A 57,671-nucleotide genomic window follows, 5' to 3' on the forward strand; every position below is an offset into this window, starting at 1 on the left:
AAGCATCTACCAAGCTCTGTGTTGGTACAATAGACCCCCATCCTCCCATCGAATTAGGCAGCATAATACCGAGTGAAGTGTATCCTTGAACATTTACCAAATATTCGATATTCATCATAACCTCACTGTTGTTTTCATTTGCCTCTTCAAATAGGGTTGCATAATCATCGAATAATTTATAATTAGCCGAAGAGATGATCTCCTGTGTTGTATTGATGACATCCTGATATTTCTTTTCAAAAGCATAACAGCGAGCCAACAAACCAAGGGCGGCACCTTTTGACATCCGCCCGCCTCCCTTAGCAAACGACAAATCTGCTGCAGCTTCTTTCAATTCTTTTTCCACAAATTCCAATACTTCTTTTTGCGTATTTGCAGGCACGAACGAATTTTCTGTGGTCAAAGTTTTCGTAATGATAGGTACTCCCCCAAATAAGGTCGCCATATCAAAATACTTATATGCGCGTATGACGCGTACCTCAGCGGTCAGCCGTTTCTTTTTTTCAGCATTAACCGGCGATTTTTCAATATTTTCAAGGATATAATTAGCACGACGGATATGCTCGTACGTATAGCGTGCCTCTGCGTTTCCAGAGTTTGTCGGTGTTGCCGTCCCATTTCCCAAAGCTTGGAATCCTTCCCAAGGGAAATCACTATTGGAGTTATCCGAAGTACAGTCCATGTAAAAGATCTGTGTACCGTCTTCCCAAGCAGATCCTTCGGCCAGCTTACCGTCGCTTCCCCTTGTACCGCTGTACAAACCTGTTACAGCAAAATCGGTTTCTGCTTCCGTTTTCCAAAAATTATCGGCATTATAGGCATCCAACGGTTCCTGATCGAGTTTTTGACAAGAGAACAATAAGGTGGCTACGCTCAATGCAATCGTTATATTTCTAAGTTTCATGATTTTCAATTAAAAGTTTACGTTAAGACCAAACACATTTGTTTTCACTTGTGGGTAGTAATTACCTCTTGAATCCGCTGGAGCCTCCGGATCAAATCCTTTAGCAAAACCAGTAAAAGTCAAGAGGTTTTGCCCACTATAGTATACCTTGGCCCCTTTAATACCGATTCTATCCGTAAACGTTTTTGGTAAGGTATAACCGAAGGTAATGTTCTTCAAGCGGACATAACTTGCATTCTGTATCCAAAAATCGGAAGGAGTGCCTGAAGGACTATTTTGTGACCAACTGGTCAATGCCCTCGGCATCGATCCATTTGGATTGGTCTCTGCATTGAAACGATCTGCAAAAATGGTTGTCGGTTTATCAGATCCCGAGATCCCGCCAATGGCTTCACCCCAAAGATAGCCCTGTACTTTAGCGGCCCCTTGGAAGAATAGGCTCAGATCAAAGTTTTTATAACTCATATTGGACGTCAGACCAAAGATGAATTTCGGATCAGGCGAACCTAGATATACACGGTCATTTCCATCGATTTTTTTATCGCCATTCTGATCTTTATAGATAATATCACCAGCACCTACAGTTCCATTTACGCCTTGAATGCCACTGTTTTTATATTCTTCATCCGAACGATAGATTCCTGCTGTTTCGTAGCCATAAAACGAACGGATTGGTCGGCCCTGCTCATAGATATAGAAAGTTCCATTGACCTGTGGTTCGTCGCTCGCCCATTTTTTAATCTGGTTGTTGATATAAGAACCGTTTGCGGCAATGCTATATTTGAAATCTCCGATACTATTTTGATAATTTACTTGTAGCTCTACCCCATTATTTTGTACTTTCCCTGCATTTTGGTAAGGTGCTGGAAGACCATATAAGTTCGATACAGGCAGTTTTAACAATACCCCATCAGTTTTACGGTCAAAGTATTCAAATACAAAGCCTAGATTATTTTTGAAGTTCAGGTCCAAACCAATGTTGGTGCTTGTCGTTGACTCCCATTTTAATATTGGGTTTGCCGATTCTACGATGGCTCCACCGGAACTGATCTCACCACCAAAAGAATAGTTATAACCAGGAGAAATGGTAAATAAGCCTGGATAATAAGCGTCTGAAGAAGGATATGAATTGTCTGATGTTGCCGCTAATTGTTGGTTTCCTAGTTTACCCCAACCGCCCCTTAATTTCAATTCTGAGATTACATCAGACAACGAGGATTCTTTAAAGAAATCTTCCTGAGAAATACGCCATCCTGCTGAGAAAGACGGGAATGTACTCCAACGATTGCTTCCCAAGAATCGCGATGTTCCATCACGTCTCACATTGGCTTCCAATAGGTACTTATCCGCAAATGCATAATTGATACGACCGAAGAAAGAGCGTAATATTAGCTTTTTGGCTCCCCCATCGACTTTCATTCCGTCTTTGCTGCCCAAATTCAGTTCTGAAAAATCATTATTTAAGAAACCTTGTGCATAAGCACTGGAGTAATCCGCACGGAATGTTTCATCCATAAAACCACCTAAAACATTGATCTGATGGTCACCAATCTTTTTGTCATAGGTCAACAAGGTTTGAAAAGTCAATCGTTCAGATTGAAAGTTGTAAACAGTCAGATTATTCACCCCTTGCTTAGGTCCCAAATCACCGTTCGGTGCATAGTATTGGATGTCTTTGACGAATTTGGAAGACATATTGTCGATCGGTTGAAAGCCAACAACTTGTTTGATCTTCAATCCATCCATAATCTTAAATTCACCGGAGAAATTGACCTGCGTATGTTTATTGATCATATTGTCCTTTGCCTCCAGATCCATCCAAGCGATTGGGTTACCGTCGCTACCACGACCATACACACCATTGCTATATTTGTATGGAATAAAACTAGGAATACGATTTACCTGTCTAAAGATCTGTGCCATGTCACCTGTATAAGGGTTTACGGGTTCGGTAATACGTTGATAGTTATACGCCAGCCCTAAATCAAATCGAAGCCTGGAAGACACTTTTGCCCCCACATTTGTGCGTAAATTATACCGGTCCGAACTCGCTACTTTAATAACACCTTTCTGCCCTAGATAGCCTCCGGAAGCCATATACTGCACATCTTCTGTTCCTCCTGTAACCTGCAAATTATGCGATTGCTGGAAACCTGACCCTTTATACAACAACCCTAACCAATCTGTATTGGGATGACCGTCCGGATCAGATCCATTTTTGAAAAGTTCTAGATCCTGCTGGGAGAAACGCTGCGTCTTCCCTTCATTTTTAAGAGCCTCGTTTAAGATGACAGCATGGTCATAAGAGTTCATATATTCCGGTAGACGTGTTGGATCCTGAATACCGGCATAGCCTGTATAATTCAATTGCGGCTTGCCACTACCGCCCTTTTTCGTCGTAATCAAGATAACGCCGTTTGCAGCCTTAGATCCATAAATTGCTGCACTAGGTCCATCCTTCAGTACCGAAACACTTTCAATATCGTTGGGGTTGATGTTATTCATCGAGCTTTCTATTCCATCGACAATAACAAGCGGATTTGCATTATTGATAGTACCTAGGCCACGGATTCGGATCGTACCGTTGTCTTTACCGGGCTGTCCTGAATTTTGAGTAATTGTTACACCCGAAAATTTACCCTGGATCGCTGAGGATACATTTGTAACGGGACGGTCCTGTAGATCCTTTGACGTGATCGCCTGTACAGCACCAGTTAGATTTACTTTCTTTTGTTTAGCGAATCCCACAACGACCACTTCCTCCAAAGCCTCATTATTACTTTCCAGCTGAATTGATAGGGTCGTTCCTGTAACTGTCACTTCTTTGGTTTTGTAGCCAACGCTGCTAACAAGCAAAATATCTCCCGCTTTAGCTCGAATTGCAAATGTTCCCTTTGCATCTGTCGATGTCGATACCGATGTCCCTTTGACCGAAACAGTCGCAGCCGCAAGAGGACCATCTTCTGCGGTTACTTTCCCGGTAACTTGGTTCTGAGCGGCCTCTTTTGCTGTATGTTTAAATGCAATCGGCATTTCTTCGGCCCACAAATTTTGCGAAGACGCAACAAGAAGAGCAATAGCAAGCAGGCTTACCTTTTGGTTACTTGTAAATTTTGAAATCATAATTAAATAGTTAGTAAAATTGAGTCTGTCAGTTTAGTATTAGAGTGACTGGTTCAGTACGTTAAATTAGAGGGATATTTTATGGGAACAAAACAATGGTGTCACGAAATCGATTGCGCAAATAACGCAATCGATTGTCTTTTATTTATTGAAATTCACTTTGTCACTTTTTTAGTATAAAAAACAATGCAACCGGCTGCATCCAAGCTGAAACGCTGTTGTTATATTAAAAACAAATACTTATATGTTCCATTAATACTTTATTAATGGACTATTAATTGGGTTAATTGTAAATAGCTAATGGAAAACAACTATCTATAACAAAAGCACTGTTGATCGATGATCAACAGCGCTTTTTACTTTTTTACTTTCTGGCGTGATTATGCTGGTAAGCAAGCTATGTTAGTTTCCCCAATTTCGATTTGCTCTATCCCCCATCACAAATTCCAATGTGCCACCTTTCAGCACGTCGGCATGGGTCAGCTGTGGAACGTTCAGCGGCTGCCCATTTAATTTCGCCGATTGAATGTATTTGTTTTTTGCAGATGCATTCTTGCCGATAATTACAAAAGACTTGCCATTAGGAAGCTGCATGCTCACTTTCTGGAAAAATGGAGAGCCGATGCTGTAGGAAGTCAGACCTGGTGTTACAGGATAGAAGCCCATTTGGGAAAAGACCACAAAAGCTGACATCCCTCCACCGTCTTCATCGCCCGGTACCCCCATAAGATCGTTTCTAAACCACTCACCGATCAGTTTATGTATCCGTTTCTGTGTCATCCAAGGTTGTCCGGCGTAATTGTAGAGATAAGGAATATGCAAAGCCGGCTCGTTCGCCATGGAAAATTGTCCAACATTACCTGTATGATCGGGAAGCTGCGCATAAAAATCAAATTTCGACCGACCCAAAGGTTGCTGAAACATCTCATCAAGGTATTTGACAAACAATTCATTTCCCCCCATCAATTTGATCAGATCCGGAATGTTGTGCTGTACATCCCAACGATATATCCACGCATTGTTTTCACCATAATACTCCCGTGCTCCCTGTCCGCCAGAAAACACATAATCAAAAGGCATGATAAAATTTCCTTTGTCATCTTTGGGATGGAAAAATTTGGTCTGTTCGTTGAAAAGATTTCTATAATTGAAAGATTGCTTCATAAAGAGATCATAGTCAGCCTGGTTACCCAATTCTTGAGCAAGCTGTGCCAAGCACCATAAGTCGTAAGAGGTACCCAAGGTTACAGCGACAGGCTGTCTCCGTTCAAAACCGTTTACTTCTGGTATCGTTTCTTTCTCACCTGGATATAATGCTGGAATATAGCCTTTCTCCTTAAAAAATTCGTCTAATTTCCCCGCGGCTTTTCCCGACCAAGGAGCTAGCGTCTTTTCTGTAATCGCACCTTTTGCTGCCAGATAGGCTTTCTTGATGTCAAAATTACGTACTCCTTTGCGGTAAGCATCCAACAAAGTTGCTACACCATGATTGGAATTCATCCGTCTACTATCACCTGTAATCTCAGGGAAAGTAGGTAACCAAGGCTGCTCCATCTGTTCAGACATCCGGACAAAAGAATTGAGGATCAAGGATTCTGTGCCAGGCTCTAACAGTACCCGCAATGGATGATGTGCCCGGTAGGAGTCCCAGATCCAGTCATCGGTAAAAAAAGGTTTGCCCTCGTCCTGATGGACCTTACCGTCGAACGCACTATAATAACGGCCATCCTCAGAAATATTGACTGGCCTTTCGTAGGTGCGGTATAAGGAGGTATAAAACACATGTTTATTGGACTCATTGTCGCCTTCCACGGCAATTTTACCTAAAGCGTCGTTCCATATTTTACGGCCTTTTTCAGCCAGCTTCTTTTGATCAAAGTCGCTGATTTCACGCTTTAAATTGGCTTTTGCCTGTGCGACATCGATAAATGAAACACCATATTTCATGCGCAAGCTAGTCCCTGCCTGATTGAACTCCAATACCATACACGAATTCTTACCAACAGCTTCTGTTGCATTTTCAAGTTGTTGGCCTTGCAGTCGCTTTACCGCAACAGGCTTGGATTCGGGAATAGCATAAATATACACATGCGTTCCATTACCAATATCCTGTGTACCCGAAAGTCCCTGTCCGTCCCATTGAAGTTTTCCTTCCTGCGAGTTGAACTGAAGATATTTTGTAGAAGTTGTTTGAAACGTAAAGGTATACATCCCCGACTGATGCGACAGCGCATAGTCTACCTGAATATTCTCCTGATCCAACAGCACCGAATAGGCATACGGATGTATTTCCTCCTGATCGTAACTATACAGTTGTACCGGTTTCAAACTGCCTGGCAATTTCACCATGGGACTAAGATTGAATGCCGATTTTCCACGATGGCTGGTAACGATAAGCGGCAGACCGAACAGACGGTCTGACGTATAGTCTCCACGCTCAGGATAAACGCGCAAAAGGCTGTTTGGCAAGTGGACTGTTGGATAGGTTGGCACCAATAAATGGCTGATGTTGCCCATATAAGGATTGACATAGTCAACATAATCTTTCGTCATTTTAGCCTGGGAAAAACCTTTTAGCATATTGACCGAAAGAAGAGAACAACAACATATTGTGCGTAACAATGTATTGGTTTTACGTTTGATATTCTTCGTTAGCATTTTAAACAATTAAGTATTTGATGGTTTAAGGGCGAAACAGTTGTTCCGCCCCCTAAAGTTAATTTTTTTTGGCAACATATTGTCTTCGCGCCCATCGATTATTTGGGACCTGTCAATAAATCAGTCTGCTTTACCTTCTTGATACTGCCGTCCTTGTTGTACTCCAAGCGGTCTACGCAGATGGAATGAAGCCCATCGTTGAATTCGCCATTTTTTTGTGACAATTCACTGTGATGGTAAAAAGCATACCATTTACCTTTGAACTGCAAGATAAATGTTGATTGATGTAGTGCGTAAAAAAAACGCTACGCTTTACGACTTAATTTGGATGTTGAACGATTATCCCTATATTCGACAAGCCAATCCCATAGGGAACTTGTGCGATATAAACCAATTTATCAATAGCAGGACATCATGAACATCCTAAAACCTTATTTACTTATCCTTCTCCTACCATTTATTTATTTTGACAGCCTTGCACAGTCCGCAACGAAGAGTATCGATCTTTCCACCTATGGTGTTGTTCCCAACACGGGCACAAATAGTACGGCATTGGTCAATAAAGCTATTCAATCCATCTTCAGCAAGATTGGCAAGAAACAACCTATTATTTTAAAATTCAAAAAGGGACGTTATGACTTTCATCCAGAAGGGGCGCTAACCCGCGAATACTACATCTCCAATCACGATCAGGACAACCCCAAAACCGTAGGTATGGCATTTGAAAATTGCGACAACATCACAATTGATGGACAAGGATCAGACTTTATCTATCATGGACGCATGTTACCTATCGCATTGATCGAGAATAAAAACCTCACGTTGAAAAATATCCACATCGATTTTGAGCGCCCTCAGATCTGCCAGGTCAAGATTTTACAAAACGATACAATCAACGGTACAATTACTTATCAAACTGCACCTTGGGTAACCTATACGATCAAAGACAGCATATTTTACAATACCGGTGAAGGCTGGCAACTGAGACCGACATCGGGGATTGCCTTTGAAGAAAAGACCAAACGGATAGTCTATAATACAAGCGATATCCGCGTGGGCACAACCAAAGTGAAAGAGCTCTCTCAGGGTATTATTCAAGCGCAGCAATGGAAGAACAGCAAGCTTATACCGGGTACCGTCGTTGCCATGCGCGCGGGATTTCGTCCCAATCCGGGCATATTTGTCCATAAAGGAAAAAATATACGACTTGAAAATATCGCCGTCCATTACGCCGAAGGCATGGGTTTGCTAGCTCAATTAACGGACAACATCACATTGGAAGGTTTCCGAATTGCACTTCGCAGCGATCAGGATCCGCGTTATTTTACAGCTCAGGCCGACGCAACACATTTTTCGGGTTGCAAGGGTGTTATTGTATCGAAGAATGGACTGTATGAAAATATGATGGATGATGCCATCAATATCCATGGTACCTACCTGAAGATCACCAAACGACTAGATGACAAAACATTGATCGGTCGTTATATGCACGATCAATCCTACGGCTTTGACTGGGGCTACCAGGGGGATACCGTTCAATTTATACGATCCAGTACAATGGAACTCTGGGACCAGAAAAATAAGATCCAATCCATTAGCGTTTTACGCGAGAAAAACACAGACCCAATCCGCGAATTCAAGATCACGTTAAGTAAACCGCTGGACCCAGCTATTGACCCAACAAAAATGGATATTGGCATCGAAAACCTCACATGGACGCCACGTGTGCTATTTAGCGGGAATACCATACGCCACAATCGAGCACGAGGTGCTTTATTCAGCACGCCAAAAAAGACCCTGGTAGAAAACAACCGCTTTGATCATACTTCAGGTACAGCTATTCTCCTGTGTGGCGATGCCAATGGTTGGTACGAAACGGGTAGCTGCCACGATATTCAAATCCGGAACAATACTTTTATCAATGCCTTGACCAATATGTTCCAATTTACCAATGCGATTATATCGATCTATCCAGAAATTCCGGATTTAAAAAATCAGCAGAAATACTTCCATAGCCATATCGTCATCGAAGACAACCGCTTTGAAACCTTCGATAAGCCTATTCTTTACGCCAAATCAGTCAATGGATTGGTCTTTCGCAACAATCAAATCAAGACCAATAAGGAATATCCTGCATTTCATTGGAATAAAAAGCCCTTATTTTTTGAACGTGTCGCAAATAGCAGTATTTCAAACAATACGGTAAATGGCAAACAAAGTGATTTACAAACGTTGGATCAATAATAAGTCCCGATATTCAAACTATAAACTGTCCCTATGTTATTTCGCAAAAACAATTCATCGTTCACCCTTGCGGTGTTATTCATGGGTATGTGTGTAGGAGGCCATGCGCAAACTGTCAACCGAACAAAAGTTAAGCAGAAGCACCAATCGGTATCCACAACAGAACGCCCCAATATTGTCGTGTTTTTTGTGGATGACCTCGGTTGGCAGGACATGTCCGAACCATTTTACAAGGTCAAAACGCCGATCAACGAAAAGTTTCATACCCCCTATCTGGAAACATTGGCCAAAGAAGCCATTAAATTTACCAATGCGTATGCAACACCGGTGTGCACACCTTCCCGAGTGAGCTTTCTGACCGGCTTAAATGCTGCTCATCATCGTGTCACCAATTGGACCCATCCTAAAGCTGACACCCCGACCGATAGCAAAGATGAATTGTTGAATCCACCGGATTGGAATATCAACGGACTAAGTCCTGTGCCCAATATACCACATACGATATATGCTACTCCATTTCCAAGCATCCTTAAGGCCAATGGTTACTACACCATTCATGTGGGCAAAGCACATTGGGGATCTGCCGGAACACCTGGTGCCAGCCCTTTAAATTTGGGTTTTATGGTCAATATTGCAGGACACTCCGCTGGGCACCCACAAAACTACTATGGCGAGCAGAATTACGGTAACCTTCCTGGTAAAGCAGGTTATCAGGCAGTTCCCGATCTTATGGAATACCATGGCACATCCACATTTCTAACGGAAGCCTTAACGCGGGAGGCGCTGAAGGCACTGGAAGAGCCTATACGCCGTAAGGAGCCTTTTTTCCTTAATTTTTCCAACTATGCGGTGCATGTCCCGATCCAACCCGATCCACGTTTTGTACAAAAATACCTCGACCGCGGCTTAGATTCCACTGAAGCAGCTTATGCTTCACTGGTCGAAGGTTATGACAAAAGTATGGGTGATATCGTTCAATTTCTTAAAGACAAAAACCTATACGATAACACCGTCATTATTTTCCTTAGCGACAATGGCGGACTAAGCCTAAGCCCTATGCGCACCGGACCAAGCCATACACAGAACCTACCATTAAAAGCTGGGAAAGGGTCGGTTTACGAAGGTGGAATCCGGATTCCTCTGTTGATCAAACAGGCCAAGCAGCACCCTGCAAGCACAGATGCTACCCCTGTTATGGTCGAAGATCTCTTTCCAACGATTCTCAGTTTAGCCAAAATAGATCACTATCAGCTCGTACAGGAAAAACCAGATGGAAAAAATCTTTTGCCCTTAATGGAAGGCAATAGGTCCGACAATTGGAACAGCCGGCCATTGGTATGGAATATCCCCAACAAGTGGACAGTGCCAGATGGCCCTGGAATCAACTTTTTCTCGGCAATAAGACAAGGAGATTATAAGTTGCTTTACGATATGAAAAATGGGAAGCTTGAACTTTACAACCTGCAGCAAGATATCGGTGAACTCAACAACCTTGCCCCAAAAATGAAAGGAAAAACCAGCGAGCTCAGCAAATTACTTTCTGATCAGCTCCGGACTTGGAAGGCTCAATTGCCGACCTACAAAGCTACGGGACAGCAGATCCCCTATCCTGATCAAATTAAGCCGATGGATTAAGGGGCCTGCTTGGATGACTTATACAGCGAAGCCCCGATACAACGAAGCCCCGAAAGTACATATCGTGGCTTCGCTGGTTTATCCTCTCCTTCGAAGATACGATTTAGCAAAATCTGTTGCTATCCTGACAACTATCCTTTTTTTTCTTTTTTTGCAGATTCAATCAGTTCACGCATTTCTAATTTAATGAACATTAGGGGTCTTTTATTAATTTAAAATATTATTAAACCTTGACAATAAAAACCGAATTTTTTATGGCTCTGCAAGCATAAAACAAGATAAATTTCAGTACTCATCCAAAAACAAATGTACTTTTGACTATTTATTCGAAAAATTAAAAGTGAATTCTATTTTAATTTTATTCAACCTAATTTTGAGTTAATTACGGCTCAAAAACCAATTTCTTATGAATATAAGCCCAAATGATGATGTCAAATGTTTAATGAATTTCAAAAGATTAAACACAAAAAATAAAAAATACGTACAGATCTTGACCTTATTTAATAAAATCTGTAATATTGAAAAAAAGTTACATTCCTCAACCCTACCAATCTAAGGAATTCAACTTCACACTATCATATCATGAAAAACGATAAAGATCCAGCTCATAATGATGCAAGCTTGTTAGCTAGGCTCCGAGAAGGCGATTTAGAGGCTTTCAATATTTTGTATGATAAATATTGGTCTTTACTTTTAGATGAATCTTACAAAAGACTCGAAGATTTAGCTTCCTGTGAAGAGATTGTCCAGGATGTATTTATTGAACTTTGGGAACACTGTCCCAGTAGAGAGATTCACAACCTGAAATCCTACCTCATTGCATGCATGAAATACAAAGTCTTTGAAACCTATAAGAAAAACAAACGCAGAAATATCCTTATCGAAGAAAATCATCACCTTTATCGAAGTTATGAAATTCTGGAAGGAGATCAGTATGCCGAAAAGGATTTAAAATCTTTAATTGAACAATGGGTAGCCCATCTCCCACAAAAAAGAAAAGAAATCTTTAAAATGAGATACTTAGATGGACTTACCACAAAAGAAATTAGTGATTTGACAGAAACTTCCCAAAATACAGTTCAAAATCACCTCGGAGTATCAATTCAAAAATTAAAAAAACTTGTTATCCAACATTTTTTGACGCTACTCATAATTTTATACAACTGTAAATAAGTAAATTACAAATAAACACCAATTTAGACTAGTACATTTTTTCCTTTTAGGGGCACTATTTAAGTGAACATTGTACTAATCATATGCAATATCCTAACCAAGAGCTCGAAAAGCTAATTGACAAATACTTAAAAGGCGAAGCCAATTCGGAAGAAATGGACGTCGTGGAACGTTTTTTCGATTCATTTTCATCCCGACCGAATTTAATCAAAACACTACCCGATCATGTACAGAAAGCACTCAAAGCACGCATTCATGGCAGAATTATAAAGAAACTGACTCGGAGGAATCAGAAAACATTCAATTTCCCTAGAATTGCAGCAGCTGCAGCTATCCTCTGTATCGCTTTTACAGCTCTTTATCTTTACAAAATTGCGCAACCAAACAATCGAGAAATTACGCTAACAAACGGACAACAGCAGCGAATTGTTCTAGAAGATGGTACAAAAGTTACACTTAATGCTTCCAGCAAAATAATCTATCCCGCCTCATTCAAAGATTCCAGCACACGTGAAGTTACTTTGATTGGGGAAGCATTTTTCGATGTCTCCAAAAATCCATCCAAGCCCTTCCTTATTCATACACCAAGAATGGAAATTAGCGTACTGGGAACCGCTTTCAATGTGCGCGATTATGCCGAAGAAAATAATGCCCAAACAGCTTTGGTACGTGGCAAAGTATCCATCTGGAAAAAAGGAACTGACAATCAGAAATTTATATTAAAGCCCAAAGAAAAGTTTGTGATCAGAAAGGTATATGGAGTTGAAAAGGAATTCCCATCTACAACTACTAAAACCGCATCGGCTCCTATGGCAATAGCTATTCAGCCATTTTCCATCTCTGAAAAAGACGGATCCGCGTTAGAAACCGAATGGTTATTAAATCGGATTACCATTCAAGATGATAGATTACTGGATATCGCCTTAAAACTAGAACGCATGTATGGCGTGGAAATTAAAATTACAAACAAAGCAGTTGCTAACCAACGCTATTCAGCAACATTCGAAAACGAACAACTAGAAAATATCCTAAAAGCATTACAAACTGTCAATTACTTTCAAATTAAAAAAACGGGGAAAAATCAAATACAACTACTCTAAAAACAATCAACCTATATAACTCACATGAACAAAACAAAACCCAAATTTAGAAAAGAGTCGAGATTGGCTTTACTGCTCATTTGTCTTAGCGCCATGCATATACAGAGCTTCGCCTATTCTCAAACTGAAAAAATTGATGTCTCCGTCCAGGGAGGAAAACTCGAAGATGTATTTCAAACAATCAATGACAAGAGCAAATACAAAATGTTCTTTAGCAAATCGACTCTCCCAAACTCGACAATCAATATTGTTGGAAAGAAAATCAGTGTAAAAGATCTTCTTTCCCAGTCTCTGGCCGGGAGCAACCTAACATGGGAAGTATTGGACAATGACATTATCGCTATAAAAGAAAAAAAAGAGAATCAGCAACACATTGCGGGCCAAGTAGTCAATGAAAATGGAACGCCTTTGGCAGGAGTATCTGTTATCATAAAGGACTGGCAAAAAGCAGAATACCGCAATATGCAAACGAGTACCGCAACGGATGTCAATGGACAATGGGGACTGCGTATTCCAAATGACGATGTCATTATTACTTTTTCTTTTATTGGTTATCAGAAGGTTGATATCACTGCAAAGCAGCTTATTGCCAATTCTACTCCTATTAAACTGAAACCGGAAGAAGGAAGCTTAGAAGAAGTGGTTGTTATTGGCTACGGTACGACAACACGTAGACTGAATACGGGATCAGTTGCTTCGATCACAGCGAAGGACATTACCTCTCAACCTGTAAGTAATCCCCTTGCCGCACTATCGGGAAGAATGTCTGGTGTATTGATCGCCCAAAACAATGGTGTGCCCGGAAGTGCTGTTCAGATTCAGATTAGGAATCAAGCGTCATTAAGTGGAACAACCTCTGGTTCAATACCGCTATACGTGGTTGATGGAGTTCCATTTACCAATTTTAACGGCGGACAACCTGCAACAGATAACCTCAATTCATTTGGTATCTCAGCTTCTTCAGGCGGCTTAAGTCCCTTCAGCATGATTAATCCAGCGGATATTGAACGTATCGATGTCTTGAAAGATGCCGACGCTACAGCGATCTATGGTAGCCGGGGCGCAAATGGTGTCGTATTGATCACCACAAAAAAAGGATCTGCAGGTCGTACTCGCATTGGTGTCAACTTTAACACCGGATTTACCGAGGTCAACCACTTTATCCCTATGTTGAACCTAGAACAATATCTCACGCTAAGAAAAGAGGCTTTTGCTAATGCTGGAGTTACACCTACAGCCGATAACGCTCCAGATCTTATGTTATGGGATCAGAACAAATCGACAGATTGGCAGAAAATGCTGATTGGAAACAAAGGACATATTACCGACGTTCAAGCGAATATGTCTGGTGGAAACGAATCTACCCGCTTTTTCTTTAATTCGGGATATAGACGCGAGAGTACTGTTTTTTATGGAGATAGCAAAAACAGTCGCTTTACCTCACGGTTAAACTTGGATCACACCTCCTCTGACAAAAAATTCAATGCCGCTTTATCAGTTAGCTATGCCAACGACAATTCCGATATGCCTTCCTCTGATGTCACATCTCTCTACAATTTGCCCCCCAATTATCCAATCTATGGTGACAATGGAAAATACTATTGGTTACCGTCATCAGCTTTTATTGACAACCCAATCGCCTTGCTCGAACGGAAATACTTTGGTAATACCAATAATTTGATCTCGAACGCCAATCTGAGTTACAAAATTATACCTGGACTGACTGCAAAAGCAAATTTTGGCTATACCATCACACAGTTGAACCAAAATAATCAACGTCCAATTACTTCCTTAAACAACACCGTCTCCAACCCGCTTGGATCTTCCAGTTTCTCTAATACAAAGGCCGAAAATTGGATTATTGAACCGACATTGGATTATGTAAAAAGTATCGGCGAAGGTAAATTTACGGCATTAATTGGAACAAGTTTTCAGCAAAATTCATCCCGTTCACAGACAACCAATGGTTCTAATTATTCAAACGATGCACTTTTAGGTTCGCTCAGTGCCGCAGGATTATTCACTGCCAGCAATAACCTTGTATATTACAAATACAATGCACTATTCGGAAAAGTAAATTACGACTGGAAAGAGAAATATTTGTTTAATGGAACTTTTAGAAGAGATGGCTCATCTCGTTTTGGACCTAAAAACCGATTCGGAAATTTTGGAGCAATAGGGCTAGGATGGGTCTTTGGAAAAGAGGATTTTATACAAGATAATCTAACGTTTTTAAGTTTTGGTAAATTGAGAGCGAGCTATGGAACTACAGGTAATGATCAAATTTCAAATTACCTTTATCTTCCACTCTACTCTTCAACAACCGCATATCTGAATAATCCTTCCATGAATATTGGAACACTTCCAAATGAATATATCAAGTGGGAAACAACCAAAAAACTGGAGTTTGCTTTAGATCTAGGTTTCTTGAAGGATCGAATTTTGTTTACTGGAAACTTTTTCAGAAATCGTTCTTCTGACCAGATAACTGATTTAGTTTTAAGTACTCAAACGGGCTACAACAGTTACAAAGAAAACCTACCGGCATTGATCCAAAATACAGGCTTGGAATTGGAGTTGAACACCACCAATATTACAAATGAAAATTTTACATGGAAAACATCTGCTAATTTCACGTTTTATAAAAACAAACTTGTCGAATTTCCTGGAATTGAAAACACATTTTATTCAAGTAGCTTTCTAGTTGGTGAGCCGCTCAATATGGTCCGTTTGTATCACTATCAAGGTGTAGACCCCGCAACAGGAAGAGCGTTATACGAAGATCGCAATGGTGATGGGGTTATTACAGCTAACGACCTTTATGTGGCAGATTTAGGTACACCTTTCTATGGTGGATTTAACAATACCTTTTCCTACAAAGGCTTTGAACTGGGAGTATTCTTTCAATTTAACCACCGCTTTGGAGTAACTAAAATCCTCAACACAAGACCAGGTGCGTTGGTCAACCAAAACGATTACTGGTTGGACAGATGGACACCAAATAACAGCAATACCAATATCCCGGGAGCAATTATCCCGACAGTACCGGCATCATCAGCTGACGGCGCCTTATTAAGCAATTCCTATAACCAATACACCAACTCCGATGCAGTGTATGGGGATGCTTCCTATATTAAATTGAGGTCTGTCAATTTATCTTACAACCTGCCCAAAAGCTGGACTTCGAAATTAAAAATGTCTAATTGTAATGTATTTATGCAAGGGCAAAATCTCTTTACTTGGGCCAAGAACAAATATGTCCTGGATACCGAAACGACCGTACAAGGCGGTCCATCTGGTCTAGGAACTGGAACGATTGCCCAGGTATTGCCTCCATTACGGACGATTGTATTTGGATTTAACTGTCAATTTTAAAACTAGAGATCATGAAATTAAACATCAATAAAAACATATTATTATTAGCAATTACCAGTGGAAGTCTTTTGACCAGCTCCTGCGAAAAATTTGTGGAATTGGGCGCTCCACCGACACAAGTTGTAGCTGGCGAAGCATTCTCCACAGATGCTTCTGCAAATAGTGTCATACGCGGATTGTATACCACAACATTAAGCATCAATCTCGCCGGGACTTCAACCTTTTATACGGGAATCGCTGCAGACGACCTTCAATACAATGCGGCTGATGCAAATACCTCGGAATTCGCCAGCAATAACCTGCTGAACACAAATGGGAATGTCGCTAATTTCTGGTCAAATTGCTACCAACTTATCAAGAATGCAAACAATGCGATATCAGGTCTCGACGCATCCACCAGCCTTACCCCAAGTGTAAAAGATCAGCTCCTGGGCGAAGCGAAATTTTTTAGGGCCTATACCTATTTCTATCTCGTCAACCTTTATGGTGATGTGCCGTTGCAATTACGTGATGACCTCCACGCTTTTGAAGATGCAATTCTTCCGCGAACTTCTGCACAGCAAGTATATGATCAGATTATTGCTGATCTAAAAGATGCAGAAAGTAAGATGGCGACGGCCTATGATGCAACAGCAAGCCCGAGAGGAAGAGCTAACAAAACTGCTGCAAGTGCATTATTGGCAAGAGTTTATCTTTACCAAAAGGATTATCAAAATGCCGAATCTTATGCGACCAAAGTATTACAGTCATCTGATTATGGCATGCCGACACCAGATAAAAATTTTGTAAACTCAAGTAATGAGGTTATCCTTCAACTTGGCAATCAAACGGGAGTAACGACATTTGGCTCCAATTATATTACCGCGGCTACAGCTACACCCGGCTACACCCTACCGGACGCTGTGTACAATAGCTTTGAGACATCTCCAACGGTTGACTTAAGAAAAACAAATTGGACAAGTTCAAAAACGGTCTCCAACAAAATCTATTATGCCATAACCAAATATAAAGTATCCTCGGGAACAGGTTCCGAATACCATATTATGCTTCGCTTAGCCGAGCAGTATCTTATTCGCGCGGAAGCGAGGGCTAAACTAGGAAAACTTGCTGAAGCCCGGACAGATGTGGATGCTGTCCGTTCTCGCGCTGGACTTGCAGGACTTAATTCAAGCTTAAACCAAACACAATTACTATCTGCAATTGAAACGGAACGCCTACACGAATTTTTCGGTGAGTTCGGCCATCGTTGGCTCGACCTCAAGCGGACCGATCGTGCTACCGCTGTATTGTCTCCAATCAAATCAAACTGGCAGGCCACGGATGTCTTGTATCCTATTCCACAAGCCCAGATTTTGATCAACAATAAACTGACACAGAATCCAGGATACGAAGATTAATGAATTTAAAAAATCATACAGACAAAAAATGAAAACAAAAATCTTAACGGCTGCGTTGGTGTTTTCGCTAACAGCATCTTTTGCACAACAACCAGCAAAAAACAAATACCAACAGTATCTCCCCATTATAGAAAAAGGTACGTTGGTACAAAAGGATTCGCTTGCTAATGTATTAATGAGCGAATTAAAGACGTATAAATCGGAAGAAGACTACCGTACTACAATCAACATTTTGCGTTCTTTAGGGAAAGAAGATCTGCAGGCATCTGCAGAAATACTGGCTAAGAAAAAATATCCAAAAGGATCACTAACGCGTGATGCCTTTATCACAGATGTTTTTTACAATGCAAGTACGCCAGCACAAAAAGAAAAAGCATATAATGAGCTCATAAAAAAATGGCCCGTTAAAAACTTCAAGGAAGAACCACTGACTTATGATTATGTATTGGCTAATTTAGCACAAAGTTTTGCCAACGAAGGAAATGCCCCAAAAGCAGTATATTATCTAGGAGAATTGAAAGAACGATTCTGGCGCGGAAATGGCTATATACCTGTTGGTCAAATTTTGCTGAGCGCAGGCGACACGACTACAGCGGCTCCACTACTAAAGACCGCTATGGATGATAGCTATTACTATTTAACACTTCCCGAGAACCAAAAAGACAATAAAGCTCGCTTTGCAGCGATGGGATACGCAAGCTCCATGTCAGCCTATGTAAATATTCTTGTTGCTCAAAAAAAATACGCTGAAGCGCTAAATTATATTGAGAATGCGCTCAAAGCTGCGCCAGAGCAAGCGGATGGTCTAGCGATGGTATACTACAAATCTTTAATGGGCACAGGAAGAAAGCTTGAGGCATATAATATTCTCACCAAGTTATATGCTAAAGGACAATTTGCGGTCGAAAATGATCTTAAAAAATTATATACTGAATTGAACGGATCTGTTCAAGGCTACGAGAATTTTAATGCATCCTTAAAAATAGAGTTAACGCAAAACATTCGCAACCATATCAAAGAAATGGCAACTTTTAAACCTGCACCTAATTTTGAATTACTCAATCTTAAAGGTGAAAAAGTATCCCTAGCCAGTTTAAAGGGAAAAGTTGTGGTATTGGATTTTTGGGCAACTTGGTGTCAGCCATGTATCCGTTCATTTCCAGGAATGAAGGCAGCACAGGACTCTTATGCAGATGATAAGGATGTACAATTCTTATTCATGAATACCTGGGAGCGTGATAAGAACTATAAGGAAAATGTGATATCCTTTATCACCAAGAATAATTATCCTTTTGAAGTGCTCTATGACGATCAAAAAGATCCACAAACCGGAGAAGTTATGGCCGCGAAATTCGGAGTCAAAGGAATTCCAGCAAAATTTATTATTGATAAGGAAGGAAATATACGTTATTTTCTTACGGGATCTACCCCAAATGTAGATTACATTAAATTAGAAATGAAAGAGCTCATCGAAGCCGCTAAAAAACCTTACAAAGGGTAAAAAAAGGGGGCGTCCAAAAAGATCGGACAGCCCCCTTTTTTTTAATATCCAGCCAACTATAATCCAACCAACTCCCGAGCGTAAAAGAAGAATTTTTATGGGCTTTAAGACTTTCTTTATATTGTGGATCGGAGAATCTGCCGAAATGAGCCATACAGCACATAAATTTGAGCTATCAGCAAAAATAGATCTGTCTCAGCAGTCTTATATTTGTTGCTATACAATATGCAGATGGCAACAAGAAACAACAGTAAGAAGTGGCTTCTATTTTTGAAAAGAACAATCTTAGGACTGGCAGTTCTCATCGCTCTTATCGGACTATATATGATGCATCCACAATTCGGCAAAAGACCCTCGGGTGAAAGACTTCAACGCATACAGCTATCGAAACAGTTTAAAGGCGGAAAATTCCAGAATAGCAGCCCTACACCACAGCTCACGCAGCCCTGGACCGTCGCCCTATACGATTATTTTTTTAAGCGCTCCAAACACCTTCCATACGGCTCTATTTAGGCGGGGACAGTGGCTACTATAACCACTTCAAAGAGATAGGTAATCAATTGGGCCCTTTTGACCTGGCTATATTGGAGAATGGCCAATACGACCTCAGTTGGAAACACATACACATGATGCCGGCGGAGGTTGTCCAAGCGGCACATGATCTCAAAGCTTCCTTACTGTTTCCGGTTCATTCGTCCAAGTTTGTATTGGCCAATCATGCCTGGAATGAACCTCTAGAACGTATTTCCAAGGAAGCAATACGACAACAACAGCCTATGCTTACCCCCATGATCGGCCAGGTCATTGACCTCGATCAGCCCCCTTTAACACCTAGCTACTGGTGGCGGAAATAATGTTAAGCAACGGAATTGATCGTCGCTGGTGTTATGCCAAACTTCTCCTTGAAAGAAGCATAAAAATGAGAAAGGTTTTCAAAACCCAGATCAAGATAAAAATCTGCAGGTTTTTGACGCTTATTTTCAATTAGATAATAAGCCTCAGAAAGACGTCTTTCTTGCAGCCATTTTCGGGGAGAGGTCTGGAATATTTTCTCAAAATCACGTTTAAAGCTTGCTAAACTCCGCCCAGTTAGTTTGGCAAAGTTTTCTAAAGGCACATTGTACCGATAGTTTTTAACCATAAACTGCTCGAGATCAATCTTATGCGGCTCCGAAAAGTCAAAAAGCAGGTCTTTTAACTGTGGATAGCTTTCCAACAACAAGGTGATCAATTCATAGATCTTGATATTTTCCATCTGCGGGCTCACTCGGTCGATGGCTTCCGCATAGGGGGTCAATGACTCAAAATAACTTTTTATAAACAGGTTACTTTCCAGTACAATATTGGACTCACCCTGATACTTTTTGTCCGAACGGAGGTGATGGTCCATCGCGTATTGTTTCAGCCGATCAGCCCCCAGCAATACTGAAACAGATTTGTAAATATTATTTTTCGCGGGATATTTAAAAGCTTTGGCCAGTTGGTTTCTACGGGCAACCACAATCTGCCCTTCTGTCGCCACCAATTTTCCTTTCTGATGGTCCAGATGTGTTTCACCAGATAGCTGAAAAAAAACGACATGTTCGGGAATGAACTGTTCGTGCCCAAATGCTTTCTCGACATAACAGGAATACAAAAAGGCATTCCCAAAATCTTTCTCTTCCATGCTCAATACGATTTATTTTAAACAGCTCTGCGATTACGGGTACCGATAGCTAAAATCAGTCCCTGCCTAAAGGTAGCAAATATCTCATACCTTTTGCAAAGTCTAGTTGTCCGAAAGCTCAAAATATAGTTGGTACACAGCTCAAATCAAGCTACCGAAAAACTCAACGCATAAATACATTCACTTTTTGGAAAGCATCCTTCTTTTTTCTAAATCGAATGGCCCATGTCATCACCTACGTGTTTCAACATGGAGCCATTCGAACTGCTTGTTATTCCTTTGCAGCAAGCCGCTTACGTATAATACTGACAAATTCGGGTGCCCCCCCCAAGTAGGATGCAATATAGTATTGCGGTACCCTTTGGGAAATAGTCGGGTATAGTTCAATAAATTCCAGATAGCGATCGGCGGCTGGTTTGGCCATTGTATGGATCAGCCTATTTTGCAGAACAGTGAGCCGATGTTGCACCAACATACGAAAAACCCGCTCAAACTTTTACCGAAGGAAAAGACAATCCTTCACATTATAAAGAATCAAAAACTTCTTTGCTATTCTCCCCCTATAAAAGTCTATATCCACCGACTTTTATAGGGAGAGATTTGTACCCATGGCCTGTTATCCTATTCTTTCAAAATCGCTCCATTTTTAGTGAATTTCACGCTAAAGCCATGCATCAGAACCCGCGTACGTTTGACCTTTCCTTCTCGTTTTCCAAAAGTCCCCAAAGCCGTCTCTTCTGGTGCGCCGAAATCAAAATCCACATCAATCAACAGGGGATATTTCTTTGTATTAACTAAACCCAAGCGATTGCTCGCTTTAATCCAACGGGTCACATCATCATCCCGGTCAACAAAATAGGTTCCGATTGTTAACCGATAAAATTTATCGTTTCTAGCGAGATCCAAATAAACCCTTTCTTTATCATTATTTAGGCTGTATTTACTTAAATGTTGTTCCAGTATTCTCTCTACGGAATCTGGAAATACATACAAAATTTCCTGCCCAACAGCCATCAACGTCATGCAGTTTAAACATAAAAAAAGTAGGCTGCTTCTTATGAGGTGATGTATTTTCATGATCTTTATCGTTTTTCTAAAATCATCGGAACAGCGTTCATTTCAAGGGCATTCGTTTCATCCAAATGGAAATGGGTGCCTTTAGGCACCTCATCCTGCGCGAGTATCAAAAGTTGCTTGGCCAATGAAATAAGTCCCTGTTTGTTGGCTCGAATTACAATTTCGTTGGCAACAACGTGAACTGCAATTTCGAATCCAGGTTCCCATGACGCCTGTAGCCCCAACTCTTCGGAATAGGTGGGTAAATTAATTTCTAAGTTCATATATACTGGTTTTGCTCCACCTAAACTTAATTAAAATTACCTAGATCTAGCGTCCATATAATCTAAAGTCCCCATAAAAGAAGGCTCNNGAGCCTTCTTTTATGGGGACTAATAAGTTAAATTCCTATTTACTCCAACCTGGGTTTTGTGTCAGATTTCCGTTCAGCACAATCGCTGCAGACGGAATTGGGTAAAGGTATTGCTTGTTGTTGTCATCCCAAGTACGCTTCACAGCTTTAAACCATTCCAGGTGATTGTCCGAAGTCATTGTCTGGAAATTGGTACTTTTACCCCCTATAGCCACCTTGGATACTCCTGCAGGAACAGTTATCGAAGGAGCTGATTTACTTCCATCATAGAACACAACATCTGGAGTTCCATTGTGGTCGATATCAATCAGCTTATCTAAAGCAGGGATATAAATTCCCGTCCAAGGCAAATTTGCCATAAGCGGTCCAAGTTTCCATCGCTTCAAATCATTGAAACGGAAACCCTCCAGGGCTAATTCCACCTGTCTTTCACGACGTATTTCTAAAAGCACGGGGCTATTGACTTCGGGGAAGAATGTGTTTTTCAAGTAGGTATCCACTTTGGTTGGCAGTGTATTCGTTCCACTTGTTATTCCAGCCCTTGAACGTAATGCTCCAATAGTTTTCGACCAATCCGCATCATTGAAAGTACCTAGTTCCTGTTTCGCTTCAGCATAGTTTAATAATATTTCCGCATAACGCATTAAAGGAACCGCATTGGTATTGTAACCGCCATTGTCATAATAGGGATCGTCTAGAGTATACTTGATCGGTTGATACCCCGTATAAGTAAAACTTGCAAAATTTGGGGGAGCAGGCTGTCCATTACGGGAATATCCTGGCGTCCGGATCAACTGCGCCAAGCGCAAGTCGCGATTTTGACACTCCTCATAGAATTCCTCAGTCTGAAAGTTCGGTCTATCCGTATAAGGAGTACCGTCAACATTCAAAAAACTATTGATAAAAGGCCTTACCAAACTTAAACGTGGACCGTAGGTTGCAGATGTCCACCACCAGTTGGCGTCGTTCAAAAGCGCAAGATCTTTACTGAAAGTTACGGCCAACATAACCTCTTTTGTCACTGGCGTATTACTGGTAAACAACTGTCGCTGTGATATTTTAGGGTCTGCGGAGATATTAAGCCCATAAGGACCATTTTCCATTAAAATCTTGCCAGCGTCTACCGCCATCTGGAAAAATACTTCCGGCTGTGTAGCCAAATTGAGCTTTTGGTATTTACGAAATGTTCCTTCGAACAGCGCAATTCGGGTCTTCAAACCCAGTGCTGTCCATTTATTAACCGTACTACCGTCGCCCGCCGTATTTGTGATATTGGCGTAGGCAAAGTCCAGATCTTCCATGATGTGTTTCATGACCACTTCGCGCGAATCCCGTGGTGCTTTAAGAATATCCGTCTCATCAACCGCCAAAGGGTGATCTACCCAAGGCACATCGCCAAAACGAACTACTTTCTCATAATAGAACCAAGCTCTGAAAAAGCGGGCTAAGCCGATATAATTATTTTTGATGGCATCGCTCAATTTGGGACTATTACATTTAGCTATCAATTGGTTGATATTACGCAGGGTAGTCCAGGACCACCCCGAACTGATCTCAGCACTGTAAGCGCCGCCGACCATAAAATCATTGAGGTTATTTACGGCCGAATAGTCAGCCATAGCGTCACCTTTATAAGCGTCACTACCAGAGGTAATATTCCGATAGAATGAGTTGCTGTAATTTTTTAATCCACTTTCGCTCCCGAAAATATCCTCCTCGGTGGCACCTGCCTTCGGCAGCTCGTTTAGTTCACAGGAGGAGAACAAAAGCGCAACAATAGGTATATAAAATAATTTTTTCATGATAATAAAAAACTATAAGCCAATAGATAAATTAAAACTAACACTCTTCATAATCGGATAGTTAAATCCGTCGCCAGAACCCGTTCCGATCTCCGGATCAGATTTGCCCAGATTACCGACATCGAGATCCTTCGTTTTTTTGTAAAGAGGCGACCAGGTCCATAAGTTTTCGCCCGAAAGTCCAGCCCGAAGACTACTGATTTTTAACCTGTTGGTTACAGATTTAGGAAAACTATATCCGATCTGTATATTTTTCATCCGTATATAGGCAACGTTCTGAAGATATCTTGTCTGTGGCGTTGTTTTGATAGATTCATTGTACCCAGCATAACGAGGAAAATAACCGTTTGGATTGTCTTCAGTCCAATAATTGTTGAGGTGCCATTCCGGCAAATTGTTGTAAGGTCGATTGTATTGTCCCCAAAAAATAGATTCATTGCTCGGGTACCAATTCTGTTTACCCACCCCCTGGAAGAAAGATGAGAAATAAATACCTTGCCAATCCAGATTAAGGTTAAAACTGTAGATATATCGTGGATCGGCATTACCGATTACAGTTCTGTCACCATGGCTATAAATCGTATTATTTCCATAATCAATTACACCATCACCATTTAGATCCGCAAAACGTACGTCACCTGGATATATTGTACCATTGTTTGACGATTTGATCAATTTTTGTTTTGCAGCACCATCAATTTCCGCCTGATTCTGAAATAAACCCTGTGTTACATAGCCCCATATTTCGCCGATGCGCTGACCTTCATAATACGATCCATCTTTGATTAAACCCTCTTTATTTTCGTAACGGTCTATATTGGATCTATAATCAGCCAAAGTACCCCTTACGGACCAATTGAAAGGACTACCGTTCACATCGAATCTATCCTTATAAGTCAGGCTCACTTCAAAACCTTTTGTGGTCATGTCAGCATAGTTCCCTTTCGGCGACTCCGCACCAAAGATATCAGGCAAAGCTACACCTAAGGTATACATATTTAAGGTCTTGCGTTGATAGATATCGCCCGTAAAAGTCAGTTTTCCATTTAAAGACGATAGATCAAGACCTAAGTTTGCTGTGCGCGCTGTTTCCCAAGTTAAGTTATCCGGGATCACCTTAGGCACCGAAGTATATGCCGGCTTCTGTCCGTTCAATACCCGATCCATAATCTTGATCTCGTAAATATCCAAATAGGAATACGGATCGACATTACCATTACCCAATGAGCCATAGGACGCTCTTAGCTTTAGATCAGAAAGTGCTCTTTTGTCCACCTGGAAGAATGGCTCTTCAGAAATACGCCAGCCTACGGATGCGGAAGGGAATAGTCCCCATCGTTGGTTTGTCGGAAATTTGGACGAACCATCGTAGCGGCCATTGAATTCAAAAAGGTAACGGTCCTTGAAAATATAATTGGCACGCATAAATACCCCGACATTACGGTACTTGTTATATCCCGCTGTCGCTGTGGTATTCTGCCCTACTGCGAGGTTGATATTTTCAACATCATCATTGAGTAGACCTGTTTTGGTAATATAGGTTGAATTGTAGGTACGCTGCTCATAATTGTATCCGAGCAAACCTTTAAAATAATGATCGCCAATTGTGCGTTCATATTCACTGTAGAGATTTCCAAACAAGTAACGGTAGCGTTGGTCTACTTGATAAATATTGTCGTTCATACTTGTTTCCAACCGCAACATCTTTCCCTCCTGTGTGCTATACGGAACAGGTACACGGACTCTTACCGAATTAAAATCGCGATTTCTAAAAGTCAGATCCCCTTTAACGCGGAACGTGTTGTTGAAAAACTTAGTCTCGAAAGAAGTTGTGTTGCGGAGATCCTGATTTGCCGTATTCGTACCATTTTTACCGTAGATAAAATCCCCTACTGTATAGGCTGCAGAGAAGCTCATAGATCCATCAGGGTTAAAGATCGGCGAAGAAGGGTGTCCCTCATCGGCAATATTGCGCCAGATATTTCCACCTTCGCCAGCAGTCGATGGGTCTCTGTATTTGGCATAATTAAAATCGATGTTATTGCTTATCCGTAACCAGTCGGTGACCTGAAGTCCCGCTTTTGCACGTGTATTATAGGTCTTATATTTATCACTGTTGTAGCGGTACATGCCATTGTAGTCGTAAGCACGTCCAGAAATATAGTAATCCATTTTTTCTGAATTACCACTGATGGACAGGTTGTGATCCTGGACAAACGTATTGTCCTTGATCAACGTACCGTAATAATCTTCATTACCGTAGTATACATAATTACCTTTATCGTCGACAGTGACCTGTTCGGTAATGCCCTGTTCTTTTCTTCTCTTAAATTCTTCCAGCCAATCTGTTGTAAAGATCTGTGTCTTGTTGAGCTTGCTCGGAATCGATGAATAATTGTTCCAGGCATTATAGGCTGTAAAGAAATGCGAAGCATATTCGTAACCATCTGTCACGAATTTAGGCAAGGTTACAGGTTTTTGAAAAGAGCCACTTCCTGAATAGTTGATCGAAGTTTTTCCGGACTTGGCACGTTTCGTTGTAACCAAAACTACCCCGAAGGTACCGCGGGAGCCGTAAATCGCAGATGAAGCCGCATCCTTGAGTGTAGTTACACTTTCAATATCATTGGGATTGATCGCCGAAAGGTCACCCTCGACACCATCAATAAGCACAAGTGCACTTCCACCCTGACCAATGGAAGTTGTCCCACGGATATTGAAACTTGGTGCACGATTGGGCTTACCATCTGCTGGGGTTACATTCAAGTTGGGAATTACACCTTGGAGCATCTGGCTTGCATTACCCAGTACGCGTCCCTCAAAAGCTTCCGATCCCACTTGGTCTACTGCACCGGTAAGATTCACTTTTTTCTGCGTACCATAACCGACCACCACAACTTCCTCCAGTTCGGTATCTTTAGATTCCATGATGATATCGATCTGCCCTGCCGTCACGCTGACGATCTTTTCACTATAGCCTATCCCTGTCAATTTGAGTCTTTGCCCTATAGTGGCTTCAATCGTGAACTGACCCGCTACATTCGTTGAGGTTGTTTTTTGGCTGGTTAAATTGGTAATGGTAATTCCGGACAAGGTTGTTCCGTTTTTGTCTTTCACCACCCCTTTCACGGTAGATTGAACTGCAATACTGTGCACCTCTTGATTCAATTTGACATAATCGCGCTCTACATTAGCCCAAGTGGGGTATGAGAGACCCAATGCCATACTGATTAGTAATGTTTTTTGCATTTTTAGTCTGGTTTAGAATTTTGCTTCAAAGTTGATGCTTTGACTTGGTTTATAATTTACCGTAATGTTAACAAATATTTAATTAATATCAACAACATTACTACCTAAACAGGTTTAGCACACCATTAAATAATCAAAATTTATCTTTTATGTAACATAAATTATAAAAACAAGTATTGACACACCTAAAATTTAATCCATTCAATTCAAAAACCTAAAGTCCCCTTTTTCATAATCCAGAAATACGTTAATGGACCGCGAAGGGATTCCGCAAGATCCATTGTTTAGTACATTTTTTCTTTCCCGTTTTTCTTGAACTAGTTCAATGAACAGCTAGACACTGGAAAGATGGAAATACTTCAAAAACTTTTTACACCGATTTGGGCAATACGGACAATAACATTGCCATACTGGATTTTTTGCTGGCTGTCTGGCAGGAGCCTATTTAGGTAAAGAACTTGGGTTAAGCTCAATTGCATTTGCCGGAATAGCAATGCTCATCTGTCACTTTCTTTCCAGCCCAAGCGACCAATAGATATAGTTCTAAGATAGGATAACAAAAAGATGCTGTCCTGATCGTATATCAAGGCAGCATCTTTTGTTATCGCTTTTTAGTGTATGCGTTTATTTTCCGCTAATAAAAGCCAAAATATCCTTATTAATGGTCTCCGCTTCTGTAGTAGGCATTCCATGTGGAAAACCGGGATAGGTAATTAAAGTACCATTTTGGACTAACTTAGCCGCTCTTCTACCCGTTATATCAATCGGTACGATCTGATCATCTTCACCATGCAATACTAAGACAGGAATCTCGACTTTTTTAAGTTCTTCTGTAAAATCAGTTTCAGAGAACGCTTTGATACAATCATAGTGTGCCTTAATACCGCCCATCATACCTTGCCGCCACCAGTTGTCCATCACGCCTTGCTGTACATTCGCTCCATCGCGGTTATAGCCATAAAAAGCGAGGGTAAAATCTTGAAAATACTGTTGTCTGCGTGTTGCCGTATTCAATCTTATTTCGTCAAAAACCTCCATTGGTACACCATCGGGATTTGTAGCACTCTTAGCCATGGTCGGGGTAACCGCACTGATCAATACAGCTTTTGAAACCCGAGAAGTACTGTGATTGGTTATGTAGCGAACGACCTCGCCACCACCTGTTGAGTGACCAATATGGATGGCATCTTTTAAATCCAATGCTTCTACCAATTGTGCAATATCCGACGCATAGGTATCCATCTCATTTCCCGTTGCCGTCTGTGTCGAGCGACCATGACCCCGGCGATCGTGTGCGATCACACGGTATCCTTTTTCGAGGAAGTACATCAACTGCGCGTCCCAATCGTCGCTGGATAAAGGCCAACCATGATGAAATACGATCGGTTGTCCTGTTCCCCAGTCCTTGTAATAAATTTCTGTTCCGTCTTGAACTTTGAATGTTGCCATGATGAATAGTTTAAGAATTTTATTGTTTACATGATATGTTAATTGGATTGCAATTCATAGTCCAACAAACATATACAACTGTATTTAAGTATATTAAAAAATTAAAAGTCAATTTAAAAACAACGATATTTCGTTATTTATACAACAGATTCATTCGTTTTTACGATATGATCTATTATCCTGCAAGAGACTTCTCGTCGTGTGCTCACCTGTGTTTAAATAGTATTCATATATTCAGTTTTCACCTAATATTTGAACCAAATCTTCCGCTCCACCGTCAAATTTCTGTCCATTAACAAAAAATGTCGGTGTCCCATTAACGCCGCTCAGCATACCACTTTCAAAATCGCCATCCACGCGATCCTGCAACGCTTCGTCCTGCAAATCAGATTTGAACTTCGACATGTCCAAGTCCAGTTGCTCGGCGATATCCAGCAGCAATCTTTCGCTCAGCAAGTTTTGGTTTTCAAAAATGGCATCATGCATCTCCCAAAATTTCCCTTGCAGTGCTGCAGCCTCCGCCGCCAATGCTGCGGGTTTTGCATAGGGGTGCATCTCCGAAAGCGGAAAATTGCGGAATACAAACCTGATCTGGCTTCCCAGTTCGGCCATCATTTCTTTTATAATTGGATGAGCTGCACCACAATGCGGACATTGGTAATCCCCATATTCAACAATGGTCAGATCGGCCTGGCCATTTCCCAATATATGGTCAGCATTGCTGACCTTCGGTTTCAATGACATAATTATTTTGATTTAAGATTCTCCAATGCTTCGATGATACCGTCTGCACCCGGATTGACCGCAGTCGGAGACAGATAACTCCAAGCGATAACGCCCTCCTTATCAATCACAAAAAGTGCGCGCTTGCACTCCCCTTCCTCTTCATCGTAAACACCATACTTCTTGGCGACCTCGCCTTTAGCTTCAAAATCGGCTAAAAGTGGAAAATGCAGCTTTCGGGATTGCGCAAAGGCCATATGGCACCATTTGCTGTCAACGGAGATACCCATAATCTCCGCATCATATTTCTTGAAATATTTGAGCATTTCATTATATAAGGCCATCTGATCGCTACATACCGGACTCCAATCTGCCGGATAAAATGCCAAGATCACATTATGCCCCTTGAATTCTGATAAGCTAATTTTTTGATCGGGTGTCGCATACAAGGTAAAATCAGGGGCAACATCATTTTTGTTTAACATATCAACGTCTTTAAAGTTTAACTACCATTCATGCTGCACAACCTTAAAATAGATCTGCATCACCTTTAAATAAAGCACTTAAAAGCAAAAATTGTTTTAAAGAAAAAATAGCTTATCCACGATCTGACTACAAGATCCGTTGATCTGCCTACCTCCAAAATCGGTGGATCGGCCATCTTTGTATCATCAATTTATTTAAAAACAAAAAAACATGAAATCACAAAAGGTATGGTTCATCACTGGCGCTTCCAAAGGGCAAGGTCTCAGTCTCGAACATCCACAGTCGTTCAGTAAGCTCTTCAAAAAGAATGTCCAACAAAGCCCTTAGAGTTTAGGCAACTTTTCAGTAGATTATTTATCTTTATTCCGCGTAATATCCCGCTACGCCAATGCCAATCGTCCAAAAGAACTTTGACTTTTTAAGGTCCTCCAGCAGCATATCCGCATTGTCTTCGTATTCGCCATCGGCTTTGATTTCCTCAATCTCCTCCTGAACATCCTCTTCAGTAATCTGTCTCCAGACACCAACAGAGCTATTTAAAAATGTATAGCAATATCCCGCTTCGGCATCATCAACCTCACCCGCATTTTTATCACGCAGGATGCTTACAAGTTCGGTCGCTTCGACCTGAAACGGATTAACACCATAGATACTGATTTCAGTTTTTTCTGGATAGGGTCCATTGATGCTTTCTATAAATTCCAATGTTCCCTGATCATTAAAATCAAGTCTCAATTCGAGTTCATCATAATAATATTGGTCGTCCAGCGCATCTGAAGGAGCACCAAGTACATTTTGAACTTCAGCACGGCCCGCACCGAGATTAACCTGACCAATACCTTCAATTTGAATCCCAACAAGTGGGACTAGTTCGATCTTTTTCATCCGTATTCAGTAAATTATAAAAAGGATACCTGCATAAATAACACTTGAACATCTGCTATCGTTTTATCCAATAATGAACATAGCTACAGCTTTATGCTGACATAAATTTACACTAATTCCCATTAAATAATTATTAACATTTTTAACTTTTCTTACGATCCTTAGCGCACATGATAATTCGCATACTCAGCCAATTATGACTAACTTTAGGAATGCATCAAAAATCGACGATTATGCAACAGACGCTAGCGACATTAGACAGTTATATCCAAAATCTAAGACCTGAACTGTATACCGATCTACAATCCCCGTTATCGGCAGAAGATTTTAGGGCCCTTGAACAGAAATATGATATTGAAATACCTCATGATCTTAAAGCACTCTATCGCTGGAAAAATGGGCAGCGCAATACAAGTTATGAAGCCTTTGTTAACAATTCGACTTTCATCCCACTAGAAGAGGCGCTGGATACAGCGCAGGAATTGACCAATATGATTGGTATGGACTTTGAAATCGAAAACTGGTGGAATGAACGTTGGATCCCTATATTCCACAACGGCGGTGGAAGTTATATCTGCTATGATCTAGGTGGCATCTTTACCGGACAGGCAGGTCAATTGATTGAATACTGGAATAAAGACAATGACCGGAATGTTATTGCACCTAACCTCGAAGGTTTTTTAGGGCTACTTAACGACTATTATGCCCATACGCCTAAAGAAAAATTCGATGATTTTTTTAGCCTAGATACCACAGGCGAATATCCCAAACGGTTTAAGGTGGACTAACAGAAACTCATCGCCCTCATTTTTTTCTCTCGATGAATTTTTAAATTTATTATACCTTTTCCCGCTGTTTCTCTTTGGAACCACAGGATAAAAACAGCGTCAACATACAATAAAGAGTAACAAAAATTAAATAAATCCTTAGCTTCATCATACTATTGGTCTTTACACTAAACCGAAGAAAACAATAAATGCTGATTTCAAATGACAGCATCAACAAGATGCCAACCATAATGGAGATGCAAAATTTCATCCAGTTCCACACATTAATAAGTTAAAATCAAAAGATATACTGTTTTTATAGAAGGTAAAATAGGAATTTAAACGAATAGATAATAACTTTGGACAGATAACACACCGTCCGTTATACGAATCAGGCCTTCATGAAATCGAAAAAAGTAAATACTTGCGACCACTCCTGCCTTATGTGCCGTTATGTCCTACAAGACTGGCTTGGACAAATCGACCTGCACCGAACAAATATCAGATTGAAAAAAGGCGAGCAGTTTATTACCGAAGGGCAATCGGTTCGGGGTATTTATTTTGTCCAGTCTGGACTTGTCAAAGTTCACCGCAATCTTGGAGATAAGGAAACCATTGTTCGTTTTGCAAAAAAGGGAGATATCGTAGGCCATCGCGGTATCAGTACTGAACAAACCGTCTATCCCATTTCGGCAACTACCTTGGATGTCACGCAGCTCTGCTTCGTGGAACTGCCATTTTTTCTGTCCACACTACGCATAAATCCCGAATTGAGCTATCGGCTGATGTTATTTTTTGCCGACGAACTACATCTTTCTGAGCAAAAAATGACCAACCTGACACAGCTTCCTGTTAAAAACCGACTTGCTTGGAGCTTATTGTTACTCTACCGTATTTTTGGCGAGGAAAACATGGACGGATATATCGGTCTCACCTTGAGTAAAAAAGATCTTTCGTCCTATGTAGGCACTACTTACGAGACCGTTTACCGCATGCTAGGTGAACTTATCGATCTAGAGGCGATAGCGATGGACAAAAAAAATATCTTTATTAAAAACTTCCAGCTTTTGCATGATCTTTCGGAAGAAAATATGGGGAGTGAAACAGCCTAAGACGGCTAACGACTCCCCAATCCATATACTTCCCTAAAAATACATCACACTAAAATTTATAGCCTAAACCGACCCCCAAACGCCACTTGCCATCAGCAGTACCCGTTTTCGCCGCGTAAAATGCGGGCAGCTGAATAGCAATATGCCGGAATACGGCCGTCAGACCAAAGCCTAGAGACGGGGTGACCCAGGAATTCTTTGGCTTCCCTGCTTCAACCTTATCTTCTTTAAGTTTTAAGCTCGGCAATAAACCCAACAACAGGCAACTTTTCGGGCTGAATATATATTTCACCGCTGGTCCAGTACAATTGATATAAGCACCATGATCAGCGTATCCTGCCACGACAATTCCCTCAAACAAACTCCCTTTGACTGTTTTTTCCTGACTGTAAGACTCCATGCTAATAGCTAACAATAGAAGTAACATGAATAATTGTTTTATCTGATGCATAAAAATCTAGTTTTGTGAAGTCGACACTTTTTCTTTTTGATGATAGGTATAATAGATAGCCATCCCTGTAAACAGCAATCCGCCGACAATATTTCCAGCTGTTACAATCAGCTGATTGCACAGCCACCAGTCGGAGATAGTCACTTTTGCACCGAACATCATCCCGGCAGGAATCACAAACATATTGACCACTGCGTGCTCATAGCCTAATGCAAAGAATATAAAGATCGGAATACCTGCAGCCAGTATTTTGCCAAGAGTAGACTTAGACGTCATGGACATCACCACCCCCATACAGACCATCCAATTACACAAAATAGCTTTAACAAAAGCCGAAAACAAGCCTGCTGCACCATGGGCGCTGTATCCAAGCGTTTTCTTTTCGCTGATCAGGATCAGGCTCTGTTCGATGTTTCCGAGCTGGCTCGAATGTCCAGTTTCTGTACTAGCAGCCCAAAATAAAATCGCAAAGAGGACACTTCCAAGCAAGTTGCCTAGAAAAACCCAGAGTAAATTATTGGCCATAGCCTTAAAATTGATTTTACCTTCAAACCAGGCTAAAGGTACGAGAGAGAAGCTGCCTGTCACCAATTCCAAACCGAGGATGACGATAATAACAAACCCTACAGGAAAAACGAATGCACCGACTAATCCCAATCCTGTCTGCGAAGTGGCCAAAAGTGCGAGTGTAACAGAAATTGCCAATAAGGCACCTGACAATGCTCCCCGTATCAGTAGATCTTTGACCGGAAGCGAAGATTTGTAGATAGCGGTGTTCATCATGGCACCAGCTACCTCTTTAGGGCTAATATAATCCATCGTATTTTTGTTTTAAAAGGTTTTAGATTCAATTATTTTTATTTCTCCTAAGCAGTCATCCCAATAAAAACACTTCCGTTTTCCACCTTCACAGGATAAGTCTTAATGGCACATTCGTCACCCGAAAGACATTCGCCTGTATCCAACGCAAAGGTTTTCTTATGGAACGGACAGGCGACTTTAGGCGTTTCACCCAAAGAGCCCAGCATGCCGCGGCTTAAAATCATCTGCCGTTTATGCGGACATTCATTTTGTGTGGCATACCACTCATTGCGGCGGGCGAAATAAAACAGCGCCACCTGTTCGTTATTCAATTTAAGACAGACTCCACCATTTTCAATAGCATCTTCTATCCGACAAGCCTTCAGCCATTTCATGTCAATTTGCGTATTCATATGATTTCAATTAAAAGGTTTAGCGATTTTATATTTAATAGGTACTGACGTTCCAATCAGCAGCTTTTTTTTGTCCGCGAAAGCTGTCAAAGCGAACAGTTTCATCCTTCTCTTCGGGTGCATTAACAAAGTGGACAAAGCGTTTGCGAATTTCCGGATTCTCCACTGCTACCTTCCATTCACAGCGATAACTATCGACAAGCAGCTGCATATCCTGCTCCCAGGCCTCCCCCATACCCAGGCCATCCTCTACCACAACATTCCTTAAATAATCTATTCCGCCTTCCATTTTATTGAGCCAGGTAGCAGTCCGGGTCAGCGGATCCGCAGTGCGGATATAAAACATCAGGAAACGGTCAATGTAACGGATACAGGTTTCACTATCGATATCCGATGCAAGCAGCAAAGCATGCTGCGGCTTACTTCCGCCATTACCGCACACATAGAGGTTCCAGCCTTTTTCCGTCGCAATAATTCCAAAATCCTTACTCTGCGCCTCGGCACATTCGCGGATACAACCACTAACAGCCGACTTTATCTTATGTGGAGCACGAAGACCACGGTAACGTTCCTCTATCCGTATCGCAAAAGAAACACTATCGTGCAGCCCAAACCGACACCAGGTACTGCCCACACAGCTTTTGACAGTCCGTAGTGCCTTGCCATAAGCATGTCCGCTTTCAAAGCCGGCAGCAATAAGTTCTTCCCAGATAAACGGCAGATCATTGAGATGTGCACCAAATAGGTCAATGCGCTGTCCGCCCGTAATTTTTGTGTATAGGCTGTACTTCTTAGCGACTTCCCCGATAACAATCAGTTTATCTGGGGTAATTTCACCTCCCGGAATGCGCGGAACAACTGAATAGGTCCCACCCTTCTGTATATTGGCCAAATAACGGTCATTACTATCCTGAGCCACATCATTACCCTTGCCAAGAATCATTTCGTTCCAAAGGCTCGCTAGCAAGGAAGACACCAGCGGTTTACAGACTTCGCAGCCATGTCCGCGGCCTAGCGCATCCAATACATGATCGTAACTTTTCAGCTCATGGATCTTGATCAGGTCATATAGTTCCTGGCGGCTCAGATCGAAATGTTCACAAATGGTACTCCGGATATATTTCCCTTGCTGTTTCATCGTATAATTGACCAGGTCCTTGACCATCGGCACGCAGCCGCCACATCCCGATCCAGCCTTGGTACATTTCTTTACCGCATCTGCATTTTCACAATGACCAGTTATCACAGCATCACAGATCTGTGCTTTAGTGACACCTTCGCAACTGCAAATCAATGCCGCATCAGGAAGAGCCTCCAGACCAGCAGAAGCCGACTTACTTTCGCTCTGCTGGCCCAAAAGAAGGAGTTCAGGGTGTTCCGCCAACGGCAGGCTATTATTGACCATCTGAAGCAACATGTTGTAACTTGCCGCTTCCCCGACAAGTATCCCACCCAGCAGACGCGTTCCATCTTTACTTACGTTCAATCGTTTATAAATACCTTTATTACGATCCTCCAATAAGATCGTGCGTGCATAAGGCTCACTGATAAAAGCGTCTCCAAAACTAGCCACATCAACTCCCATCAGTTTCAGTTTGGTGCTCATGTCAAATCCCTTAAAGGATTTCTCTTCCCCCACAATATGAGATGCCGCAATTTCAGCCATTTCATAGCCCGGTGCTACCAGACCATAGATCATATCATTCACTAAGGCACACTCACCGATAGCATAAACTACAGGATCAGAAGTCTGCATCTGCGCATTAACCAATATTCCGCCCCTTTCACCAACATCCAGTCCAATTTTCTTGGCCAGCTCATCACGGGGACGTATACCTGCTGAAATCACCAATAAATCCGTCTCTATCGACGAACCATCCTGAAAAGCAATCCCCGTCAGGCGATCATCCCCCAGCAATTGGCTTGTCGACTTTTGCAATAAACAGGTCAAGCCTAGTTCTGACAACTTTTGTTGCAACAACATACTGGCGCTATCATCAATCTGACGCGGCATCAGGCGTTGGGCAAATTCGATCACGGCAGTCTCTTCCAGACCAAGATCCACCATTGCTTTCGCAGCTTCGAGTCCCAAAAGTCCACCGCCCATTACTGTACCACGCTTCGCTTTTGCCGCATAAGCTTTGATCAGATCCAGATCTTCGATGGTACGATATAGAAATACCCCTTCCTTTTCAATGCCCGGAATCGGTGGAACAAAAGGAGCAGAACCAGTCGCAAAAACCAGATAGTCATAATTGACTGTGATACCTTTTTGAGATTCCACTTCTTTTTTTAATCGATTTACAGCAACAATTGGATCATCTAAATGAATTTTTACATTATTTTCCAAATACCACTCATTTTTTAACAAGAAAAGCTCGTCAATAGACGAAATTTTGAAGTAATCTGTCAAATGAACACGATCATAAGCTCGTATCGGCTCTTCTGAAAACACAATTATTTCCAGATCGTTTATTTTCTGCTTTAATTTTTCACAAAACTTATTACCGACCATACCATTACCAACAATAACAACCTTTTTTCTTTCCATAACTGCTATTTTTTATGATAAAAATTCAATTTAATATTTTAACAACACTAATTTATGCAATAAAAAATTAAAAAATCAAAATAAATATGATTTTAGTAATATTTTTTCAATAAAAAACTGTAAATAATTGTAGTTTTTATGATTTATATCAGATTTTTTAATAGATTTACATATAATTCAACAACAAAAACAACAATAACATGGAAAAATTAAGCACAACATCGTTATTTATTGTAGGATCTGGCCCTGGAGACCCCGAATTACTCACCCTGAAAGCATATAAAGCAATAGAAAATGCACAAGTGATCTTATATGACAACTTAATTAATAAAGAAATCCTTCAAATAGCAGATAAAAACTGTTTAAAACACTATGTCGGCAAGCATCCTTACGGAAAATACGTGCCCCAGGAAGAAATCAATAGGCTCATCCTTCACTATTGCGAAAGATACGAAAGAGTGGTACGGCTTAAAGGTGGCGATCCCTATCTTTTTGGGCGCGGCTTTGAAGAATGGCTTACCGTACAAAACAGATCAATTAACATGACCTACATTCCGGGCATCAGCAGCATGCAAGGCGCCGGCCTCAATGATATTCCGCTGACACATCGTGGTGTAAGTGAAGGCGTATGGGCATTAACAGGTATGAAAAAGGACGGATCCCTATCTGCCGATCTGGCCCTGGCAGTTCAGAGCAGATCTACTGTAGTCATCTATATGGGAATGCGTAAGCTCGATGAAATAGCACGCACCTATGTTTTGCACAGCAAAGGAGAAACAGCCGCAGCAATTATACAACATGCGAGCTTGCCGCAACAAAGACAGGTGCGTTGCAAAGTCAAGGATCTCGTCAGAATAAGCAAGGAGCATCAGATAGGGCATCCTGCTATCATTATCATCGGCGACGTAGTGGATCTGCAGCAAACATTGACAGTTGCTGCCGAACAGCGGCGCATTATTTAGGATCGATTATAGCGTTACTTGAAATATAAGTAAAGCCTATTATTATCCACTTTATTGCCGGACTAAAACAGACAAAGGTCATCAATACCTGCGAAGACTTTAATATTATTATTATTTGGAAGCTTTATATCATCTACCAAATCTCGTCAGATTTGTCGCTGTCAATTGGCTAGACAATCTGCAGGTCCATATTTCTAAAGAGATTCAATTCGGAATCATTTGAGTCCAGGTCGGTGATCAATGCCGTGAGCGAATCTATTGGACACACCCTAAACAGTTCACCTTGATATAGCTTATTCTGGCTGGCTAAGGCTATTGTTTTCTTTGCACATTGAACCATCATCTTTTTGGTTTCTCCATCTGCAGCTGACGCCGCCGAAACACCGAGCTCAGGATCTACAGCACAAGTTCCCATGATAAAGATATCGGCATTATACTTAGCAACTTCCATACAGGTTGTGATGCCTGAAGTTACAGCCAGATCGGGTTCAAAATGACCACCCAAAAAAATAAGTTCCACATTTTTGAACTTCTCGAGCAGTGGCACGATGGAAAAATTATTTGTAACCATCCGAACCCGGATATCCAATGGCATAGCATTCACTACGGCCCGCGTCGTGGTGCCACCATCCACAAAAAGAGTCATGCCATCTTTCAGAAACGGCTGTACTTTTAATGCGATAATATCTTTTTCTTTGGTCAGAAACGATTGCCTATCCTGGAAAGTCAGTGGATCTTTTTCTCGCAGTATAGCACCGCCCCTGGTCTTGGAAAGCAAGCCGTTCCGATAGAGAAGGTCTATATCGCGGCGGATGGTATCTTCCGATACCGCCAACAACACCGCCAGCTCTTCAAATTTCACCTTCCTCCGGACCGCTAATTCGCGGAGGATTATCTCAAAACGTTCTTCTTTTAACATGCGATTACTTCCTGATTTTATAGATAAGAGCTACCACTAGAAAAAGCAAAGCTATTGTTTCGAAAGCAATGATCAAAGAAAAATGCTGCGCAATAGCCCCCAAAAGCGCGGGGCCCGCCAGCTGACCGGCATAACCCATTGTTGAGATAACCGGAATGGCTACCGTCGGCGAAAGTCCTTCAATCCGTCCACCCTCGCTAAAAAATACAGGTACAATATTGGCGGCTCCCAGTCCCAAAAGGACAAATCCAATGAGCGTTAGCGATAACCAAGGACTACACACTACGATCAAAATGCCCAACGAAGCCAACAAGCTACCACCTATCACCACAACCTTACTATTCAGTTTACTTACTAATCGGTCTCCCTGCAATCTCATGACCGCCATCGCAACGGAGAATGCCGCATATCCAATTCCCGTAAACTCAGGAGATACTCCTTTGTGATCCCGCAAGAAAATAGCACTCCAGTCCAACATCGCTCCCTCAGACAAAAAGGCAATGAAACACATCAGCCCAAGTATCAGCACACTCCACCTAAACCATTGAAATCCCTTTTTTGAAACCTGAGTTTCATCAATAGGAGAAAACTGGACAATGATTTCTTTTTCCCTTTGATAGCTCAGCAACTTTCGATATTGTAAGATCAGTAGCAGTATTAATAGAATAGCTATGGTAACTGCTGCATAAATAGGAATTAACCCCATCTTTATCAGAAAACCCAAGCCGATCGATCCAAATAGCCCTCCAACACTGAACAGTCCATGTAAAGATGACATTATCGGTTTACCTATTGCATTTTGAACCTGCACACCATGTGCATTCATGGCCACATCTATACCACCTATACTGCAGCCAAATATAAAAAGAACACAGGCCATCAAATAGCTATTGGTTACCATCAACAGTACAGGGAGCACTACGGCAGCTATCAAACCTGAAATCAAAATCACTTGTCTGCTCCCAACTTTCCCGATGAAAAACCCGGAAAGCGGCATCGTTAATAGCGCGCCACCTCCCAAGCACAGCAGTAAAAGCCCCAGTTCTCCGTCATTCAGACCAAGACGGTCCTTGGCAAAAGGTACCATCGGTGCCCAGCTTGATAACGCGAGGCCACATACCAAAAACATGACCTGTGTCGCTACCTTAGCCTTTAATATCGATTCGTTCAACATATCTGATAATTTTTATATTGCAATATTGTGCAAATTTGCATAATATTGCAATATAATTAAACAAAAAGATTTGACATGCGAATAGAACACCTCGCCCTATGGGTCGATGATCTTGAGAAAACACGTGCTTTTTATGCCAAATACTTTGGTACTGTAAGCGGAGAAAAGTACCATAACCCGAAGAAGGGGTTTTCATCCTACTTCCTTAAATTCCGCGAATCCGGCGCACGTTTGGAGATTATGAATCGTATTGATATTACTACTGCCGCGGCGGATAGGAGCCTCAACAAAGGCTATACCCATCTGGCCATTAGCGTCGGTGGAAAGGATGCTGTCGATAATCTGACCGAGCAATTACGGTCGGATGGTTATATCGTCGAAAGCGAGCCGCGTACTACGGGGGATGGTTATTATGAAAGTGTCGTGCTTGATCCGGAGGGAAATCCGATAGAAATTGTAGCTTAAATAGTTCAAAAAAGTAAAGCATCCCGGACACTATCAGGATGCTTTACCTTATTCTGCATGAAAAGTAAGCCTAAAAGGCTCTAATAAGGGCTTCCATTAGGATTTTCTTATGACAGGATCGATCCAGTAATAGTCATGGTTGGTATGAGCGAAAAACTCCATCGGCGTAACATGGCAATCAATGGTATCACTGAGCCCGTCGTCGGTATAAGTGACCACATCTTCGGATGGCATCACCATCCCGCTCATAATGGCTCCATAGTCCAAGCAGTGAAGATCAGATATCAGTACATTAACTGTGTGGGCCAGCGTCCATTTTTCCATTTCTTCCTTGCTAACACGTTTCACACGCTCGGCCAAAAACCGGGCTTCCTCCAGCTCTTTTTCGACACTGTCCGGAAAAAAAAGCAACAGGAAGGCTTCATACTTATCAAATTCTTTATTTCGGATTGCTTCATTTCGCAGAAACAGCTTCTCGCCCATCTGTCCGTACTGATCGGCATATTTTTTCAGTTCCATTTCGGCTAGTTCCTTATCCGACCATTGCTGCAATTCTGAAAGTGCATGGACCTCGGTACCATGGCCATCACACTGATTGAGATACGCCCAAATATCGCCCTGTACGACTTTGGGCTTCCTGTGCTCCAGCACATTGTATCCTTGCGCTACCCATGCTTCTATTTGTTCCCTTCTCATCTTAAGCTGTTTTTTAAAAATAAACAACAGCGCAGCTGCAATGGTTTTCTTTTTTCTATTTGAGATTTCTGGCTTTCAGTTCCGCATCCACCGCTTTTTCATTCTTTCCAAAATATTTAAAGAACAAAATGGCCAATATCAATGGGAAAATTGTAGGCCAGGTTAAACCGGCTACGAATATACTGTAGGCAGCGATCCCCAAACAAAAGCCAATAATTGATGCATTGATTATTTTCGTGGGTTTAGCTTTCTTTTTGAGAACCAACAACTCTTCATTGCTCAGTTCATTTAATTTCTTTTCTTCCATCTGGTCTGTACTTTTATAGGTTAGTTATTTTATATGTTTGATGCGAATATAATTATTTAAATGAGCAATAAAAAAACACAAAAGGTTGGAAATTAGCAAAAGAATAGCGCAAAAAAATAAAAAAGGTCGGATGAAAATGGAACACCCGACCTTTTAACTAAGTTACTCCTTACATGGATACCTATAGGACAACAGCCGCAGACATATGGTTTGTTTTTTACAATTTTGTATCAACTTCTGTTCAACCAGTCTTCACCCAATCAGCTCTTGCATGTACTTTTCAAAGCCCATGCAACCAATATAGGCTGAAAAAATAAACGGGCAAGCCGCTTTCCATCCGTATCCAATCCAAAGCCGTCGCGATGGTCTTTATATTGAGCAATATTTCCGGGAAACACAGCTGCAAAAAACGCTGCTGCGATTTTTCCAACGTTCGATCGATGTTTAGCAGGTGCGAAAATCAGTGTAGCACCCAAAGCAATTTCCGCAATACCGGAATATACAACAGTATCATCTTTGGAGATCGGAACCCAGTCCGGCACCTGAGCCTGAAATTCCTTGCGGGCGAAGGACAGATGTCCAATACCGGCTACCACCAAAAAGGTACCTAGACCAACTCGTGCAATCTTCTGCATAGGTGAATTATTCATAATCTTTTACTTAGAGGACATCATTCCACTCGAAATAGTTTGTCCAACGCTGCGGATTATTTCACCTAAAAAATATATATTTGATTAAATAAAATTAACCATATCATGCACTATTATCCCTTAAATATACACAAATACATTATTTTCCTCCTTTTTACGTCCCTTGTGATTCATGCAAAAGCACAAGAAACAATTGTCACTTATATAAAGAAAAATCGTGGTATTACTGCTATAAAAGATTCAGCCGCTTACACAAACATTATTCGTTTAACAGCAAATGAATTGGGGCTTTACGAGGTAAACGATTACTATCCAAATGGCAATTTAAAAAGACATGGCTGGACAAAAGTAGCTGACCCACGAAGATTATATCTGGAAGGCATTATTGAAAGTTATTACAACAATGGCAACCTAGCGGTATCAGCCGGATATAAAGACAATAAACTGAGCGATACTGTAAAAAGATACCACGAAAATGGTCTTTTAAGAGAAATTAGATTTTTCTCCAGTTCTGAAGCCAGTCCCAACGAATTTCTTTTTCAGGACCAGCATAGCCGACTAATCTATTATGCTGATTCAACAGGCCGAAAGCAGGTCGAAAATGGAAATGGCACGTTCGAATTTAAAAACAATATAAATACTGAAAAAGGTGTATATGTTGATGGATTACGTCAAGGACATTGGGAAGGTACTTTAAAAAAAGGAAAGATCAAGTTTGAAGAATGGTATGAAAAAGGTGTGTTAAGCAAGGGAACCAGCACAGATAGTATGGGCAATGTGCATCCCTATACACGTCGAGATGTCCAACCGGAATACCCTGGCGGGATAAAAAACCTTATGATCTTTATTGCCCAGAATTATAAATATCCCAAAGAAGCTTTAAATGCAAAAGTATCAGGACAACTTCTCATCAGTTTTGTCATTGAAAAAAATGGTCTGGCGAATGAATTTGAAGTGATTAATGACCTCGGGTATGGAACAGCAGCAAATGGTATAGCAGTACTGAAGAAAGCCGAAAAATGGGCTCCGGGTTATCAATACGGTATGCCTGTACGTGTGCAGTTTACCATTCCAATCCGTTTACATACAGGTCCCGCTCCAAATTAGCCCTGATCATAATCGTCTGGACTGCATCTGCTTCAATACGGCCTTCATTTTTTCCTGATAGAGCTTATTTGACTTCGATAATTTCACAGCTCTCTGTTGTTCTTCTTCTGCCTGCGCATAAAAGCCAACCCGATACAACAATAAAGCCATCGTATAACGGAATGCTGGCACATCAGGTTTGAGATCTATTGTTTTCTTTTGCCAACGGATCGCATCAAATATAACCGAAGGATCATTTCTCTCAAAGGCCAAGATCTGTTTAGCACCATAATTCAAATTATTTGCCAGGTCATCCTGATAATATTTACGTCCTTTACCAACCAACGATTTGAACTCCGCATTTTGTGCACTGTCCAACACAAGTTGATTTCCTGAAAAATTGATCTTTCGATCTTGCGCAAAATCCATTCGAGACAAGGAATCGGGGTCCACCTTATAAAATGATTGTTCATAATAATTCCTTGCCATCCGGACGTAAGACAGACTATCTTTCATTAGCCTTTTATACTCCAAGGGATAATAACCTTGGGAATTGGAAGCGCGCAAATAATTAGATGTCCATGTCGTATAGGCAAAATAACCAACGTTTTGAGCTAATGAAAAGTTTCTCTTGTCAAGCGATTCGCGAAATGTCCGCTGAATAATTCTATTGTTTATTTTTTTACGAACGGGCAATGGCAACGAGGAATACAGACTATCCACCATTTTACTATTGGTACGTGCCAATAAATAAGATTTACTATTATATACAGGGCCACAGCTCAATAAAAAAACAACCGTCTCAAAATTATTCAATTGCTCTATCGTCAGCTGTGCTATATAGTCACTCAACAGTTGCTGGTCTGTATATTGATCAAATGTCTGATTATAGCGGAGTATTTTGTTCAGCAAGGACTGCTGACGGATCCCCTTTCGATATTCTGCTATAAGCTTACCGAGAGTTTCAGCTTTTGCAAGCGTATTTGCCGAGTCTATGAGTCTTTCCAGCTCATCTCCCCCATCAACCGCCTTGTCTATTCGTAAAATAGGAATCCCATCTTTATCAGTAACAAGGTACATCGGTTTGTTCAAATAGAAAGCCCGTTGCAACGGATGGTCAAATTCATCCCGATCCACCTGAACAATTCCCGACACAAACTGCGTACTGAGGATATCTTTTGCTTTTTTTGAAACAGAGCCTCTAAAAGGAATAAACTGATCGTCCCGTTGATGAACCACCAAGAACATCGGCTTATTTTCCTTTGCTGCGCGCTCCAGCAGCTGTAAATAATCTTCTTTTTGCGGAAATGTCTGCTGCTGTGCTATTGCAGGGTAAACAAACACCCAACACAAAAATATGAATACAGCAGATTGGAACTTGAAATGATTCATTATCTATGAAAATTAACTAGCAATAACTTATGATATAATTTATAGAACTGGATAAAAGTTTCAATTCTTCTATTCAAGAGACATCGAATTGGGAGGCCAAGCGAACAATTAAATAGCAAAAATGAATGTATAAAGCTAATAAAATACAGGCAAAAAACCACAACGAATTTAACTCTATATATAAAAAATTAATAAAAAAAGAAAGCTCTGCAATAGCAGTTCCCGTAAGCCACTAGACAAATACCGATAAAAAAAGCTTTGATAGCTAAACAGCGGCCGATCTACGAAGAGCAGGCCGTCGGCCTGGGAACGGGCTATCTCATGAAATTTAATTTTAAAGGAGAGCTTATTGCTCAACTTCGTTTAGGAAAAGATAGCGTTTATCATCCCGGGGGGATAGATTTTGATGGTCAATATATTTGGATCCCAGTCTGTGAATATCGTCCCCACGGCAGGTCGCTGATTTACAGAATAGATCCGACTACCATGGAAGCGAAGGTTGAATTTACGGTAGACGATGCCATTGGAGCCCTTGTTTGCGATCGAGATCGACATGAACTCGTTGGTTTCAATTGGGATGCTATGCAGTTTTATACGTGGAAACAACAATTGCTCGATCGTGGTAAATGGCATTTAAAATCAATCTCTAACAATAATCAGCATTTTATTCATTTTCAGGATGGACAATATGTGGGTCAAGGTTTGATGATTTGCTCCGGGGTCAACAGTTTTTTGAAAGATCCCCACGCAAAGGAGCGCATCGTAATCGGGGGCATTCAATTAATGGATATTCATACCTATCAGAGCACCTATACCCTGCCAATCCACTTAAGAAGTAAAACAGGTCGCATTATGACAAGTAATCCTTTTTACACCGATGTCGTTGACGGAAAGGTCTGCCTGTACTTTGTGCCCGATGATGATCAATCCACACTTTACATGTATGAGATAACTAATTCCAAATCATGAATTGCTCTGGGAGTCGCTATGGCTGAAATTGATATCAGACAAATACAAAAGAAATTAATTCGATGGTACACAAATTTGGTACTAAAACATTTATCAATAGTCTCTGGAATGTCGATAAACTGGTTTTGAATGATCCAGCTGAATTTGGCAAAGTGCATCAGAACGGGGCAAATATAGTCCAAGCAGATTATCCTGAATTATTACTCAGACACCTTCGTTTACATAAACTTCACCAATAGATTACAATTTATCCGGAAGTCTATCGTCCATACTAAAAATAAAAAACCACCCTTATTATGACTTTCGTTCCGTGAGGCAATAGCTGCTCAGATCAGCTCGTTTTATTACGAATAAATAACCCCCGAGTCATATTATTATTTTATTTGACCAACTCAAAAAAAATAATTTAAATTTATTACAACACAAAAATGTTCATTACAAAATTCAAATCCATATGGAAAATATTTTGATTTATATCGTTGATTCGACAGAGAAATCAATCGCGGTAAACCACACATTAGCCGATCTCGACCGCAATAGTGACATTCGTATTTATGAGTCTATAACCATCCGAAAAACAGATCAGGGTGGTTTTGACGTACTGAAAGACGCGACAGAAGAGGGCGGCTGGAAAACACTCGGCGGAGGTGCCATCGGTGCATTGATCGGTATTGTGGGCGGTCCACTAGGTTTATTGCTGGGCGGACTTACCGGAACATTTATCGGGGCGACGATGGATACCGAAGAATTTGTTGTGTCGACCGATTTTATTGATCAGGTCAATAATAGCTTGCAAGTGGGGGAAATAGCAGTGATTACTGTTGTTGACGAAACAAGCCCAGATTTCGTGGATACAGCTTTGCAACCCTTGGAAGGACGATCCTTCCGGACGAGTGTTGATGAGGCCTATGATCATTATCAGGAACGCGTAGAAAAGGCGGCTTCCGAAGAACACGCAGCGGAAAAAGCCAAACGGGAAGCCAAGAAAGCCGAACGGAAAGAAAAACGTGCGGAACTCCGCGAGAGTGTCAAGAAAAAGATTTCAGACTGGTGGGACAAACTTTAATTTAAGCATCTTTAACTTCAAGCAGCTTCGGCTAACGATAAGGGCTGCTTGGAGTTTGGGAAAAATCGCCAAAACTCCACCCCTAGCAAAACGGCGTTTGAAGTAAGCGACAAAAAGACAAAAAACGCAAGGATCGTAGTGAACAGGCGAATAAATAAACCGCTTGATACAGATACTCAAAAGGACAGGACCAACTCACAGGGTGGTAAACAGAAGATTTAGACTTTTGAAGAACGTTGCACTACTTTTGGTTTTACCCCGAAATGCTTCTTAAAACTTGCTGAGAAATGCGCAGGATTGTTATAGCCTAAAAAGCGTGAAATTTCATTTATAGGCCGGTCTCCTTGTGTAAGTAAGCTCCTAGCTTTTTGCATTCTCACCTTGGTCAAATGCCCATAAATGGTTGTACCATAGCAGAGCTTGAAATATTTCTTTAAATAGTTTTCATTCGTTCCTAATTCAGCAGACAATTGCGATAAAGATGGCGGATCGGTCAAACTATTTTCTACTATTCTTTTTGCTTCCGCCATCAGTTTTTTCATTTCCGTACTAAGGCTATTATCCGTTCGAGACACCGTATTACCAAGTTTATGCTGGTCAAATGTTCGCGCCAATAACTCCATGAGTTTACCAAAACAAAATAAGGATTCCATTCCTGATCAAGCTCCGAATTGAGCAACTCGGTTATAATCCTTTTCTGCTGTACACTGATCAAAGCCGAATTGTCAAACAGGATGCCCGATCGCGACGATTCTAAAAGCATATGAAGTTTGGCCAGAAAAGGGCTTTCCTGCGTCAAAAATGACTCGAATAAGGAGACCGGAATATTGACTTCAACAAAACTTTCTGCAGGATGTTATACTGCCGCGCTTTGGAGCAGTTTACACCATCAACCCACAGATCAATCTATATGGAACTTACGTAAAAGGCTATAATCCGCAGACAGCTTCGGCACTGGCAAACCCTAATGCCGGAGGTCCATTTGATCCACTCGAAAATGACATGACCGAATTTGGATTAAAAACAGCCTGGTTGGACGGAAAACTCCAGGCAAGTACAGCTATCTATCAGATCAATCAGAAGAATACGCTTTACCCCGCCCCCACTGCCGACAATGCAGATTTAATGGAACAAATCGGAAAAGAAAGATCGAAAGGGATAGAGTTTGATATTCAGGGTCAAATTCTCCCGCACTGGAGCGTTATTGCCTCCTATGCCTACAATGATGCAAAGATTACCGAAGGTGGAAATAATGAAGAACTGAACAGACAAAAACCAAATGCGCCTCAAAATACGGCAAACATCTGGACCAGATTCTCCATTCCTTCCGGAAAAGCAAAAGGCTTGGGAATCGGCGTCGGGGCCAATTATGTGGATAAGCGAAACCTTTCCCTTAACCAGAACCAGACCATCCCATCCTACAGTTTACTGAACGCAGCATTATATTATACCATTGGAAAAGTACAATTGCAGGCCAACTTTAATAATATCACCAATAAAACCCATTGGGTAGGTGGTTACGATTATATCCGTCTATTTCCAGGTGCACTACGTAATTTACTATTTACACTAGGCTATACCTTTTAAGCATGACTTTAAAAAAGATGATCTTGTTTTTACACCGCTGGATCGGATTATTGTCCGGTCTGGTGGTTTTTATCGTAAGCATTACAGGCGCTATTTATGTATTTGAAAAGGAACTATTTGCCCTATTTCATCCAAGTTATGTAACGGTAACGGCACAGAAAGGCAAGAAAATACTTCCCCTTTCCGTCTTAAAGGCAAATGCGCAGCGTGTCACCGATCATACCATTACCATTATCCGTGTTCCTGCTACAGATGATCAACGACAAGTTCATCTATTTGAAGCACTTAAGCGCCGTCCAAAGAACGATGTCGGGGGTGTATTTGTAAATAAAGAAATCATCTATTGGGACCGTATTTTCGTAGATCCCTACAGCGGCCGCGTTTTAGGAAAAATAGACGTTGAGACAAACTTCTTCTGGATTGTAAGGCAGATCCACCAATTCCTTTATCTCCGGCGCGACGTAGGGAGCGCAATCGTAGGGAGCAGCGTCCTGCTGTTTATCATTACACTAATTTCGGGGCTTTTCCTTTGGTGGCCAAAAAATCGGAAGGTAGCTGTAAAGCGGTTAAAAATAGATTTCAGCGCGAAGTGGAAACGTCTCAACTATGATCTTCATCAAGTACTTGGCTTTTATGCATTTTTGTTCGCGATTGTCATCGCATCAACCGGTTTGGTTTGGTCCTTCAAGTGGTGGGAAACTAGCATCTACTGGCTTATGGACGGTAAGCGGCCCAATACGAAAATAGAAGAACCAAAAATTCAAGGCAGCCCAGTGACAGAATCACGTGTAGCACTTTTAGACCTGATATGGTCTGACGTTCTGAAAAAGGACAGTACACATCAGGGCGTTTTGATCAATTTGGTTCCCGAAACTACTCAAGCTAATGTAAATATCTATACGAAAGGAAATACCTGGTGGTCGGCCTCCGATGCCTATGCCTATGATCTTCGGAATGGGAGTGCATACTACAAACGCCTACAAAATGATAAAACACTGGGCATGAAATGGCGAAACTCCAATTACGATATTCATGTCGGAAAAATAGCCGGGTCTACAGGCATGTGGATCGCTTTTGTAACAAGTTTAATCTGTGCCTCTCTGCCGGTAACAGGTTTCTACATTTGGTACGGTAGAAAATTTAAAAAGAAAAAATCACGCTTATAGCACACAGGTTTACAGCCCTCTGGGCAAATAGTTAACGTTCTGCTGTTCAAAAAATTATTTATATTTTACGTCGACTTCATCATAAACTTTTTTCTCAAAATATCCCGCTTATGCTTCACACGATATAACCGCTTGAAACAGAAGTTCCGTCTAAATAACACGACTACCCTTAAAGAATTTCTAAGAAGACTACTGCAAACAACAGAAAGAAGTTTTTTCACCCCGAACGGGTATAAAGTATGTAAAAAATATAAAAATTATACCCGATACAGTATAATTTAAGAATATTTACTATATTTATATCAGATAGGGTATAATTATGGATTCATTACGCGTGTTTGTAAAACAGAAACGAAAAGAATTAAAGCTAACACAGGAAGATTTAGCTGCGAATGCTGGAGTCGGCTTAAGGTTTGTGCGTGACCTCGAGCAGGGAAAAAAAACATTACGTTTAGACAAAATAAATGACATATTGGCGTTATTCGGTAAAGAAGTTGGTGTAATTGATCAAATTAAAGAGTGATGGCACGCGAAGCAAAAATATACTTTCATGATGACTTGGCAGGATATCTCATTGAGACAGATCATGGTTATTCATTTAGTTATGATAAGAATTATCTAAAAAAAACTGATCCACAACCTATCAGTCTAACTTTACCGATTTCCGAAAACACGTATTATAGCAATATATTATTTCCGTTCTTTGATGGATTAATTCCTGAAGGATGGTTATTGGAAATCGGTGAAAAGCATTGGAAAATCAATCCCAGAGATCGTTTTGCGCTGTTGATAAACCTATGTCGAGACACTATAGGAGCAGTTTCTGTTTATCCGATGGAGGCGGAAAACGATGGCTAATTGTTTGTTTTGCTATAAACCAGTTGAAACAGGAGACTATCATACAGCATGTTCAAGAGTGTTTTTTGGAACAACTCAAGTTCCCTATTTGGAGTTGGACCAGGAAAAATTGAAAAAATTAGGCGAAGTTACTGTAGCTGAGCGATTGGCAATAACTGGCGTACAGCCAAAAATATCACTCAGTCTAAATGGAGAAAAGGGCAGTAAGCGACTTACCTTAGTTGGTCTTTCGGGAGATTATATCCTGAAACCTCAATCAAAAGAATATCTACTCATGCCAGAAGTAGAAGATCTAACGATGCACCTCGCAGCGTTATTTAAGATAGAAACAGCAAAACACGCATTAATACGAACTTCCACAGGAGAACTGGCCTACATTACAAAACGATTTGACCGTAAGAAGGGCAAAAAAATCCACGTTGAAGATTTATGTCAATTATCGCAGCTTATGACCGAGCAAAAATACAATAGCTCCTATGAACGCGTAGGAAAAATCATCAAGCAATTTGCTTCCAACACCGGATTAGATGCAATCAAATATTTTAGGCTCGTACTGTTTAGCTTTTTAACTGGAAATAACGACATGCATCTCAAGAATTTTTCACTCATGCATACGAATCATGGTGTTTTATTATCTCCAGCATATGATCTCATCAATGTTAACTTAATCTATCCAAAAGATAAGGAAGATATGGCTCTCACATTGGGTGGTCGTAAACGAAAAATAAAACGTTCAGATTTTAACCAGCTTGCGCAAAGTTTGGGAATTCCTGAACTGGTCAGAGACAATATATATTCCTTATTCACGACAATAGGCACCATACCGATATCTTTAGAAAACTAAATAATTTCTTTCTTGATATTTTCATCCGTTTTAGGATGTGCCATGATTTCAGCTGTATTGCGCAACCATATTTGATTGGCAAAATGTAGATTCAAAAACTGTTGTGGCCTACCCGTACTATCTGCAAATTGACTCGGCAATAAGGTAGAAGAATTACTTGCAAAAATCGTTTTGTCAGCAGCCAATTGCGCTGCCTGTTTGTAAAAATCCTTTTTTATTTGGATTTCTTCTGGAATAGCTTCAATAAGCAAATCGGCATCTTTAAGCGCTTCCTCCAGATTACTCGTATAGCTCAAATGCTCCTTTGCCGCTGCTATTTGCGCATCGGTAGCTTGAATATCGATACGATAATTTTTTGCTAAATCATCAAATTTTGATTTTGCTCTATTTACAATCTCCGCATTGATGTCATAAACGGTAACATCAAAACCGTGAAAAGCAGTCTGAAAAGCGATTTGATAACCCAAAACACCACTACCCGCTACGGTGATTTTTTTATTGAATTCATTTGTACGACAATTAAAGTTTATAAAAATTAGGGTCAAAGGCTTCTTGCAAATTCGTTGGCTCTCTTCTTTTTTTATGATTAAGATCGTGCCTTGCCGTGGAAGAAGTGACGTATGCCGATTGCCTTGCTCTTTGCAAATTGCCTATAGGCGCATTTTCTTCCAACGTGCGGAATGGTGTAAAAGATAAATTTTCCATCACATCAAAATTGCCATCTACAGGAACCTGTTGTTTCGGAATTCTAATTTTTGCAACCGTTTGAAAAGGCGATAATTCCTGCGACCATTCTTCGGTCAGATCATTAATCGGCATCTTTTTTAGGTCTTTGCACAACTGAATTTGCAATTCAAAAGTCAAATCGTTTTTCGCAATTTCTTTGATAATCCCCTTGCGGTAAGGCCAATCGGCACTATCTATATCAATATCTTTTTCGGTAATAAGATTTTGAGTTTCGACAGTAGGTGCAATTCGAATTTTCGCCATATAATCGCCATGACGAACAGCACCCATACTGTAAAATTCATACAAAAAACTGTTTATAGAAGGGATTTTTTCAAATGTTTTTAAAGCGCCCAATTCCTTTAATGCTTCAAAATTTGGGAAAGCTTTTTTGTTTTCAGTCACCCATAAAGTGGCAAATTCCAACTTACCCAAAGCACCTCTTTCAAAGAAATCGTTTAGCTGTAAAAATAACTTCGAAATAAACACATAATGTGCTGCCGTGTTGCAGAAAAACACTGGATTATTAATCAAATTATAATCAACATTAGGTGAATCTTCCTCACCCGGAGCTAATTTTTTACCTTTAATACCAAAAATTTTCAACGCAAAACCCTGTGCATTTCCGCTTAATTTATCGGGCAACACACGAGATGATCCGTTCGAAAACCGCACGACAGCTTCGTATTTTCCAGCTTGCTTATAAATGCCTTGAGCCAGTTCTTCGGGTAGATTGGTTAAAATTTCAACCTCTGCTTTTAGTGCGGCATAGCCATTGGCATGCGCATCACGCGTATGGTGTGCTATTTTACTAATCTCAGGCGTATTTCTGATATAATCTTGAATATCTTTATTAATCTTAGCTATATATTTGTCAAAATTCGCAGGAATTTCTTCTAAATCATAGCTGTATTTTACATTTTCGCTCATGCTTACATTTTTAGCTGTTACAATTCACTGATCCATTTTAGAGCGGAAATACTCGGAATAAAACAATATTCACCACCTTTTACTAAGTTGAACGTTTGCAAACCACGGTATCTTTTCACCAATGGATCGGCAGGCATCGTAAACAATCCCTCTTTATCCTGAACGCCAATCATTGGGTCTTTTTCGGTTCCCAAATTCTGAGAATTCCCATCATTTGCCCATTGTTTTTGCAAAAATTCAAGCGTTCCCATCGCATCAGCACTGATACCCATGAAATATTGACCCCGCTCTTTGCCATCATCCTTGGTAACTTCTGGTGGAACAATGTCCCCAAAAGTCACACTACGTCGAATAATGCGGTGCAGACGCTCATCTTCCAACACAAATGATTTGGAATCTCTAGGATTCATTCTTCGGATATGCGAACTGAAAGGACATTTTTTACCATCTTCATCCCCTTTGAAAGAGAAATGATTGTTCTTGTTCATATCCTCACCAAGCTCTTTATCGTCTTTATCCGCCGACAAAACCAGCGGAGCACCACTTCGCCAACGTCCCACCATTTTCGCAGCCAAAAGTTCGCCCTCTTCGGCAGAATTGGTATTTTCTTGAATGTATTTATTGAAATCGGCAACTTGACTTTGGTATTTTCTAAAAATCATAAACGAGCTGTTCTTGCCCAAAACATCGGGTTGCGGATACGGTTTCGTAATGTCGCCTTCGCCAGGGTAGCCCAAGACAAATTCGCCAGCTTTCAAGGGTCTATCAAAACCTGGAGGAACATCAATACCACTGCCTTCAATTTCGGGATTGCTGATGCCATCGCGGAATCCAAAGACATTTTTCACTTCTTCGGTCGCCCCAAAATCGTGACTAATTAAAACCTGAACGCCAGAACTATCGTGTAATTTGGATTTAAACTCTTCAAATTTTGCCTTCCAATCGGTTTTGTTATTGGCAATAATAGCTGCCGCAATATGGATGTTGGCATTTTTGAAATCCCTCTCCCAATTTTTAGGATCATTAACCCCGATATCATTTAAAAAACCAGCCCTTTTAGCCATTCCTTCCTTGAAAGATTCAGGAAAAGAATCCAAAGAATCTTTGGGAAGGCCAATTTTCTCCAATCCTTTATAGGTGAAGGTAATAGAAACCGAAGAGCCGTCATTTTGATCCCAATTTTCTGCTGAATTCACCAAAGGAATTAGGTTTTTCAACGTCTGTTTTGCGTTAGTCGCATCTTTAATCTCCAAAAGAGCCACTGTACCGTAATAAGGAATTGGTCTGCTTCGGAGTACCAAAGCCTGAATTTCTTCTAATGCTATATTGACTTTATCCCTATTGAAAATTCTTTTTAAGAAATCTATTGCCATAATGAATCTATTTAGTAGGGTTATTTTTCAATTTTGTTCGCGTCGTCAATAGCTTTATTTAGACCAGTGATGATTTTGTCGTTTCTGCGAATATCATTCACCGTTAAGTGCGGAACCCCCACATACCAACCTGTAGCCGTGATTTGTTTGCTTAAAATAAAATCTTTAATCGTAGGATCTTTGATACCCGGCCAGCCTTCGATATTCCCAAAAATAATGTCCATCAACTGTGGAATTTTTGTAGCGAAGTCGTTGATATAAGCATCCCAATCGCCGTCATAAGCGGTACAGAAAAGAATTTTTTTATCATCATCGAACAATACAATTCTCAAATCGTGAAGCGTACCTACTTTGGTTGCTCCTTTCAGGTTTCCGTTGGCAATTTCCATGATTTTACGCAGGTTGTCTGCACCTCCTGGTTTCAAATCTGCCATAGCGGTAAGCTCTGAAACACGACCCGAACGCAATCCTTTTCTACCTGCCGAAGTGGTAGAATGATCGTAACCATCTTCAATTCCTTCGGATAAATTTGCTTTAATAAGCTCTGCTGTAAGTTTTAAATTATCAAATAGTGACATAATATGAGTGTTTTTAATTTATAAATTCATTCTTGCTGATTGATTTGAAATGACACGAATAGATTTCTCATTTCAGCTTAGGATGCTTTTAAATTCTATACATTAACAATAAGAAAACACATATATAATGTAGTTGATCTTGTTTTTGTACATATCTAATTTCATATATTATAGACCTTAGTAGCATTAAAACAACGTAGTTAAGAAATTGTTTTTTGTGATTAAAATATATCTACATATGTGACTTAATACAAAGCGCTTTGTCCTTTTATTTTGTAGTCATGTAGTCACGTGTTTTTTAAAACTTTTCAATTACAATGAAAAATCGGAGAAAATACTCAACAAACAATTCACCTCATTAGCTCCTCTTATTGCATACTCAAGGTTTAGTTGACTATCATGCCTAAAATAAGGCTCAATATAAAATAAAAGTACACAAATGATATATTCAATGATTAATAATAAAAACCCAAACGATACAATTCGCACACCTCTTTTCATATTTTGTTAAGCTAGTCTACTATAAATTACTTTCATACTTGTTCCTCTCTCAGAAATCATACTCACATTAAATGATCCAGAATTAAAGAATGAAGTGTTTTTTTTGGCCTTTTTTTTACTGAAGCAAATATATAACTTTATTTACTTGGAAATAAAAATTGTAACCATTACTGAAGATCTAGCTCAATTCACCAACAAATAATTATATTCTCCATAGTTGATAATATAATATACCAGTTGGCGATCCTAACCGCTTCAGCAGATTGGACGATTGATATGGCAAAATTAGCGATAAGCACATGAATAACTTCGACAGAAACGGAAACGAGTACAAAATGAAACCCCAATTAGGAACCTATGTTCCTTTGGTTGCTATATTTTCTATTATGACCCTAGTTGGGTTCATCAAAATGCCGGAATCCCCTTTCAAATGGTGGATGCTGGGAGTTGTCGTAATCTTGATGATTTCCCTGCTTAGAGCCTATTTTATCATTGACATGGACAGAAGGGAAATGCGCGTCCGCAAGGGACTTTTAGGCAAAGAGGTGACTGTTCCGCTGGAAAGCCTACAGGGATTTACAATCCATAAACTCAAGCAGTACGGCCTCATCACCGTGAGCGTATCGCTTCACGCCCGTTATCGAAATGAAGATGGTAAAGAAAAAAAGGTGCAGCTCGCACAGCACTATTTTACAAAACCGATACAGCGGATATGTAATGAGATCGACGAAATCATCGCTGAAGAGAATAATCGGTGATCCGCTTATCCATAATCCTTAAGCCTGTTGAAACGACACTCTTTCGATTATGCCCGATTTAAGAATCCTAAAACGACATTTTCTACATGTACTGAAACGCGGAACAGGTGAAGCATATCTGATTGTAAAAGAGCATCCTGAAATTGACTTTTCAAATCAAATTATACAAGGCGCATTAAACATTTTCGCCTATGACGGACAGTCTGAAGGTGACCGGGCAACTTATATTTTTGAGATTATTTCTATTTCAAAACAAAAAGACAAAATCCGTAAAGCCGTTTTGCAGGGCTTGGCAAAAGAACAGGATGACACCTGGAATCTGACACATTTGTTTGCCCTGGCAAAACTTTACGCGCAGCAAAATGACACCGAGGCAAAACAAGCTATTTATGACCGGTTTTTAAACAATCCGATCGTCGGCGCTGATTGGGTCGGCGCTCATGAAACACTAGAACTTGATGGACTAAACGGCTTATTTTACGTAGCCGAGAAATTTGGAAAACACATTGAACAACACCCTGACGATTGGCAAGACGATGGCATCATTCGGCATTTTCAAGCAGAAAACCAAAGCATACAGGTTGCTGAAGAACTTAAAAAGAAAGCCCAAACCAATAAGTTCATTCGATTTTACCTTGACAACATACAGCGAACAGAAATAAACCAGAAAACACAGCGGACAAAACCCCAAAAATACAAAGACATCATTGATGAAGTGTTAAATAGCAAAGCCCGGATTTCTTTTGCAAGAATGAGAAAGCTAACAGAAGAAGAGATAAACACCATTGCAAAGCATCTTTTGAAAGAAACGGACCAGGGAAATATTGAACGCCTTTTGGATATTTTTGACTTTCACAAATTTCCTTATGATAGCCAAATCATTTTAGACTTTGCTAAACAAAAGGGAACAGGCAAAAACAGCATAGCTAAAAATGCCCTTAATGCACTAAAACATCTAAAAAGCAAAGCCATTAGAGACTTTGCTCTCGAGAAAATACAAACAGCCAAAAATCCGATTGACTATTTAGAATTGCTGATTTCTAATTACAGACGTGGCGACTCGAAGCTACTGACCGAAATCGCCGAAAAGGCAAAAAATGAACACGAAATTGAGCGATTGGCAGGGATATACACAGCTATTTTCAAAAAAAACAACACCAAATCCTGTAAAAATTCCCTTGAAATTCTGTATAGCAAAATGAATTGTGCACTCCACAGAAAAGATATCATAGAAGTTCTGCTGCATAACAACGTTCTCTCCGATACTATAGAAAAAGAACTTCTCTATGACTGCAACCCGGAAACAAGGATGATAGCTCTTCGCGATAGGGCGCTGCATCCTAGTGAGCGGAATTTCTGATTAAATTCTCCAGCACCTTATTGTTCAAAGCCGTGAAATACCTAAATATTATTATCTTTTATTTCAAAAACAATTCATTTGGCTCAACAAGGCTATAAATCCCTATATAATCATCAAACTGCAAAAATTTATTATTGATAAAGCAATAGTAACTTATAGACATCAGCTGTGATTTAGCATATCCATCTTTAAGTCTCCAACTACTATTTTCCTTGATGAAGTATTCAAGTAGAAAATCTTCTAAACTATGACTTTTATAGTAATTAGCTACTTTTGAATCCAATAAAAAGCAATCAGCGCTACTTAAAATACGCGTATCATCTACCTCTATCTCTTGGTTCAAAGCTAAATCCAAAAATTTTTCATAAGACCATTTTTTCGGATTTTCACGATGAATTTCCCACAGAGCG

Annotated in this window: 54 protein-coding genes (2 of these 54 running past the window's edge); 24 read left to right on the top strand and 30 right to left on the bottom strand. The window is 40.7% G+C overall.

Features of this window, described 5'->3' with window-relative positions; genetic code table 11:
- From B3H30_RS06750 to B3H30_RS06765, 4 genes are all read right to left on the bottom strand, one after another.
- On the bottom strand, nucleotides 1-904 hold the 5' portion of the coding sequence (locus tag B3H30_RS06750) for a RagB/SusD family nutrient uptake outer membrane protein (protein ID WP_286776988.1). 713 nt of this gene lie to the left of the window's left edge; 904 of the gene's 1,617 nt are visible here — the first part of the coding sequence; it begins with the start codon at nucleotides 902-904; the stop codon falls past the left edge of the window.
- A gap of 9 nt (nucleotides 905-913) precedes the next feature.
- Entirely contained in the window at nucleotides 914-4,027 is a 3,114-nt protein-coding gene (locus tag B3H30_RS06755; protein WP_201639549.1) for a SusC/RagA family TonB-linked outer membrane protein, read from the bottom strand.
- 402 nt (nucleotides 4,028-4,429) lie between these two features.
- Entirely contained in the window at nucleotides 4,430-6,685 is a 2,256-nt protein-coding gene (locus B3H30_RS06760; RefSeq protein WP_286776989.1) for a GH92 family glycosyl hydrolase, read from the bottom strand.
- Nucleotides 6,686-6,783: 98 nt separating this feature from the next.
- Nucleotides 6,784-6,954: a hypothetical protein gene (locus B3H30_RS06765; protein WP_158638917.1), complete on the bottom strand. Its 171-nt coding sequence runs from the start codon at nucleotides 6,952-6,954 to the stop codon at nucleotides 6,784-6,786.
- A gap of 145 nt (nucleotides 6,955-7,099) precedes the next feature.
- On the opposite strand from B3H30_RS06765, the gene B3H30_RS06770 reads away from it, so the two are divergent.
- The 9 genes from B3H30_RS06770 (at nucleotide 7,100) to B3H30_RS06810 (ending at nucleotide 19,964) form a co-directional block, all read left to right on the top strand.
- A complete protein-coding gene (locus tag B3H30_RS06770; RefSeq protein ID WP_286776990.1) occupies nucleotides 7,100-8,929 on the top strand; it encodes a right-handed parallel beta-helix repeat-containing protein in 1,830 nt (609 codons plus the stop codon).
- A gap of 33 nt (nucleotides 8,930-8,962) precedes the next feature.
- Nucleotides 8,963-10,564 (top strand): sulfatase, encoded by a 1,602-nt coding sequence (locus B3H30_RS06775; protein ID WP_286732449.1) that lies wholly within the window; start codon nucleotides 8,963-8,965, stop codon nucleotides 10,562-10,564.
- Between the two features lie 582 nt (nucleotides 10,565-11,146).
- Nucleotides 11,147-11,737, top strand: a complete 591-nt coding sequence (locus tag B3H30_RS06780) for an RNA polymerase sigma factor (RefSeq protein ID WP_075991593.1) — start codon at nucleotides 11,147-11,149, stop codon at nucleotides 11,735-11,737.
- An 83-nt stretch (nucleotides 11,738-11,820) separates the two neighbouring features.
- The gene (locus B3H30_RS06785; RefSeq protein ID WP_286776934.1) at nucleotides 11,821-12,837 is read left to right on the top strand and encodes a FecR family protein; all 1,017 of its coding nucleotides are present in this window, start codon (nucleotides 11,821-11,823) and stop codon (nucleotides 12,835-12,837) included.
- Between the two features lie 24 nt (nucleotides 12,838-12,861).
- Complete coding sequence (locus tag B3H30_RS06790; RefSeq protein ID WP_286776933.1) at nucleotides 12,862-16,212, top strand: SusC/RagA family TonB-linked outer membrane protein; 3,351 nt, start codon at nucleotides 12,862-12,864, stop codon at nucleotides 16,210-16,212.
- An 11-nt stretch (nucleotides 16,213-16,223) separates the two neighbouring features.
- Entirely contained in the window at nucleotides 16,224-17,609 is a 1,386-nt protein-coding gene (locus B3H30_RS06795) for a RagB/SusD family nutrient uptake outer membrane protein (protein ID WP_286776932.1), read from the top strand.
- A 28-nt stretch (nucleotides 17,610-17,637) separates the two neighbouring features.
- Nucleotides 17,638-19,110, top strand: coding sequence for a redoxin domain-containing protein (locus B3H30_RS06800; RefSeq protein ID WP_286776931.1), 1,473 nt, complete (start codon nucleotides 17,638-17,640; stop codon nucleotides 19,108-19,110).
- A gap of 231 nt (nucleotides 19,111-19,341) precedes the next feature.
- The gene (locus tag B3H30_RS06805) at nucleotides 19,342-19,623 is read left to right on the top strand and encodes a hypothetical protein (RefSeq protein ID WP_286776930.1); all 282 of its coding nucleotides are present in this window, start codon (nucleotides 19,342-19,344) and stop codon (nucleotides 19,621-19,623) included.
- Nucleotides 19,608-19,964 carry an MBL fold metallo-hydrolase gene (locus B3H30_RS06810; protein WP_286776936.1) on the top strand — a complete coding sequence of 119 codons (357 nt, stop codon included), beginning with the start codon at nucleotides 19,608-19,610 and terminating at the stop codon, nucleotides 19,962-19,964. The genes B3H30_RS06805 and B3H30_RS06810 overlap by 16 nt, the downstream gene beginning before the upstream one ends.
- Before the next feature lie 2 nt (nucleotides 19,965-19,966).
- Here the strand turns inward: B3H30_RS06810 and B3H30_RS06815 are convergent, their stop codons facing one another.
- The 10 genes from B3H30_RS06815 to B3H30_RS06860 all read right to left on the bottom strand — a co-directional run bounded on the left by B3H30_RS06815 (nucleotide 19,967) and on the right by B3H30_RS06860 (nucleotide 30,799).
- Nucleotides 19,967-20,776 (bottom strand): AraC family transcriptional regulator, encoded by an 810-nt coding sequence (locus B3H30_RS06815; RefSeq protein ID WP_286776929.1) that lies wholly within the window; start codon nucleotides 20,774-20,776, stop codon nucleotides 19,967-19,969.
- Between the two features lie 271 nt (nucleotides 20,777-21,047).
- Nucleotides 21,048-21,251: a hypothetical protein gene (locus B3H30_RS06820; RefSeq protein ID WP_286776928.1), complete on the bottom strand. Its 204-nt coding sequence runs from the start codon at nucleotides 21,249-21,251 to the stop codon at nucleotides 21,048-21,050.
- Nucleotides 21,252-21,397: 146 nt separating this feature from the next.
- Nucleotides 21,398-21,853, bottom strand: a complete 456-nt coding sequence (locus tag B3H30_RS06825; protein WP_286776927.1) for a hypothetical protein — start codon at nucleotides 21,851-21,853, stop codon at nucleotides 21,398-21,400.
- A gap of 5 nt (nucleotides 21,854-21,858) precedes the next feature.
- A complete protein-coding gene (locus tag B3H30_RS06830) occupies nucleotides 21,859-22,116 on the bottom strand; it encodes an Imm32 family immunity protein (protein ID WP_286776926.1) in 258 nt (85 codons plus the stop codon).
- A 124-nt stretch (nucleotides 22,117-22,240) separates the two neighbouring features.
- On the bottom strand, nucleotides 22,241-24,007 hold the full coding sequence (locus tag B3H30_RS06835) for a RagB/SusD family nutrient uptake outer membrane protein (protein ID WP_286776789.1): 1,767 nt from the start codon (nucleotides 24,005-24,007) through the stop codon (nucleotides 22,241-22,243).
- A gap of 12 nt (nucleotides 24,008-24,019) precedes the next feature.
- Nucleotides 24,020-27,256 carry a SusC/RagA family TonB-linked outer membrane protein gene (locus B3H30_RS06840; protein WP_286776790.1) on the bottom strand — a complete coding sequence of 1,079 codons (3,237 nt, stop codon included), beginning with the start codon at nucleotides 27,254-27,256 and terminating at the stop codon, nucleotides 24,020-24,022.
- A gap of 624 nt (nucleotides 27,257-27,880) precedes the next feature.
- Entirely contained in the window at nucleotides 27,881-28,705 is an 825-nt protein-coding gene (locus tag B3H30_RS06845) for an alpha/beta fold hydrolase (RefSeq protein WP_145329225.1), read from the bottom strand.
- Between the two features lie 234 nt (nucleotides 28,706-28,939).
- Nucleotides 28,940-29,449, bottom strand: coding sequence for a DsbA family protein (locus B3H30_RS06850; RefSeq protein WP_088160608.1), 510 nt, complete (start codon nucleotides 29,447-29,449; stop codon nucleotides 28,940-28,942).
- A 2-nt stretch (nucleotides 29,450-29,451) separates the two neighbouring features.
- Nucleotides 29,452-29,913, bottom strand: coding sequence for a redoxin domain-containing protein (locus B3H30_RS06855; RefSeq protein ID WP_088160607.1), 462 nt, complete (start codon nucleotides 29,911-29,913; stop codon nucleotides 29,452-29,454).
- Between the two features lie 361 nt (nucleotides 29,914-30,274).
- A complete protein-coding gene (locus B3H30_RS06860; RefSeq protein WP_070567484.1) occupies nucleotides 30,275-30,799 on the bottom strand; it encodes a hypothetical protein in 525 nt (174 codons plus the stop codon).
- Nucleotides 30,800-31,032: 233 nt separating this feature from the next.
- Here B3H30_RS06860 and B3H30_RS06865 point away from each other — a divergent pair, with 233 nt between their 5' ends.
- Together B3H30_RS06865 and B3H30_RS06870 are read left to right on the top strand one after the other, a co-directional pair.
- Complete coding sequence (locus tag B3H30_RS06865) at nucleotides 31,033-31,587, top strand: SMI1/KNR4 family protein (protein ID WP_075994677.1); 555 nt, start codon at nucleotides 31,033-31,035, stop codon at nucleotides 31,585-31,587.
- Nucleotides 31,588-31,967: 380 nt separating this feature from the next.
- Nucleotides 31,968-32,678, top strand: coding sequence for a Crp/Fnr family transcriptional regulator (locus B3H30_RS06870; RefSeq protein WP_070567486.1), 711 nt, complete (start codon nucleotides 31,968-31,970; stop codon nucleotides 32,676-32,678).
- A gap of 49 nt (nucleotides 32,679-32,727) precedes the next feature.
- Here the strand turns inward: B3H30_RS06870 and B3H30_RS06875 are convergent, their stop codons facing one another.
- From B3H30_RS06875 to nirB, 4 genes are read right to left on the bottom strand one after another with little or no spacing between them, the layout of a single operon-like run.
- Nucleotides 32,728-33,105, bottom strand: a complete 378-nt coding sequence (locus B3H30_RS06875) for a hypothetical protein (RefSeq protein WP_232475702.1) — start codon at nucleotides 33,103-33,105, stop codon at nucleotides 32,728-32,730.
- Between the two features lie 30 nt (nucleotides 33,106-33,135).
- On the bottom strand, nucleotides 33,136-33,948 hold the full coding sequence (locus B3H30_RS06880; RefSeq protein ID WP_070567490.1) for a formate/nitrite transporter family protein: 813 nt from the start codon (nucleotides 33,946-33,948) through the stop codon (nucleotides 33,136-33,138).
- A gap of 47 nt (nucleotides 33,949-33,995) precedes the next feature.
- A complete protein-coding gene (nirD, locus tag B3H30_RS06885; RefSeq protein WP_070567492.1) occupies nucleotides 33,996-34,343 on the bottom strand; it encodes a nitrite reductase small subunit NirD in 348 nt (115 codons plus the stop codon).
- A gap of 34 nt (nucleotides 34,344-34,377) precedes the next feature.
- Entirely contained in the window at nucleotides 34,378-36,894 is a 2,517-nt protein-coding gene (gene nirB, locus B3H30_RS06890) for a nitrite reductase large subunit NirB (RefSeq protein ID WP_083296018.1), read from the bottom strand.
- Between the two features lie 200 nt (nucleotides 36,895-37,094).
- Between nirB and cobA the strand changes: the two genes are divergently transcribed.
- On the top strand, nucleotides 37,095-37,856 hold the full coding sequence (gene cobA, locus B3H30_RS06895) for a uroporphyrinogen-III C-methyltransferase (protein ID WP_070567494.1): 762 nt from the start codon (nucleotides 37,095-37,097) through the stop codon (nucleotides 37,854-37,856).
- 169 nt (nucleotides 37,857-38,025) lie between these two features.
- On the opposite strand, the gene B3H30_RS06900 is transcribed toward cobA, so the two are convergent.
- Nucleotides 38,026-38,775 (bottom strand): DeoR/GlpR family DNA-binding transcription regulator, encoded by a 750-nt coding sequence (locus B3H30_RS06900; protein WP_070567496.1) that lies wholly within the window; start codon nucleotides 38,773-38,775, stop codon nucleotides 38,026-38,028.
- A gap of 4 nt (nucleotides 38,776-38,779) precedes the next feature.
- Complete coding sequence (locus B3H30_RS06905; protein ID WP_070567498.1) at nucleotides 38,780-39,949, bottom strand: MFS transporter; 1,170 nt, start codon at nucleotides 39,947-39,949, stop codon at nucleotides 38,780-38,782.
- Between the two features lie 75 nt (nucleotides 39,950-40,024).
- Here B3H30_RS06905 and B3H30_RS06910 point away from each other — a divergent pair, with 75 nt between their 5' ends.
- The gene (locus B3H30_RS06910; protein WP_070567500.1) at nucleotides 40,025-40,414 is read left to right on the top strand and encodes a VOC family protein; all 390 of its coding nucleotides are present in this window, start codon (nucleotides 40,025-40,027) and stop codon (nucleotides 40,412-40,414) included.
- Nucleotides 40,415-40,510: 96 nt separating this feature from the next.
- Here B3H30_RS06910 and B3H30_RS06915 read toward each other — a convergent pair whose 3' ends face one another.
- From B3H30_RS06915 to B3H30_RS06925, 3 genes are all read right to left on the bottom strand, one after another.
- Complete coding sequence (locus tag B3H30_RS06915) at nucleotides 40,511-41,110, bottom strand: hypothetical protein (RefSeq protein WP_070567502.1); 600 nt, start codon at nucleotides 41,108-41,110, stop codon at nucleotides 40,511-40,513.
- A 55-nt stretch (nucleotides 41,111-41,165) separates the two neighbouring features.
- Nucleotides 41,166-41,417 carry a hypothetical protein gene (locus tag B3H30_RS06920; protein ID WP_070567504.1) on the bottom strand — a complete coding sequence of 84 codons (252 nt, stop codon included), beginning with the start codon at nucleotides 41,415-41,417 and terminating at the stop codon, nucleotides 41,166-41,168.
- Between the two features lie 260 nt (nucleotides 41,418-41,677).
- Nucleotides 41,678-42,067 (bottom strand): DoxX family protein, encoded by a 390-nt coding sequence (locus B3H30_RS06925; protein WP_070567506.1) that lies wholly within the window; start codon nucleotides 42,065-42,067, stop codon nucleotides 41,678-41,680.
- 105 nt (nucleotides 42,068-42,172) lie between these two features.
- Between B3H30_RS06925 and B3H30_RS06930 the strand changes: the two genes are divergently transcribed.
- The gene (locus B3H30_RS06930; protein WP_070567508.1) at nucleotides 42,173-43,174 is read left to right on the top strand and encodes an energy transducer TonB; all 1,002 of its coding nucleotides are present in this window, start codon (nucleotides 42,173-42,175) and stop codon (nucleotides 43,172-43,174) included.
- A 6-nt stretch (nucleotides 43,175-43,180) separates the two neighbouring features.
- On the opposite strand, the gene B3H30_RS06935 is transcribed toward B3H30_RS06930, so the two are convergent.
- On the bottom strand, nucleotides 43,181-44,545 hold the full coding sequence (locus B3H30_RS06935; protein ID WP_070567511.1) for a hypothetical protein: 1,365 nt from the start codon (nucleotides 44,543-44,545) through the stop codon (nucleotides 43,181-43,183).
- 258 nt (nucleotides 44,546-44,803) lie between these two features.
- Here B3H30_RS06935 and B3H30_RS06940 point away from each other — a divergent pair, with 258 nt between their 5' ends.
- From B3H30_RS06940 to B3H30_RS06950, 3 genes are all read left to right on the top strand, one after another.
- On the top strand, nucleotides 44,804-45,514 hold the full coding sequence (locus tag B3H30_RS06940) for a DUF6454 family protein (RefSeq protein ID WP_070567514.1): 711 nt from the start codon (nucleotides 44,804-44,806) through the stop codon (nucleotides 45,512-45,514).
- A gap of 62 nt (nucleotides 45,515-45,576) precedes the next feature.
- The gene (locus tag B3H30_RS06945; protein ID WP_157698392.1) at nucleotides 45,577-45,753 is read left to right on the top strand and encodes a hypothetical protein; all 177 of its coding nucleotides are present in this window, start codon (nucleotides 45,577-45,579) and stop codon (nucleotides 45,751-45,753) included.
- Between the two features lie 215 nt (nucleotides 45,754-45,968).
- The gene (locus tag B3H30_RS06950) at nucleotides 45,969-46,580 is read left to right on the top strand and encodes a DUF1269 domain-containing protein (protein ID WP_070567516.1); all 612 of its coding nucleotides are present in this window, start codon (nucleotides 45,969-45,971) and stop codon (nucleotides 46,578-46,580) included.
- A 218-nt stretch (nucleotides 46,581-46,798) separates the two neighbouring features.
- Here the strand turns inward: B3H30_RS06950 and B3H30_RS06955 are convergent, their stop codons facing one another.
- Nucleotides 46,799-47,233, bottom strand: a complete 435-nt coding sequence (locus B3H30_RS06955; protein WP_070567518.1) for a helix-turn-helix domain-containing protein — start codon at nucleotides 47,231-47,233, stop codon at nucleotides 46,799-46,801.
- Between the two features lie 208 nt (nucleotides 47,234-47,441).
- Between B3H30_RS06955 and B3H30_RS06960 the strand changes: the two genes are divergently transcribed.
- The 5 genes from B3H30_RS06960 to B3H30_RS06980 all read left to right on the top strand — a co-directional run bounded on the left by B3H30_RS06960 (nucleotide 47,442) and on the right by B3H30_RS06980 (nucleotide 51,035).
- Nucleotides 47,442-48,167, top strand: a complete 726-nt coding sequence (locus tag B3H30_RS06960; protein WP_280176861.1) for a TonB-dependent siderophore receptor — start codon at nucleotides 47,442-47,444, stop codon at nucleotides 48,165-48,167.
- Between the two features lie 2 nt (nucleotides 48,168-48,169).
- Complete coding sequence (locus B3H30_RS06965; RefSeq protein ID WP_070567522.1) at nucleotides 48,170-49,333, top strand: PepSY-associated TM helix domain-containing protein; 1,164 nt, start codon at nucleotides 48,170-48,172, stop codon at nucleotides 49,331-49,333.
- Between the two features lie 319 nt (nucleotides 49,334-49,652).
- Nucleotides 49,653-49,856 (top strand): type II toxin-antitoxin system Y4mF family antitoxin, encoded by a 204-nt coding sequence (locus B3H30_RS06970; RefSeq protein WP_070567525.1) that lies wholly within the window; start codon nucleotides 49,653-49,655, stop codon nucleotides 49,854-49,856.
- On the top strand, nucleotides 49,856-50,191 hold the full coding sequence (locus B3H30_RS06975; protein ID WP_070567527.1) for a HipA N-terminal domain-containing protein: 336 nt from the start codon (nucleotides 49,856-49,858) through the stop codon (nucleotides 50,189-50,191). The genes B3H30_RS06970 and B3H30_RS06975 overlap by 1 nt, the downstream gene beginning before the upstream one ends.
- Nucleotides 50,184-51,035, top strand: coding sequence for a HipA domain-containing protein (locus tag B3H30_RS06980; RefSeq protein WP_083296020.1), 852 nt, complete (start codon nucleotides 50,184-50,186; stop codon nucleotides 51,033-51,035). Before B3H30_RS06975 ends, B3H30_RS06980 begins: the two co-directional genes overlap by 8 nt.
- Here the strand turns inward: B3H30_RS06980 and B3H30_RS06985 are convergent.
- Genes B3H30_RS06985 through B3H30_RS07000 form a run of 4 tightly spaced genes read right to left on the bottom strand, consistent with a single transcriptional unit; the run spans nucleotide 51,032 to nucleotide 54,642 of the window.
- Nucleotides 51,032-51,580, bottom strand: a complete 549-nt coding sequence (locus tag B3H30_RS06985; RefSeq protein WP_070567529.1) for a 3-hydroxyacyl-CoA dehydrogenase NAD-binding domain-containing protein — start codon at nucleotides 51,578-51,580, stop codon at nucleotides 51,032-51,034. The genes B3H30_RS06980 and B3H30_RS06985 overlap by 4 nt on opposite strands.
- On the bottom strand, nucleotides 51,555-52,691 hold the full coding sequence (locus B3H30_RS06990; protein ID WP_112373457.1) for a catalase family protein: 1,137 nt from the start codon (nucleotides 52,689-52,691) through the stop codon (nucleotides 51,555-51,557). The genes B3H30_RS06985 and B3H30_RS06990 overlap by 26 nt, the downstream gene beginning before the upstream one ends.
- A 17-nt stretch (nucleotides 52,692-52,708) precedes the next feature.
- Entirely contained in the window at nucleotides 52,709-54,064 is a 1,356-nt protein-coding gene (locus B3H30_RS06995) for a Dyp-type peroxidase (RefSeq protein WP_070567533.1), read from the bottom strand.
- A 20-nt stretch (nucleotides 54,065-54,084) separates the two neighbouring features.
- Complete coding sequence (locus B3H30_RS07000) at nucleotides 54,085-54,642, bottom strand: hypothetical protein (protein WP_070567536.1); 558 nt, start codon at nucleotides 54,640-54,642, stop codon at nucleotides 54,085-54,087.
- Nucleotides 54,643-55,478: 836 nt separating this feature from the next.
- Here B3H30_RS07000 and B3H30_RS07005 point away from each other — a divergent pair.
- Complete coding sequence (locus B3H30_RS07005; RefSeq protein ID WP_286833773.1) at nucleotides 55,479-55,901, top strand: hypothetical protein; 423 nt, start codon at nucleotides 55,479-55,481, stop codon at nucleotides 55,899-55,901.
- A gap of 49 nt (nucleotides 55,902-55,950) precedes the next feature.
- On the top strand, nucleotides 55,951-57,261 hold the full coding sequence (locus B3H30_RS07010; RefSeq protein ID WP_201639562.1) for a hypothetical protein: 1,311 nt from the start codon (nucleotides 55,951-55,953) through the stop codon (nucleotides 57,259-57,261).
- Between the two features lie 58 nt (nucleotides 57,262-57,319).
- Here B3H30_RS07010 and B3H30_RS07015 read toward each other — a convergent pair whose 3' ends face one another.
- Nucleotides 57,320-57,671: the 3' portion of a hypothetical protein gene (locus tag B3H30_RS07015; RefSeq protein WP_201639563.1), read on the bottom strand. It continues 185 nt past the right edge of the window; 352 of the gene's 537 nt are visible here — the last part of the coding sequence; the start codon falls outside the window, past its right edge; the stop codon is at nucleotides 57,320-57,322.

This window comes from Sphingobacterium sp. UBA7038 (assembly GCF_002494055.1).
GTDB lineage: Bacteria > Bacteroidota > Bacteroidia > Sphingobacteriales > Sphingobacteriaceae > Sphingobacterium > Sphingobacterium multivorum.

Excerpts from the sequence above, each read along its gene's own strand:
- B3H30_RS06900 (WP_070567496.1), bottom strand. The coding sequence starts at position 38,775 with ATGTTAAAAGAAGAACGTTTTGAGATAATCCTCCGCGAATTAGCGGTC.
- B3H30_RS07010 (WP_201639562.1), top strand. The coding sequence starts at position 55,951 with ATGCCCGATTTAAGAATCCTAAAACGACATTTTCTACATGTACTGAAA.
- B3H30_RS06760 (WP_286776989.1), bottom strand. The coding sequence starts at position 6,685 with ATGCTAACGAAGAATATCAAACGTAAAACCAATACATTGTTACGCACA.
- B3H30_RS06870 (WP_070567486.1), top strand. The coding sequence starts at position 31,968 with ATGAAATCGAAAAAAGTAAATACTTGCGACCACTCCTGCCTTATGTGC.
- nirD (WP_070567492.1), bottom strand. The coding sequence starts at position 34,343 with ATGAATACGCAAATTGACATGAAATGGCTGAAGGCTTGTCGGATAGAA.
- B3H30_RS07000 (WP_070567536.1), bottom strand. The coding sequence starts at position 54,642 with ATGTCACTATTTGATAATTTAAAACTTACAGCAGAGCTTATTAAAGCA.
- B3H30_RS06995 (WP_070567533.1), bottom strand. The coding sequence starts at position 54,064 with ATGGCAATAGATTTCTTAAAAAGAATTTTCAATAGGGATAAAGTCAAT.
- B3H30_RS06795 (WP_286776932.1), top strand. The coding sequence starts at position 16,224 with ATGAAATTAAACATCAATAAAAACATATTATTATTAGCAATTACCAGT.
- B3H30_RS06865 (WP_075994677.1), top strand. The coding sequence starts at position 31,033 with ATGCAACAGACGCTAGCGACATTAGACAGTTATATCCAAAATCTAAGA.
- nirB (WP_083296018.1), bottom strand. The coding sequence starts at position 36,894 with ATGGAAAGAAAAAAGGTTGTTATTGTTGGTAATGGTATGGTCGGTAAT.
- B3H30_RS06875 (WP_232475702.1), bottom strand. The coding sequence starts at position 33,105 with ATGTTACTTCTATTGTTAGCTATTAGCATGGAGTCTTACAGTCAGGAA.
- B3H30_RS06945 (WP_157698392.1), top strand. The coding sequence starts at position 45,577 with ATGGTACACAAATTTGGTACTAAAACATTTATCAATAGTCTCTGGAAT.
- B3H30_RS06845 (WP_145329225.1), bottom strand. The coding sequence starts at position 28,705 with ATGGCAACATTCAAAGTTCAAGACGGAACAGAAATTTATTACAAGGAC.
- B3H30_RS06830 (WP_286776926.1), bottom strand. The coding sequence starts at position 22,116 with ATGAACTTAGAAATTAATTTACCCACCTATTCCGAAGAGTTGGGGCTA.
- B3H30_RS06860 (WP_070567484.1), bottom strand. The coding sequence starts at position 30,799 with ATGAAAAAGATCGAACTAGTCCCACTTGTTGGGATTCAAATTGAAGGT.
- B3H30_RS06775 (WP_286732449.1), top strand. The coding sequence starts at position 8,963 with ATGTTATTTCGCAAAAACAATTCATCGTTCACCCTTGCGGTGTTATTC.
- B3H30_RS06855 (WP_088160607.1), bottom strand. The coding sequence starts at position 29,913 with ATGTTAAACAAAAATGATGTTGCCCCTGATTTTACCTTGTATGCGACA.
- B3H30_RS06815 (WP_286776929.1), bottom strand. The coding sequence starts at position 20,776 with ATGGAAGAGAAAGATTTTGGGAATGCCTTTTTGTATTCCTGTTATGTC.
- B3H30_RS06820 (WP_286776928.1), bottom strand. The coding sequence starts at position 21,251 with ATGTTGGTGCAACATCGGCTCACTGTTCTGCAAAATAGGCTGATCCAT.
- B3H30_RS06935 (WP_070567511.1), bottom strand. The coding sequence starts at position 44,545 with ATGAATCATTTCAAGTTCCAATCTGCTGTATTCATATTTTTGTGTTGG.
- B3H30_RS06920 (WP_070567504.1), bottom strand. The coding sequence starts at position 41,417 with ATGGAAGAAAAGAAATTAAATGAACTGAGCAATGAAGAGTTGTTGGTT.
- B3H30_RS06990 (WP_112373457.1), bottom strand. The coding sequence starts at position 52,691 with ATGAGCGAAAATGTAAAATACAGCTATGATTTAGAAGAAATTCCTGCG.
- B3H30_RS06835 (WP_286776789.1), bottom strand. The coding sequence starts at position 24,007 with ATGAAAAAATTATTTTATATACCTATTGTTGCGCTTTTGTTCTCCTCC.
- B3H30_RS06965 (WP_070567522.1), top strand. The coding sequence starts at position 48,170 with ATGACTTTAAAAAAGATGATCTTGTTTTTACACCGCTGGATCGGATTA.
- B3H30_RS06925 (WP_070567506.1), bottom strand. The coding sequence starts at position 42,067 with ATGAATAATTCACCTATGCAGAAGATTGCACGAGTTGGTCTAGGTACC.
- B3H30_RS06950 (WP_070567516.1), top strand. The coding sequence starts at position 45,969 with ATGGAAAATATTTTGATTTATATCGTTGATTCGACAGAGAAATCAATC.
- B3H30_RS06780 (WP_075991593.1), top strand. The coding sequence starts at position 11,147 with ATGAAAAACGATAAAGATCCAGCTCATAATGATGCAAGCTTGTTAGCT.
- B3H30_RS06970 (WP_070567525.1), top strand. The coding sequence starts at position 49,653 with ATGGATTCATTACGCGTGTTTGTAAAACAGAAACGAAAAGAATTAAAG.
- B3H30_RS06790 (WP_286776933.1), top strand. The coding sequence starts at position 12,862 with ATGAACAAAACAAAACCCAAATTTAGAAAAGAGTCGAGATTGGCTTTA.
- B3H30_RS06880 (WP_070567490.1), bottom strand. The coding sequence starts at position 33,948 with ATGGATTATATTAGCCCTAAAGAGGTAGCTGGTGCCATGATGAACACC.
- B3H30_RS06785 (WP_286776934.1), top strand. The coding sequence starts at position 11,821 with ATGCAATATCCTAACCAAGAGCTCGAAAAGCTAATTGACAAATACTTA.
- B3H30_RS06770 (WP_286776990.1), top strand. The coding sequence starts at position 7,100 with ATGAACATCCTAAAACCTTATTTACTTATCCTTCTCCTACCATTTATT.
- B3H30_RS06910 (WP_070567500.1), top strand. The coding sequence starts at position 40,025 with ATGCGAATAGAACACCTCGCCCTATGGGTCGATGATCTTGAGAAAACA.
- cobA (WP_070567494.1), top strand. The coding sequence starts at position 37,095 with ATGGAAAAATTAAGCACAACATCGTTATTTATTGTAGGATCTGGCCCT.
- B3H30_RS06930 (WP_070567508.1), top strand. The coding sequence starts at position 42,173 with ATGCACTATTATCCCTTAAATATACACAAATACATTATTTTCCTCCTT.
- B3H30_RS06840 (WP_286776790.1), bottom strand. The coding sequence starts at position 27,256 with ATGCAAAAAACATTACTAATCAGTATGGCATTGGGTCTCTCATACCCC.
- B3H30_RS06955 (WP_070567518.1), bottom strand. The coding sequence starts at position 47,233 with ATGGAATCCTTATTTTGTTTTGGTAAACTCATGGAGTTATTGGCGCGA.
- B3H30_RS06805 (WP_286776930.1), top strand. The coding sequence starts at position 19,342 with ATGGCAACAAGAAACAACAGTAAGAAGTGGCTTCTATTTTTGAAAAGA.
- B3H30_RS06825 (WP_286776927.1), bottom strand. The coding sequence starts at position 21,853 with ATGAAAATACATCACCTCATAAGAAGCAGCCTACTTTTTTTATGTTTA.
- B3H30_RS06975 (WP_070567527.1), top strand. The coding sequence starts at position 49,856 with ATGGCACGCGAAGCAAAAATATACTTTCATGATGACTTGGCAGGATAT.
- B3H30_RS06905 (WP_070567498.1), bottom strand. The coding sequence starts at position 39,949 with ATGTTGAACGAATCGATATTAAAGGCTAAGGTAGCGACACAGGTCATG.
- B3H30_RS07005 (WP_286833773.1), top strand. The coding sequence starts at position 55,479 with ATGAAACCCCAATTAGGAACCTATGTTCCTTTGGTTGCTATATTTTCT.
- B3H30_RS06980 (WP_083296020.1), top strand. The coding sequence starts at position 50,184 with ATGGCTAATTGTTTGTTTTGCTATAAACCAGTTGAAACAGGAGACTAT.
- B3H30_RS06755 (WP_201639549.1), bottom strand. The coding sequence starts at position 4,027 with ATGATTTCAAAATTTACAAGTAACCAAAAGGTAAGCCTGCTTGCTATT.
- B3H30_RS06850 (WP_088160608.1), bottom strand. The coding sequence starts at position 29,449 with ATGTCATTGAAACCGAAGGTCAGCAATGCTGACCATATATTGGGAAAT.
- B3H30_RS06915 (WP_070567502.1), bottom strand. The coding sequence starts at position 41,110 with ATGAGAAGGGAACAAATAGAAGCATGGGTAGCGCAAGGATACAATGTG.
- B3H30_RS06800 (WP_286776931.1), top strand. The coding sequence starts at position 17,638 with ATGAAAACAAAAATCTTAACGGCTGCGTTGGTGTTTTCGCTAACAGCA.